This is a genomic window from Streptomyces sp. NPDC102279, from assembly GCF_044766365.1.
Lineage (GTDB): Bacteria > Actinomycetota > Actinomycetes > Streptomycetales > Streptomycetaceae > Streptomyces.
Window position 1 is genome coordinate 56,589 of the sequence record NZ_JBIWLU010000004.1, and the last position, 56,626, is coordinate 113,214.

Annotated in this window: 50 protein-coding genes and 2 pseudogenes (1 of these 52 running past the window's edge); 26 read left to right on the forward strand and 26 right to left on the reverse strand. The window is 71.2% G+C overall.

What is annotated here, in order from left to right:
• Nucleotides 1-2,058: the 3' portion of a hypothetical protein gene (locus tag ACIRQH_RS10045; RefSeq protein WP_404225096.1), read on the forward strand. Its footprint begins 876 nt before the window's first position; the window shows 2,058 of its 2,934 coding nt (coding positions 877-2,934); its start codon lies beyond the left edge, outside the window; it ends in the stop codon at nt 2,056-2,058.
• Between the two features lie 103 nt (nt 2,059-2,161).
• On the opposite strand, the gene ACIRQH_RS10050 is transcribed toward ACIRQH_RS10045, so the two are convergent.
• From ACIRQH_RS10050 to ACIRQH_RS10065, 4 genes are all read right to left on the reverse strand, one after another.
• A complete protein-coding gene (locus ACIRQH_RS10050; RefSeq protein ID WP_388872108.1) occupies nt 2,162-3,031 on the reverse strand; it encodes a nuclease in 870 nt (289 codons plus the stop codon).
• Nucleotides 3,032-3,189: 158 nt separating this feature from the next.
• Entirely contained in the window at nt 3,190-3,735 is a 546-nt protein-coding gene (locus ACIRQH_RS10055) for a VOC family protein (RefSeq protein ID WP_404225098.1), read from the reverse strand.
• Between the two features lie 47 nt (nt 3,736-3,782).
• Entirely contained in the window at nt 3,783-4,613 is an 831-nt protein-coding gene (locus ACIRQH_RS10060; protein ID WP_404225100.1) for an aldo/keto reductase, read from the reverse strand.
• Nucleotides 4,614-4,803: 190 nt separating this feature from the next.
• Nucleotides 4,804-5,961: a S1 family peptidase gene (locus ACIRQH_RS10065; RefSeq protein WP_388933075.1), complete on the reverse strand. Its 1,158-nt coding sequence runs from the start codon at nt 5,959-5,961 to the stop codon at nt 4,804-4,806.
• 399 nt (nt 5,962-6,360) lie between these two features.
• Here ACIRQH_RS10065 and ACIRQH_RS10070 point away from each other — a divergent pair, with 399 nt between their 5' ends.
• Entirely contained in the window at nt 6,361-7,527 is a 1,167-nt protein-coding gene (locus ACIRQH_RS10070; protein ID WP_404225102.1) for a serine/threonine-protein kinase, read from the forward strand.
• Between the two features lie 19 nt (nt 7,528-7,546).
• On the opposite strand, the gene ACIRQH_RS10075 is transcribed toward ACIRQH_RS10070, so the two are convergent.
• The 3 genes from ACIRQH_RS10075 to ACIRQH_RS10085 all read right to left on the reverse strand — a co-directional run bounded on the left by ACIRQH_RS10075 (nt 7,547) and on the right by ACIRQH_RS10085 (nt 8,976).
• A complete protein-coding gene (locus tag ACIRQH_RS10075) occupies nt 7,547-8,047 on the reverse strand; it encodes an ANTAR domain-containing protein (protein ID WP_404225104.1) in 501 nt (166 codons plus the stop codon).
• 170 nt (nt 8,048-8,217) lie between these two features.
• Nucleotides 8,218-8,571: a PRC-barrel domain-containing protein gene (locus ACIRQH_RS10080; RefSeq protein ID WP_404225106.1), complete on the reverse strand. Its 354-nt coding sequence runs from the start codon at nt 8,569-8,571 to the stop codon at nt 8,218-8,220.
• A gap of 234 nt (nt 8,572-8,805) precedes the next feature.
• Complete coding sequence (locus ACIRQH_RS10085; RefSeq protein WP_164369086.1) at nt 8,806-8,976, reverse strand: hydrophobic protein; 171 nt, start codon at nt 8,974-8,976, stop codon at nt 8,806-8,808.
• Nucleotides 8,977-9,166: 190 nt separating this feature from the next.
• Between ACIRQH_RS10085 and ACIRQH_RS10090 the strand changes: the two genes are divergently transcribed.
• Nucleotides 9,167-9,475 carry a hypothetical protein gene (locus tag ACIRQH_RS10090; protein ID WP_388872086.1) on the forward strand — a complete coding sequence of 103 codons (309 nt, stop codon included), beginning with the start codon at nt 9,167-9,169 and terminating at the stop codon, nt 9,473-9,475.
• Between the two features lie 71 nt (nt 9,476-9,546).
• Here the strand turns inward: ACIRQH_RS10090 and ACIRQH_RS10095 are convergent, their stop codons facing one another.
• Nucleotides 9,547-9,819: a DUF3253 domain-containing protein gene (locus ACIRQH_RS10095; protein ID WP_388872083.1), complete on the reverse strand. Its 273-nt coding sequence runs from the start codon at nt 9,817-9,819 to the stop codon at nt 9,547-9,549.
• Between the two features lie 157 nt (nt 9,820-9,976).
• Here ACIRQH_RS10095 and ACIRQH_RS10100 point away from each other — a divergent pair, with 157 nt between their 5' ends.
• Nucleotides 9,977-10,753 carry a hypothetical protein gene (locus tag ACIRQH_RS10100; RefSeq protein ID WP_388872080.1) on the forward strand — a complete coding sequence of 259 codons (777 nt, stop codon included), beginning with the start codon at nt 9,977-9,979 and terminating at the stop codon, nt 10,751-10,753.
• A gap of 154 nt (nt 10,754-10,907) precedes the next feature.
• Here ACIRQH_RS10100 and ACIRQH_RS10105 read toward each other — a convergent pair.
• Nucleotides 10,908-11,161, reverse strand: a pseudogene (locus ACIRQH_RS10105) (IS5/IS1182 family transposase); the annotation flags it as partial.
• A gap of 69 nt (nt 11,162-11,230) precedes the next feature.
• Between ACIRQH_RS10105 and ACIRQH_RS10110 the strand changes: the two are divergent.
• Entirely contained in the window at nt 11,231-11,698 is a 468-nt protein-coding gene (locus ACIRQH_RS10110) for a hypothetical protein (RefSeq protein ID WP_388872077.1), read from the forward strand.
• A gap of 31 nt (nt 11,699-11,729) precedes the next feature.
• On the opposite strand, the pseudogene ACIRQH_RS10115 reads toward ACIRQH_RS10110, so the two are convergent.
• Both ACIRQH_RS10115 and ACIRQH_RS10120 read right to left on the reverse strand, forming a co-directional pair.
• Nucleotides 11,730-11,907 (reverse strand): annotated as a pseudogene (locus ACIRQH_RS10115) (IS630 family transposase); the annotation flags it as partial.
• A 97-nt stretch (nt 11,908-12,004) separates the two neighbouring features.
• Nucleotides 12,005-12,640: a class I SAM-dependent methyltransferase gene (locus ACIRQH_RS10120; RefSeq protein WP_404225108.1), complete on the reverse strand. Its 636-nt coding sequence runs from the start codon at nt 12,638-12,640 to the stop codon at nt 12,005-12,007.
• Between the two features lie 148 nt (nt 12,641-12,788).
• Here ACIRQH_RS10120 and ACIRQH_RS10125 point away from each other — a divergent pair, with 148 nt between their 5' ends.
• Complete coding sequence (locus ACIRQH_RS10125) at nt 12,789-13,394, forward strand: helix-turn-helix domain-containing protein (RefSeq protein WP_404225110.1); 606 nt, start codon at nt 12,789-12,791, stop codon at nt 13,392-13,394.
• Between the two features lie 29 nt (nt 13,395-13,423).
• Here ACIRQH_RS10125 and ACIRQH_RS10130 read toward each other — a convergent pair whose 3' ends face one another.
• Complete coding sequence (locus tag ACIRQH_RS10130; protein WP_404225112.1) at nt 13,424-15,163, reverse strand: RecQ family ATP-dependent DNA helicase; 1,740 nt, start codon at nt 15,161-15,163, stop codon at nt 13,424-13,426.
• 181 nt (nt 15,164-15,344) lie between these two features.
• Nucleotides 15,345-15,875 carry a GNAT family N-acetyltransferase gene (locus ACIRQH_RS10135; protein ID WP_388872069.1) on the reverse strand — a complete coding sequence of 177 codons (531 nt, stop codon included), beginning with the start codon at nt 15,873-15,875 and terminating at the stop codon, nt 15,345-15,347.
• Nucleotides 15,876-15,999: 124 nt separating this feature from the next.
• Between ACIRQH_RS10135 and ACIRQH_RS10140 the strand changes: the two genes are divergently transcribed.
• From ACIRQH_RS10140 to ACIRQH_RS10150, 3 genes are all read left to right on the forward strand, one after another.
• Complete coding sequence (locus tag ACIRQH_RS10140) at nt 16,000-17,151, forward strand: winged helix DNA-binding domain-containing protein (protein WP_388933084.1); 1,152 nt, start codon at nt 16,000-16,002, stop codon at nt 17,149-17,151.
• A complete protein-coding gene (locus ACIRQH_RS10145; RefSeq protein ID WP_404225114.1) occupies nt 17,148-18,011 on the forward strand; it encodes a class I SAM-dependent methyltransferase in 864 nt (287 codons plus the stop codon). The genes ACIRQH_RS10140 and ACIRQH_RS10145 overlap by 4 nt, the downstream gene beginning before the upstream one ends.
• 221 nt (nt 18,012-18,232) lie before the next feature.
• Nucleotides 18,233-18,451 (forward strand): hypothetical protein, encoded by a 219-nt coding sequence (locus tag ACIRQH_RS10150; protein WP_404225116.1) that lies wholly within the window; start codon nt 18,233-18,235, stop codon nt 18,449-18,451.
• Between the two features lie 25 nt (nt 18,452-18,476).
• Here the strand turns inward: ACIRQH_RS10150 and ACIRQH_RS10155 are convergent, their stop codons facing one another.
• Nucleotides 18,477-18,659, reverse strand: coding sequence for a hypothetical protein (locus ACIRQH_RS10155; protein ID WP_388872057.1), 183 nt, complete (start codon nt 18,657-18,659; stop codon nt 18,477-18,479).
• Between the two features lie 170 nt (nt 18,660-18,829).
• Between ACIRQH_RS10155 and ACIRQH_RS10160 the strand changes: the two genes are divergently transcribed.
• Nucleotides 18,830-20,608, forward strand: coding sequence for a hypothetical protein (locus tag ACIRQH_RS10160; RefSeq protein WP_404225119.1), 1,779 nt, complete (start codon nt 18,830-18,832; stop codon nt 20,606-20,608).
• A 414-nt stretch (nt 20,609-21,022) separates the two neighbouring features.
• Nucleotides 21,023-22,222 (forward strand): beta-1,3-glucanase family protein, encoded by a 1,200-nt coding sequence (locus ACIRQH_RS10165; RefSeq protein ID WP_388872051.1) that lies wholly within the window; start codon nt 21,023-21,025, stop codon nt 22,220-22,222.
• Between the two features lie 139 nt (nt 22,223-22,361).
• Here ACIRQH_RS10165 and ACIRQH_RS10170 read toward each other — a convergent pair whose 3' ends face one another.
• Nucleotides 22,362-23,684, reverse strand: coding sequence for an acyltransferase (locus ACIRQH_RS10170; RefSeq protein ID WP_404225121.1), 1,323 nt, complete (start codon nt 23,682-23,684; stop codon nt 22,362-22,364).
• A 248-nt stretch (nt 23,685-23,932) separates the two neighbouring features.
• On the opposite strand from ACIRQH_RS10170, the gene ACIRQH_RS10175 reads away from it, so the two are divergent.
• Nucleotides 23,933-26,032: a SpoIIE family protein phosphatase gene (locus ACIRQH_RS10175; protein ID WP_404225123.1), complete on the forward strand. Its 2,100-nt coding sequence runs from the start codon at nt 23,933-23,935 to the stop codon at nt 26,030-26,032.
• A 79-nt stretch (nt 26,033-26,111) separates the two neighbouring features.
• Here the strand turns inward: ACIRQH_RS10175 and ACIRQH_RS10180 are convergent, their stop codons facing one another.
• Nucleotides 26,112-27,263 carry a hypothetical protein gene (locus tag ACIRQH_RS10180; RefSeq protein ID WP_388872044.1) on the reverse strand — a complete coding sequence of 384 codons (1,152 nt, stop codon included), beginning with the start codon at nt 27,261-27,263 and terminating at the stop codon, nt 26,112-26,114.
• Nucleotides 27,264-27,453: 190 nt separating this feature from the next.
• Here ACIRQH_RS10180 and ACIRQH_RS10185 point away from each other — a divergent pair, with 190 nt between their 5' ends.
• The gene (locus ACIRQH_RS10185) at nt 27,454-28,005 is read left to right on the forward strand and encodes a dihydrofolate reductase family protein (protein ID WP_388872041.1); all 552 of its coding nucleotides are present in this window, start codon (nt 27,454-27,456) and stop codon (nt 28,003-28,005) included.
• A 39-nt stretch (nt 28,006-28,044) separates the two neighbouring features.
• The gene (locus ACIRQH_RS10190) at nt 28,045-29,079 is read left to right on the forward strand and encodes a YihY/virulence factor BrkB family protein (RefSeq protein ID WP_388872038.1); all 1,035 of its coding nucleotides are present in this window, start codon (nt 28,045-28,047) and stop codon (nt 29,077-29,079) included.
• Between the two features lie 62 nt (nt 29,080-29,141).
• Here ACIRQH_RS10190 and ACIRQH_RS10195 read toward each other — a convergent pair whose 3' ends face one another.
• Nucleotides 29,142-31,208, reverse strand: a complete 2,067-nt coding sequence (locus tag ACIRQH_RS10195) for a SpoIIE family protein phosphatase (protein ID WP_388872035.1) — start codon at nt 31,206-31,208, stop codon at nt 29,142-29,144.
• A 333-nt stretch (nt 31,209-31,541) separates the two neighbouring features.
• On the opposite strand from ACIRQH_RS10195, the gene ACIRQH_RS10200 reads away from it, so the two are divergent.
• Nucleotides 31,542-34,007 carry a SpoIIE family protein phosphatase gene (locus ACIRQH_RS10200; RefSeq protein ID WP_388933103.1) on the forward strand — a complete coding sequence of 822 codons (2,466 nt, stop codon included), beginning with the start codon at nt 31,542-31,544 and terminating at the stop codon, nt 34,005-34,007.
• Nucleotides 34,008-34,013: 6 nt separating this feature from the next.
• Here ACIRQH_RS10200 and ACIRQH_RS10205 read toward each other — a convergent pair whose 3' ends face one another.
• The 3 genes from ACIRQH_RS10205 to ACIRQH_RS10215 form a co-directional block, all read right to left on the reverse strand.
• Nucleotides 34,014-34,433 carry a three-helix bundle dimerization domain-containing protein gene (locus ACIRQH_RS10205; protein ID WP_388933106.1) on the reverse strand — a complete coding sequence of 140 codons (420 nt, stop codon included), beginning with the start codon at nt 34,431-34,433 and terminating at the stop codon, nt 34,014-34,016.
• Between the two features lie 446 nt (nt 34,434-34,879).
• Nucleotides 34,880-35,332, reverse strand: coding sequence for a phospholipase (locus tag ACIRQH_RS10210; protein ID WP_355881881.1), 453 nt, complete (start codon nt 35,330-35,332; stop codon nt 34,880-34,882).
• A 153-nt stretch (nt 35,333-35,485) separates the two neighbouring features.
• A complete protein-coding gene (locus tag ACIRQH_RS10215) occupies nt 35,486-35,911 on the reverse strand; it encodes a contact-dependent growth inhibition system immunity protein (RefSeq protein ID WP_388933108.1) in 426 nt (141 codons plus the stop codon).
• 189 nt (nt 35,912-36,100) lie between these two features.
• Between ACIRQH_RS10215 and ACIRQH_RS10220 the strand changes: the two genes are divergently transcribed.
• From ACIRQH_RS10220 to ACIRQH_RS10230, 3 genes are all read left to right on the forward strand, one after another.
• The gene (locus tag ACIRQH_RS10220) at nt 36,101-36,865 is read left to right on the forward strand and encodes an alpha/beta hydrolase (RefSeq protein WP_404225127.1); all 765 of its coding nucleotides are present in this window, start codon (nt 36,101-36,103) and stop codon (nt 36,863-36,865) included.
• 69 nt (nt 36,866-36,934) lie between these two features.
• Entirely contained in the window at nt 36,935-37,534 is a 600-nt protein-coding gene (locus ACIRQH_RS10225; RefSeq protein ID WP_388872020.1) for a cysteine hydrolase family protein, read from the forward strand.
• A gap of 10 nt (nt 37,535-37,544) precedes the next feature.
• Nucleotides 37,545-38,456, forward strand: a complete 912-nt coding sequence (locus ACIRQH_RS10230) for a GlxA family transcriptional regulator (RefSeq protein WP_388933116.1) — start codon at nt 37,545-37,547, stop codon at nt 38,454-38,456.
• A 17-nt stretch (nt 38,457-38,473) separates the two neighbouring features.
• Here ACIRQH_RS10230 and nhaA read toward each other — a convergent pair whose 3' ends face one another.
• Nucleotides 38,474-40,375, reverse strand: coding sequence for a Na+/H+ antiporter NhaA (gene nhaA, locus ACIRQH_RS10235; RefSeq protein ID WP_404225707.1), 1,902 nt, complete (start codon nt 40,373-40,375; stop codon nt 38,474-38,476).
• 156 nt (nt 40,376-40,531) lie between these two features.
• Here nhaA and ACIRQH_RS10240 point away from each other — a divergent pair, with 156 nt between their 5' ends.
• The 4 genes from ACIRQH_RS10240 (at nt 40,532) to ACIRQH_RS10255 (ending at nt 44,822) form a co-directional block, all read left to right on the forward strand.
• Nucleotides 40,532-41,131: a sulfite oxidase-like oxidoreductase gene (locus ACIRQH_RS10240; protein WP_388872014.1), complete on the forward strand. Its 600-nt coding sequence runs from the start codon at nt 40,532-40,534 to the stop codon at nt 41,129-41,131.
• The gene (locus ACIRQH_RS10245) at nt 41,101-41,856 is read left to right on the forward strand and encodes a ferredoxin reductase (protein ID WP_404225130.1); all 756 of its coding nucleotides are present in this window, start codon (nt 41,101-41,103) and stop codon (nt 41,854-41,856) included. The genes ACIRQH_RS10240 and ACIRQH_RS10245 overlap by 31 nt, the downstream gene beginning before the upstream one ends.
• A 1-nt stretch (nt 41,857) precedes the next feature.
• Nucleotides 41,858-42,181, forward strand: a complete 324-nt coding sequence (locus ACIRQH_RS10250) for a DUF6510 family protein (RefSeq protein WP_404225132.1) — start codon at nt 41,858-41,860, stop codon at nt 42,179-42,181.
• A 253-nt stretch (nt 42,182-42,434) separates the two neighbouring features.
• On the forward strand, nt 42,435-44,822 hold the full coding sequence (locus ACIRQH_RS10255) for an ATP-binding cassette domain-containing protein (protein WP_404225134.1): 2,388 nt from the start codon (nt 42,435-42,437) through the stop codon (nt 44,820-44,822).
• Between the two features lie 198 nt (nt 44,823-45,020).
• Here the strand turns inward: ACIRQH_RS10255 and ACIRQH_RS10260 are convergent, their stop codons facing one another.
• Together ACIRQH_RS10260 and ACIRQH_RS10265 are read right to left on the reverse strand one after the other, a co-directional pair.
• Nucleotides 45,021-48,401: an ATP-binding protein gene (locus ACIRQH_RS10260; RefSeq protein ID WP_388933120.1), complete on the reverse strand. Its 3,381-nt coding sequence runs from the start codon at nt 48,399-48,401 to the stop codon at nt 45,021-45,023.
• A gap of 279 nt (nt 48,402-48,680) precedes the next feature.
• Entirely contained in the window at nt 48,681-49,907 is a 1,227-nt protein-coding gene (locus tag ACIRQH_RS10265; protein WP_404225136.1) for a cytochrome P450, read from the reverse strand.
• Between the two features lie 161 nt (nt 49,908-50,068).
• On the opposite strand from ACIRQH_RS10265, the gene ACIRQH_RS10270 reads away from it, so the two are divergent.
• The gene (locus ACIRQH_RS10270) at nt 50,069-50,497 is read left to right on the forward strand and encodes a nuclear transport factor 2 family protein (RefSeq protein ID WP_404225137.1); all 429 of its coding nucleotides are present in this window, start codon (nt 50,069-50,071) and stop codon (nt 50,495-50,497) included.
• A 26-nt stretch (nt 50,498-50,523) separates the two neighbouring features.
• Here the strand turns inward: ACIRQH_RS10270 and ACIRQH_RS10275 are convergent, their stop codons facing one another.
• Complete coding sequence (locus ACIRQH_RS10275; protein ID WP_388871994.1) at nt 50,524-51,696, reverse strand: epoxide hydrolase family protein; 1,173 nt, start codon at nt 51,694-51,696, stop codon at nt 50,524-50,526.
• A 320-nt stretch (nt 51,697-52,016) separates the two neighbouring features.
• Nucleotides 52,017-52,394, reverse strand: coding sequence for a helix-turn-helix domain-containing protein (locus ACIRQH_RS10280; protein WP_355881944.1), 378 nt, complete (start codon nt 52,392-52,394; stop codon nt 52,017-52,019).
• A gap of 108 nt (nt 52,395-52,502) precedes the next feature.
• Between ACIRQH_RS10280 and ACIRQH_RS10285 the strand changes: the two genes are divergently transcribed.
• On the forward strand, nt 52,503-52,868 hold the full coding sequence (locus ACIRQH_RS10285) for a DoxX family protein (RefSeq protein WP_358818742.1): 366 nt from the start codon (nt 52,503-52,505) through the stop codon (nt 52,866-52,868).
• Nucleotides 52,869-52,960: 92 nt separating this feature from the next.
• Here the strand turns inward: ACIRQH_RS10285 and ACIRQH_RS10290 are convergent, their stop codons facing one another.
• On the reverse strand, nt 52,961-54,133 hold the full coding sequence (locus ACIRQH_RS10290; RefSeq protein WP_388871988.1) for an amidase domain-containing protein: 1,173 nt from the start codon (nt 54,131-54,133) through the stop codon (nt 52,961-52,963).
• 223 nt (nt 54,134-54,356) lie between these two features.
• Here ACIRQH_RS10290 and ACIRQH_RS10295 point away from each other — a divergent pair, with 223 nt between their 5' ends.
• Nucleotides 54,357-55,313: a GlxA family transcriptional regulator gene (locus ACIRQH_RS10295; protein ID WP_388871985.1), complete on the forward strand. Its 957-nt coding sequence runs from the start codon at nt 54,357-54,359 to the stop codon at nt 55,311-55,313.
• A gap of 115 nt (nt 55,314-55,428) precedes the next feature.
• Nucleotides 55,429-56,427, forward strand: a complete 999-nt coding sequence (gap, locus tag ACIRQH_RS10300) for a type I glyceraldehyde-3-phosphate dehydrogenase (RefSeq protein ID WP_388871982.1) — start codon at nt 55,429-55,431, stop codon at nt 56,425-56,427.
• Nucleotides 56,428-56,626 lie beyond the last annotated feature (199 nt).

Sequence of the window (56,626 nt, forward strand, 5' to 3'; positions counted from 1 at the left end):
TCCGCGCTGTCCGCGGCGTCCGCCGTGTCGGCCCGAGACGAGGCCGTGGTCCGACAGGTACTGCTGACCGCACTCGTCCACGACCTCGCCCGCGCCGCCCGCCCGCCGGTGTGGAGCGCCCGCAGGCCCCGGCGACGCTGGCCCTTCGTCCTGCTGCTGCCGACAGTCGGCGGCAACGACTCCCCGAGCCGCAAACTCCTCAACTCCTTCGCCGCGGTGGCCGAGGACGTCGGGACATGCCCCCTCCTCGTCCTCGGCGCCGCCACCGCGGACCTCCCGCCCTACGCCGTCCCCCTGCCCCGGCACACCATCCCCGTCCAGGGCACCCGGCACCTCGACACCGGTTCGACGGCACAGGCGGTGGCGTCCCTGCTCGCGGCGGGCGCCGCCGGCCGGCCCGTCGACGCCGTACGACTGGTACCGCTGTCCCGCGTTCCCGACAACGGAACGACGGCCGAACGGCTCGCGGTCCAGCGGACCGTGCGCTCCCGCGACCGGCGGGCCGCCGACTGGCTGCGCCCGGTCGTGGCCGCCGTGGCCGTGACGGCGCTCCTCGCTGCCGGACTGTTCCAGGTGCTGCGGCCCGACGAGAGCCACCCCCGCGCCGCGTCCCGCCCGGCCGACACCTGGTGCCGGCACGTCAGCACCGGCGAACGCGTCGGCATCACCGACGGGACAGACCACTGCGACCTCGCCCACGGCCTCTACGCCCCCGAACTGCGCTCCCTCGAAACCAGGTTGGGAGAACAGAACGCACAGGTCGACCGGGACAAGCCCTACCGCACCTTGGTCTTCTTCGCCCCGCTGAGCGTCGGCTCCGCGTCGCGACGCACCGTCCCCACGGGCTTCCAGATGCTGCGCGGGGCGCTGCTCGCGCAGAAACAGGTCAACGATCTGATCCTCAAGTCGCAGATGCCGATCCGGCTGCTCGTGGCCAACGCGGGGGAGTACTTCGCCTTCGGCTCGCACGGCGGCCTCAACACGACGAACCACAGCGGTGTCGACGTGGCCGACATGATCGTCGACCGGATCCACCGCGACCACATCGCCGGGGTCATCGGCCTCACCCAGAGCCGCCCGGAGTCCCTCCAGGCGGCAGCCGAACTCGACGCCAAGGGCGTCACCGTCATTGGTACCGGCGTCTCCGGCCAGCCCATGGTCGAGGGCGACTCCCCGGTGTCGTACTTCCAGCTCTCGCCCCCCGACGCACGGATCGCGCGCGTCATGGCCGCCTTCGCCCGGCACTCGCCCCGTCTGGCCGCCCTGACGAAGATCGACCCCGGGCACACCGCACCGGCCGCCGTCGTGGTCTTCGACCCCCGCGACCACTACTTCAGCGCGGACTTCAAGAAGAGGTTCACCGACGCGTACGGCCACGACGGGGCGGTGTATCCCGTGCCTTACAGCGAGTCGGGCAACGACAGCCAGACACCGGCCGTGGCGGCGAACATCTGCACCCTCATCCGCAAGACGAACGGATTCGTCCTCTACGCCGGACGCTCCGGCGTCATGCACGATCTGTTCTACTACCTGCAGGGCGACAAGCAATGCCGCACCCATAAGGGCCGGGTCGCCGTCCTCGCGGAGAGCCCCGCTCCGGACCTCGTCCTGAACCCCGAACTGATGCCCCAGAACTACGGCTCCCTCAGCCTGTTCTACAGCCAGTTCAGCGTGCCCGACCCCCACGGCCCGTTCGTCAGGAGCTTCCGGCAGTCCTTCGACGTCTCCTCGGACAGCGACGCGGCAGCCGGATACGACGCCGTGAAGGTCTTCTTCAAGGTGATGAACGAGATCTCGGCCACCGACCCTGAGTTCACACCCAGCGCCGTCGTCACCTTCCTCCAGTCGACCGGAGTCGCCGACTACGTGGGGGAGTCGGGGATCATGACGATCGGCAAGGGCCACAAGTACCCGGCGGACAAAGAGATCGACATCCGCGAGATCACCGCGGACGGCACCAGGATCACCGACCTGACATGCGGAGCGGTCACCGCGAAGGCCGCCGTGATCACCCGCTGGGGCCCCTCCGACACCTTCCTCTGCCCGGAGGACAACTGAACACCGCAACCGGAACAGTCGGCCGACCCTGCCCGTCGCAGTCCAGCCGACCGGGGACCGGTGCCTCACCGCCGGCCCGGGGCCTCCGCACGACAGCCGGCCGCTACTTCTCGTCGAAGACGAGATCCTCCGCGGCGCGGTTGAGCCGGACGGTATTGCCGTTCGTGACCTCCACGACGGTGTCGAACCCGGTCCACTGCCCGGCGGAGAGGATGAACAGCCGGTCCTCACGCTGCTCCAGGTAGGGACGGAAGCCGTCCAACGACGGGTCACCGTCGTTCAGTTGCAGATAGTCGGCCAGCCGCCGGAACAGCTTGGGCAGCAGCACCGCCGCGTCGGTCAGCGTCGACCGGCCCTCCACCTTCGCCCCACTCTGCGTCTGGTCCGCCGGCCAGAGACCCCGCGCGTCCTGCCGGGCCCGCTCCGCCGCCAGGGTCATCTCCTGTCGCAGGTCGACGAAGAGGTTCCGGTAGAAGGTCGGGTAGGCGAGCCCCTCGTCGAGCTGGTGGTGGTTGGCCGTCTGCCGCAGATGCTCGACGCCGACGGTGAGGAGTTGACCACTGGCCCCCGGAGCATCCGCCCCACGGCCCGCGAACGCCACACAGCGGCCGTGCACATCCGCGCTGCGCGTCAGCACGTACCCGGGCACGGACTCGGGAACGCTGCGCTTCACGATCCCGCTCGCGGCGCGTTCCACCTCCTCGAACCCCAGCCAGCCGAGCAGTGCCTCCGCTGCCCGGCCCGCGAACGGGGCGGGCTGGTGCAGCTCGGGCCCGTGCGGCGGACGGTAATGGGTCTCCAGGGTGTCGATCCCGTCCAGCCTGAGCTGAGCGCCGCCGATCCGGTTGCGGCGCACCTTCCGTCCCGGCACCAGATCCCATTGGCCGGGGTCGTCCGGCACGAACCGCACGGAGTCCCCGTCGGGACTGGCTCCGACGATCCGGTACGCGCCCTTGATCAGCAGCATCGGCATGGCAGTTCCCCCATCGGTCTCAACGCCTGCTCCACCATGATGCGTTGAGCCCTTCCTGCCACCGCCCGGGACGTCGACCGGTACCGAAGTCATGCAATGAGCGGACGGCGCCGGCGCATCGGGCCGACAGGGGGTACGCCTGCGGAGCGACCGGAGACTCAGGGGCGTCCGGTGGCCGGCTCGGGCGGGCCCGTCACGCCGACGCAGGCCTCGTGGCCCTCAGGATCGGCCGGGACCCGGTTCGACGGGGCATCGGCATCGCTCACCAGACGGCCACTCGCCGCCAGGGCCGCTGCGATCCGCGCCTCGGTCTGGTCGTACGGCACCCACACATCGACGTGGACGCGGTTGCGCCAGGGGCGCGGGGCTTCCATCCGCTGGACGAAGAAAGGTGCCCCGCGGCCGCCCGGGTCGACCAGATCCTCGGCGCTGTTCGCGCGGCCCCGGTATCCGAGCAGGGCACGCCAGAACGGCACCACCTCGGCACCGGAGAGGGCGTCCACGGTGACCTGCTCGGACTGGACGGCGGACGGGTCGGCGGCAATGTCCAGCGGGCGTGCCGCCGCCGAGATCTGCCCGGCCAGGACGATGTGCCGCTCGGGCAGCCCGTAGTACTGCCCGTGAGGTGGAAGCGCCGCGGCCTGATGGGTTCGGTCCTGCTCTCTCCCTCGGTCATCCCGCCAACGTGGTGCGTTGCCGGACAACTCCTGTCGTGCGGAGGGGTTTTCCGGCCGTCGTGGACGTCCCGGTGTCAGAACTCCTCGTGCGTGTCCGGGTCCCCGCCGAGGCGGCGGCGCGGATGGTCGGAGACGGTCGCCAGTTCGTCCGGGGTCAGCTCGAAGCCGAAGATGTCCAGGTTCGCTCGCTGGCGGCCGGGGTCGGCGGACTTCGGGATGGGAACCGCGCCGAGCTGGGTGTGCCAGCGCAGCACGACCTGCCCGGGTGTCACTCCGTGCGTCTCGGCGATCTTCCCGAGGGCCGGCTCCTCCAGCAGGCTGGAGCCGCGGCCCAAGGGGCTCCAACTCTCGGTGATGATGCCCTTGTCGGCATGGAACGCGCGCAACTCGTCCTGGGGGAGGTAGGGGTGAAGTTCGATCTGGTTCACCGACGGGAGGACTCCTGTCTCCGCCTCCAGCCGGTCAAGATGGTCCGCCGTGAAGTTCGAGACGCCGATGGACCGCACGAGCCCCTGCTCGCGCAGCTTGATCATCGCCTTCCAGGAGTCCACGTACTTGTCCACGCGCGGCAGCGGCCAGTGGATGAGGTACAGGTCGACGTAGTCGAGTCCGAGGCGGCTCCGGGACTCCTCGAAGGAGGCGAGCGTCTCGTCGTAGCCGTGATGCCGGCCCGGGAGCTTCGTGGTGACGAGGACCTCTTCACGCGGGACGCCACCGCGGGCGATGCCCCGGCCGGTGCCGGTCTCGTTGCGATAGTTGGTGGCCGTGTCGATGAGGCGGTAGCCGATACCGAGGGCGCTGCTCACGGCCTGCTCGGCCTGTGCGTCGTCCATCGGCCAGGTACCCAGGCCGACGGCCGGGATCGTCGTTCCGTCATGGGCGGTGAGGACCGGGATGCTGGTCACGGGGAGCCTTTCGAATCGATGACGGGGGCGTACCCATCGTGCACGGGTGCCGCCGCCGAGGCGACGCGGGCTCCCGGTGCGTCGGTCCCCTTCAGCCTCCCGGGCTCGTGCGCCGACTCCGTCGACCGGGTACCCGCACCGGCCCGCCTGTCGAAGGCGGACCGGCGCGGGCAGGCCCGGCGTGGAGAGGTCAGGCCGTGTGGAGCGTGAGTCCGTAGCGGTTCAGGATCTCGTTGATGGGCTGGTACCAGGTCTCGCCGCCGCTGCTGCAGTTGCCCCAGCCGCCGGAGGTGACGCCCTGGGCCTGGTCGCCGCTGATGAACGAGCCGCCCGAGTCGCCGGGCTCGGCACAGACGCTCGTCTTGGTCATCTGGTGGACGGCGCCCTGGCTGTAGTTGACCGTCTCGTTCTTGGCGAGGACGTTGCCGCAGTGCCAGTGCGAGGTGGAGCCGGAGCGGCAGATCGACGCGCCGATGGGCGCCTCGCCGGAGCCGCGGACGAGCTGGTCGGAGACGGTGCCCCAGCCGAGGACGACGGGAACCGTCCACCAGCCGCTGCCCACGTTCACCCAGGCGTAGTCGTTGTCCGGGAACGAGGAGCCCTGGAAGTTGCCGATGTAGCTGTGGTCCCAGCCGCTGACACCCGCGCCCGCCTGGCCGCAGTGCCCGGCGGTGACGAAGCCGCCGTACACGGAGAAGCCTATGGAGCAGCGGACGTTGCCCGTGTAGTACGGGTCGCCGCCCACCGTGCCCGCGGCGAAGGTGCTCGGCGCCGAGCCGGTCTGCCGGACGGTCACGGGACCGGCTTTGCGGGCCTGGGCCACGAAGGCGCGGACATCGTTGTCATCCTTGTGAGGGGAGACCACGTTCACGACGACCGCACTGGACTTCGGGTCGACGTGCCAACTGCTCACGCCGCCCGGTGCGTCGAGCGTGTCGAGCCGTTTCATCGTGGCGTCGAGCTGCCGCTCGCTGTGCTTGACGAGCGTGACCCGTGCGCCGGTCGACTCGACGGCTTCGCGCGAGGCCGTCGTGGTCAGCGCGACGACCAGCCGGCCGCTCGTCACGTCGAACCACGAGCCTCCGTACGAGGTGCCGGCCTTGGTCCGGGCGGTGCGCTGGACGCTGCGTGCTGCCGTCTCCTGGGAGAGCCGGGTGGTCGCCTGCTTCTCGGTGAGTCCCAGGTCGCGCTGCATCGCCGAGATCAGCGCCGAGGAGGCGGGGGCCCGGGATGCGGTGGGGGTGGTGACGGGGGCGTCGTCGGCGGCGGCCTGGGTGAGTCCGACGGTGGCGGCGCTGACGAGCAGGCCCGCGGACACGGCTGTGCGCAGAACTGTTGTGCGTCTCAAGGGAGTTGCCTTTCGTCGATCCGATGGTCGGTGAGTGGGGCGAAGGGCAGGAGAGAGCGCTCTCAGAGTTGCGTGGTCGAGAATAGTCAATGAGGTTAGACAGGTCCATGCCAATGCATGACCACTCTTTGGGATCAGGCTTCGGCGGCAGGAGAACGATCTTTCGCCCGGGCGCCGAGGCCGGACGTACCGCGTCACACCTGATCGGATTCGGACGCCTCGGGGACCGGTTCTCCGCGATCTTGGGCGGCGGTACGGGGTCGCGGCCGAACGCCGCCTGACCACGGCCGTGTTGGCAGTAGGCTCACCCTGCTGCGGCGCTCCGGTCACCTGTGCCGACCGGCTCTTCAACGGCTCGCGGCGACGGACGGATCTCTACGGCGTGAGGATGAAGTACACGTGCTGATAGCGGGGCGGTATCGGCTGCACACCACTCTTGGGCGGGGCGCGATGGGGGAGGTGTGGCGGGCGCAGGACGAGATGATCGGACGGCCCGTCGCCGTCAAGCTGCTGCTCTCCCAGGACGCCGACCCGACCGCCGCGGCCCGGTTCCGCCTGGAGGCGCAGACCGCGGGACGGTTGAACCATCCTCATGTGGTGGGAGTCCTGGATTTCGGGTCGTTCGAGGACCGGCTCTTCCTGGTGATGGAGCTGATCGAGGGCGACAGCCTCTCCCACGTCCTCGCCACCACGGGCACCCTTCCCGCTGAGCGGGTGGCGCGGATCGCCGCGCAGGCTGCCGCCGGGCTCGCCGCCGCGCACCAACAGGGCATCGTGCACCGGGACATCAAGCCGGGCAATCTGATGCTGGACGCCGACGGGAACGTCAAGATCGGCGACTTCGGGATCGCGCGGTTCATGGACGACGTGGCCGGCGGGCTCACCGCGACCGGACAGATCGTCGGCACGAGCCTGTACCTGGCTCCGGAGCGGGCCCTCGGGAAGACCGCGGGACCGCCGTCGGACATGTACTCGCTGGGCTGCGTCCTCTATCAACTCCTCACCGGACGGCCGCCCTTCCAGGCCGCCAGCGCCGTCGCGATCCTCCACCACCACCTCGACACCGCGCCGACCCCGCCCCGCGAACTCGGCGCCGAGCTGCCGCCCGCGTTCGAGAACTACCTGCTCGGTCTCCTCGCCAAGCAGCCCGACGACCGGCCGACCGCGCAGCAGGCGGCGTCCTGGTACAGCACCGGTGCCTGGCAAGGGCGTCCCGAACCCCTTCCGGCCGTACGGCCGGCGGTGCAACGCCGGAACAAGCCGGACCTCGGCGTCGTCGGCCCCGCGACCACGTACGCCCTGCCGTCGGCGGCGCCGTCCCACGGGGCGACCGTCACCCGGGACGCGGCGGGTGCCCGTCGCTCGCGCAGACGCAGACGTTCCGGCGTCGGTGAACTCCTCACCCAGCGCCCGCGAGCGGTGGGAGCCGCCGCGGGAGCGGTGGTCTTTCTCCTCGCGGTGCTCGTGGGCGTGGCCTGGTTCTCACCCGACAGCAGCTCCGCGGAGACGCCTCGGCCCGGCTCGGACAGCACGGTCGGTTCGTCTCCCACGGTCGCGGCGCCGTAGCGGTCCGGGCCCGGTCCGTTCAGGTGGAGGACGGTTCATGGCGGTGCGCGCCCCGGGTCGCCCCGCCGGGGTCCGCTCCGCCCCTGTCGGCCACGCCCGGGTCCGTCTCGGCCTGGCCCGGGCCCATCTCGGACTCGGCCGACGGGGCGTCCGCCTTCCCCGGCTGCCGCTTCGACAGGGCGGCTTCCAGGGCGACGCGTATGTCGTCCGGGAGCGTGCCGCCCCGGGCGAAGGCGAGGATGTCCTCCGCGACGAGGTGCAGTTTGCGGTTGGTGTGCTGCGAGGTCTCGCGCAGCACGTCCCAGCTGTCCTCCGGGCCTGTCTGACCGAGGACCAGCAGTGCGCCGATGGCCTGGTCCACCGTGGCGTGCGAGGACACGGCACGGTGCAGGTGGGTGCGCTCGTCGTTCAGTTTGTCGTTCTCCCGCACCAGGTCCGTGGTGGACAGCAGGCGCAGCGGGTCGGACCTGGATATCGCGAAGAACGCCATCGCTCTGGTTGGGGTCGGCTGATCATTCATCACTGATCGTCTGCCCCGGATCGGCGTCACAATCCCCGCGAACTGTGGCACTCCGGCCGGTCCGGCCGTACGAAGCCAGGCGGGAGAAGCCGAACCTGTCCCCCCCCGGCACAACAGAACGGGGCCCGCCGGAATGTCTCCGGCGGGCCCCGTCCCGGGCTGGTCTGCGGTCAGATACCGCGCTGCGTCTGGTAGTAGCCGCCGACCTGCTCGTGGTAGCCGGCGTCGCCGACGTGCTTGTCCTTGTCGAACTCCGGAGAGTCCTTGATCTGGGCCTTGGCGAGCGCCACGTAGATCTTCTGCTCGTCCAGGTCGACGGATTGCACGGTTCCGGCAGGCAGGAGGACGTGCTTGCCGAAGATCCATACGCCGGTGTCGACGACGAGGTAGGAGGAGTCGACGTCGTCCGAGTGCTTGTCGACCTTGCCGATGCTGCCGTCGGTTGCCTCGACCTTGAATCCGGTCAGGTCGGTGCCCGCGGTGTAGCCGGTGGTCGGCTGGTAGCCCCAGATGTTGTCACTCATAAAGTACGGCTCCCTCATCGAAATTCGTTGCCTGCCCACAGCCGAACTGTGGTGGCTCTTGAGGCGTCATCGAATTCGGTGACGTTCGTTCAGGAAATCGAGTGCCCAGGTGCCTTGGTCTCACACATGCGTCACCACGTTCGGCCCAGGGCCGCCGGGACGGGAACATGCGTGGGGCCCGACGCCGTGACGCCGGGCCCCACCCATGACAATGTGCTGTGCTGTTCAGGCCGTCTACCAGCGGTACCAGCGGCCACGCTTGCCGCCGCTTGCCGTCGGACGGATGACAAAGCCGAGGACCCACACGATCAGGACGATCACGGCGATCCACCAGAGCGCCTTCAGTGCGAAACCGGCACCGAAGAGGATCAGAGCGAGCAGAAGAACAAGAAGAACAGGAACCATGGTTATCAACCTCCGGACCCTCGTGTGCCCGGCAGATCGATCTCCATTCCTGCGGAACCCACGGAAGTCTCCGGTTTGAATAGTCCCTACGGGGCTATAGGGGCATGCAGCATTCGCTGCCGACAGCCAAGGCGGTCGAATGGATGCCGTCGAGTGGAGGCGCTCGGGGCTCTCTGGCAGGGTTCGTTCGGTGACAGCCGACGAGGGACCGGATCGCACCCCTGACGGGCGGTACGTCATCGTGGGCGGACGGCGCTGGCGGGCGACGGACCCGCAGATCCCCGAGGACGCCGCGGCGCGCCTGCGCTCCCATCTCATGGCGGCCCGCCGCGCGGTCGCGGCCGCCCGGCGTACGGAGGACCCCGAAGCCGAACGGGCCGCACGCACGCGCGTGCACCTGTCCAAGGTGGCCCTGGGAGAGCGCGGCACGCCGTGGTGGGAGCAGAGCGAGCCGGAGCGCCGGGCCCGCTGGCGCGAGGGACTGGCGGCGCTGGACTGATTCACGGCACCCGGGCACGAGGGGCCCACTGCAGGCCCCGGCCCGCGGCCGGAGGGCGTCGTGTCCGTAGGTCAGCGGAAGCGGCGGATACGGATGGGGCCGCGGGCCTCTGCGAGTTCGACGGGACGGCCTGCCTGGGTGATCTCCACCTCGCCGGCGGCGACCAGCCGCCGGGCCGCCTGGCGAACCGGCTCCATGAGCGCGCGCCAGCCGTCGTCATCCCCGTCGTACGCCGCCCGCGCGGCGTCGGAGGGACAGATCGTCGCACCCGGGGCACGGTGGTCCAGCAGCTCCAGGATGACCTGCTCCAGGCGCCGGTCCGTCTGCTGCTCGTCGTGCGGCACTGCACCAGTATCGCAAATTGGGTGCCAGGCGCACGGTTGGCCTGTGGTCCGTTCCTGCCCAGGTCCGCCGAGGCAGGGTAAAGAGGATCTTGTAGCCTTTGCGCGCTGATGTTGTGCCCACGGCCATGCTGTCGGCACACAGTTCCAGGGGAGGGACATGCGCAAACAAGCGCTGTGGTCGGCTGCTGCGGGAGCAGTGGCCCTGACCACGATGCTGGCGCCCACCGCTCATGCTGAGGGGAGGGGCGACATTCGGGTCGTCAAAACTGTGGTCGACGGCGGCACGAACGTGATCGTGGGCACCTCGAAGGTGATCAAGTTCCCGATCGCGATCACCGTCAAGGACAACTCGGGAGTCGAGGGGCTCACTCATGTGAGTACCTTCAACCGTTCCATCGGCTACGACTTCGCCGACTGGACCGCCTCGAAGTGCGTCGAACAGAGCACCACGACCTCGGTGTGCACGGCGACGATGACGATCGACCCGCGGTGGATCGCGGACAGCGACGACATCGACAGCAACCGGGTCGCCGGAGTCTGGCAGGTCAATGCCACGGTGAAGGCGAACGACGGTGATTACTGGATCTCCGACAACATCGCCCAGTACAAGGTGAAGCGTGCCGCCACACTGACGACGAACGCTTCGCCGGAGCCGGTCGTGAAGGGTGCAAGGCTCACGGTAAAGGGCCAGTTGAGCCGCGCGAACTGGGAGGACCGTAAGTACCACGGCTTCTCGGGTCAGGAGGCCGAACTCCAGTTCAAGAAGGCCGGGTCGTCCTCGTACAGCACGGTCAAAACGGTGAAGACGAACAGCACCGGAGGGCTCAGCACCACGGTCACCGCGACAGCGGCGGGCTCGTGGCGCTGGTACTTCGCCGGCACGACGACGACCATGCAGGTCACGTCCACCGGGGACAGCGTGTCGTTCGCCTAGCGGCCAAGGCATCTGATGGCAACGCGATGTGGCCGGGTTGCACGCCACCCGGCCGCATCGTGGTCGGGTGGCGTGCCTCGGAACTACGCTGCTCGACTGGCAACTTCCCTTGGCGTGCACCTCACAGAATGTCGGCCTTGAGTAGGGCGGTGTCCTATGTGGTGAGGCGGAGGAGCCTCTTGCAACAACAGAGGGCGGCGGCGAGGCCGAGGGAGGCCAGGCAGTTGCGGGGGCGGCGTTCGTAGCGGTGGTTGGGTCTGCGGCAGCCGGTCGGCCAGGACATGGTTCGCTCGATGACCCGTCGTCGTCGCCTAATCGTCCGTTGGACTCGACTCCCTTGCGTGCGATACGGACACCGACGTGCTTGCCCCGGAGCCACTTTCGCAGGTGAGGGACGTCGTAGGCCTGTGCTCTGACCCGGAAGGTTCACCGGGGTCCGTGCCTTGAGCCCGGCTGCGGTCGACAAGGAGGTAGGGCATGACGCGGAGACTGTCGATGGGCGAGGCCCTGGGAATGCTTGAGGGCGAACTGACCTCGGGGCAGCAGTCGCTTGACGATCTGGTCACGGAAGATCTCTGGCTTGCCTTCCTGCGATTCGGCCGACGGCTGTTCGACGTCCCGGACGCACCCGACGCCGACGGGCTTCTCTTCCAGTACGGGACATACGCGTTCGACGGTCCTCCGGCGTTCACGCTTGACCTCACCCGCCAGTTCGAGATCTCCGACAGCGACGGTGATCACGACCATTACCTGCAGGTCCACTGCGAGCTCGGATACGGAGTCGCACCCGCCCTGGAGGCACTCGGAAGCTTCGACTCATGGTTCTTCCACGGCGCCGGAGATGATCTTGAAGCGTGGACTCAAGGACTGACCGGGCGGGCAGCCTGGACAACGATCCATAAGCTCAAGCCGATCGAGATCAGGGTGTATCAGGAGCAGGTGTAGTCGTTTCAGGCCGCCATCGTGGTGGGGCGCCCTCCTCGTCCGCTCGGACCAGCCGCGCTATGGCTGGGGCTGTGATGCCGCCGACCGAGGCCGACAGCATCATCGCCCGTCGGAACCGCTCCCGAGCCGGTACTGCCCCGCAGCACGATGTGCTGCGGGTTCTGCCCCTCTTGCTCTGTCAGCCGGCGAACCCGGACCGGTTGCGCCATCCCGCCTCCCCATTGGGCCGGGAAAGCGTTTCCAACCACCACATCGAGCGCCTCGGTGAACCTTCCTGGTCACGGCACTGGGTAGCTGGCGCAGGGTTCACAGGGTGCGCTGTGCGGTGAGGACGGTGTCGTGGAGGGTGACCGGTGTGCCGTCGGGAGTGGTAGTGCTGCGGGGGCGAGCGGCCCGGGTGACGACTTTCCACGCGTGGGCGGACAGGTCCGCGATGAGATCGTCTGCGGTGTAGAAGAGGTCCGGCTCGGGCGGACGAGGCATGGCGGTGTCCAGGTCACTCGGATGGTGACCGATGATCACCAGGTGTCCCTCGATGCTGACCCGGGCGGCGAGCGCGGCGAAGACCGCCCGCCGTACCGGCCCGGGAAAGTGGATGAAGGACGCCGTCACCAGGTCGTAGCGGGGCGATTCGCCGGGCTTCCATTCGCGGATGTCGGCTCGCTGCCAGGTGAGCCGGCCGGTCAGCGGTGCCGGGGTGTGATCGGCCGCGCGGTGCAGGGCTTGAGTCGAGAAGTCGGCGCCGGTGACCTGCCAGCCCTGTCCGGCCAGCCAGATGGCGTCGGCACCCTCGCCGCAGCCCGCCTCCAGTGCTGTCCCGGGCGCGAGAGCGGTCACCTCTTCGACAAGCGCAGGGTTGGGCTCACCGCTCCACAGGGCGCTTGTGCCGCTGTATCGCTGGTCCCAGAAGGCGGCGCTGAAACGCGGATCGGTCTCGTGCATCGAGGAAACTCCTGATCATGTGCTCGGTGGAGGGTGATCACGCGCTGGCGGGGGCGGAGCGTTCGCGACTTTGCCCGGTGCGCGTCACCAGGGTCAGTCGGCGCGCACGAACATGCAAAGATCCTTGCTGCGGTGGCAAGGTAGGGGAATGGACGAACAGACCGCATCGACGATGGCGGCGGTCGGCCCGCGCCTCAAGGGACTGCGAGCGCAGCGCAGTCTGTCGCTGACATCGCTGGCCGAGTCCACCGGCATTTCGCTGAGCACCCTCTCGCGCCTCGAGTCGGGTCAGCGCCGTCCCACCCTGGAACTGCTCCTGCCGCTGGCCCGTGAGCTCCGCGTGGACATCGGCGAACTCATCGGCGCACCCCAGACCGGCGATCCTCGTGTGCACCTCAAACCCGTCACCCGGCACGGCATGACGATGCTCCCCCTCACACGACGAGCCGGGGCACTCCAAGCCTACAAACTGATCATTTCGCCCAAAATGCGCCCGCTGGAGCCCGAGCAGGCCAGCCACGAGGGCTACGAATGGATTTACGTCCTCGACGGGCGCCTGCGCCTGGTCCTGGGCGACAACGACCTGACCATGGGCCCCGGTGAAGCCGCCGAATTCGACACCCGCACCCCTCACTGGTTCGGCAACGCCGACAGCGACCCCGTCGAGATCCTCAGCCTTCTGGGCCACCAAGGAGAACGCGCGCACCTACGCGCCCGCACCATAGGGCCTGCTGAGACGCCCGAGGCCCGATAACACCATGCGCCGGACAACCCGAGTCGGCCTCAGCCCTTCGTCGCGGTGGTCGACACCGGTGTCAGGAGGCCCCGTGCCTGGACGGCCGGGAGGGACAGGGTCCGGTAGCCGACGGTCTCGAACAGGACCGTGATCCTGTTGCCCTCCTCGCTCATCACCTGGCCCTCGCCCCACGTGCTGTGTCCCACCCTCATTCCGGGCGGGAAGGCGCTGTCGGCCGCCTCGGCCGCCTCGGGTTCCAGCGGGCCGGGTCCCGTGCCGGAGAGTATGTCGCCCGTCCGGACGGGGGTTTCCTTCAACTCCCGTGTACGGGCGCATGTGTCGCAGCCCGCGCAGTCGCCCTCCGCCAGACTCTCCCCGAAGTACCCGAGCATGTGGCGCCGGCGGCAGCCGCTCGTCTCCGCGTACGCCCGCATCATCTCCACCCGGGAACGCTCCAGGTCGACGCGGGCGGAGGCGATCCGTACCGCCTCGCGGACGCAGACGTCCCGCTTCGCCCCGGGAACGGCCCGAACGCCGCCGCGCTTCTCCGTCGTCACGGCTCCGGCCTCCTCCAGGAGGTGCAGCATGGACGTGAGCGGTGTCTGCGACAGCCCGGTGCGTTCGCGCAGGGCCGTCGCCGTGACCGGTCCCTGCTGTTCGCGTACCGCGTCGATCAGTCCGCCCAGCGCCTCCGGGTCGGGGTGGGCGCCGGTCCGGAACCGCTGCACGCCGAGATCCTCGGGCCGGTAGGCGAGGATCGCCGTCGACGGCTGCCCGTCACGGCCCGCCCTGCCGATCTCCTGGTAGTACGAGTCGAGGGAACCCGGCACCGACGCGTGCAGCACGAAGCGGATGTTCGGCTTGTCGATCCCCATCCCGAACGCGGAGGTGGCGACGACCACGTCGAGTTCACCCTCCTGGAAGCGGTCGTGCGTCCGGGAGCGCTCGGCCCCCGACAACCCCGCATGGTAGGCGGCGCTGTCGAATCCGAGTGCCGACAGTTCCTCGGCGTACTGCTCGGCCTCCCGCCGCGTTCCCGCGTAGACGATGCCCGGTTTCGCCTCGGCCGCGGCCCGCTCCACCACCCACCGGCGCTTCCCCGCGTTCTCCCGGTGCCGTACGACCTCCAGCGTGATGTTGCGGCGGTCGAACCCCGCGACCACCTCGGCCGCGTCGCGCATGCCGAGCCGCTCCACGATGTCGGCCCGCACGGGGGCGGCCGCGCTGGCGGTGAGGGCGAGAAGCGGTGGCCGGCCGATGCGTTCGCGCACGTGGCCCAGGGACAGATAGTCGGGCCGGAAGTCGTATCCCCACGACGACACGCAGTGCGCCTCGTCGACCACCATCAGCGCGGGCGAGGCAGCGGCGATCTGTTCCACCACCTCGTCCTTCGCGAGTTGCTCGGGCGAGACGAACAGGAAGTCCAGACTGCCTTCGCGCACGCGCTCCCACACGGCCTCGTTGTCCCGAGCGCGCTGTGCGGAGTTGACCGCCGAGGCGCCGGACCCCTCGATCCGGGCGAGAGCGGCGACCTGGTCCCGCTGGAGCGCGATCAACGGCGAGACCACGACGGTCGGCCCCTCCAGCAGCACACCCGGTACCTGGTACACGGCTGACTTCCCCGCACCCGTCGGCATCACGACGATCGTGTCGCGCCCCTCCATCACCGCTGTCATGGCGTCCAGTTGGGACGGACGCAGACGCTCCCAGCCGAAGACCTCACGGGCGCAGCGGCGCAGGCGTTTCCTGAGCGACCTGGTCTTGAAGTATCCGACCTTGATGCGCATGACACTCCTGACGCTGCTCTCCAGTGGGGCTCGGCGCTCGGGTACCCCCGGCCGGGACGAACAACGTCCCGGCGGAGGAGAGTTGCCGTTCCGTGTCCTCGGAGGGCGACGAGAGCGACGGGAACCCCCGAGATCCGGGCCGGCCCGGAAGCGTCACCGGCCGGTCCCCGCCGGGAGCAGGTCACCCCTGGGGCGAGACGTCCGATCGCAGCACCGAGTACAGGACCATGTCGCGCCATGCGCCGGCTCGGAAGCAGGCTCCGCGGAGGACTCCCTCGCGGGTGAAGCCCGCGCCCTCCAGAGCACGCTGCTCGGCGATGTTCGCCAGTTCGGTGCTTGCCTCGACCCTGTTGGCCTTGGTGTGGGCGAACAGGTAGGCGGCGAGCTGCCGTTGAGCCTCCTTGCCGTAGCCCCTGCCGCGTTCGGCGGTGAGCAGGGACACGCCGATGTTCCAGCAGGGAGACGCCGGCCCCTGCATGACCTCGTGCCACTGCACCTCGCCGACGAACCGGTCGTCGTCTCCGGCGATCACCAGCCTGCCGCCGTGGGCGGTCAGGAATCCGTCGACCCACTGTCGTCGCAGTTGCCCCGGGTTGCGGAATCCGAAGAAGCCGTGGTCGCCGGCTTCGGCGGGGTCTTCATGAAGGCGTTCGAGCTGGTCGAGATCCTTCTCGGTGACGGGGCGCAGGTGAATGTGATCATGGTTCGGCATGGTCACAGGGTACGAGGCGGCACGTGCCGGCCCTCGTCCCGTTCCAGGTCGGCAGGGCGCCGGTGCGCTTCGCGGTCGCGATCCCGGCGGTGGTGACGCGAGGCGGGCGGGCCATAATCCGGGGGTGACTCCGACCGCGCGGCAGCTCGCCCTGGCCACCTTGGACCGTCAGCTCCTGCTCCGACGGGAGCGCCTCGACGTCGCGGACGTGGTGCGCCGGATCTGCGCGCTGCAGGCGCAGAGTCCGGCTTCGCCTTATGTGGCGCTGTGGAACCGCGTGGACGGCTTCGTCCCCGAGGACCTTGACGCGGCGTTCGCGGAACGCCGGATCGTGAAGGCGACCCTCATGCGGATCACCCTGCACGCCGTGCACGCCGAGGACTATGACGCGTATCGGGCCGCCATGCTGAGCACCCTGCGCGCCTCCCGGCTGTACGACCGTCGATTCACCGCGACAGGGCTGACACCGGCCGACGCCGACGCGGTGCTCACGGAACTCGCCGAACTCCTGCGGTCGCCCCGCACAGGGGCCGAGGTGGAGAACCATCTGAAGGCGAGGTTCGGCGAACACGCGCACCGCATGTGGTGGGCCCTGCGCACGTTCGCCCCCGTCCACCACGTACCGACCGCCGGCCCGTGGTCGTTCGGACAGCCCAACACCTACCGTGCCGCCCCGACTCCTTCCGGAGCCGCTCCGCGGGAGGCGGACGAGGGAGTCCAGCAGCTGCTCCTCGCCTACCTGCGGGCCTTCGGACCCGCCTCCGCGCAGGACTTCGCCCGGTTCACTCTCCTGACCCGCCCCGCGATCTCCCAGGCCCTGCAGCAGCTCTCCGAGCAGGTGGTGCGGCTGCCGGGCCCCGGCCGCGCGGCCCTCTTCGACCTGGCCGGCGCCACTCTGCCGGCCGAGGACACTCCCGCCCCTCCCAGACTGCTGCCGATGTGGGACAGCACCCTCCTGTCCCACGCCGTGCCCGGGCGGCTCATGCCCCTGGAGTACCGCCCCGTGGTCGTGCGGCGCAACGGTGACGTGCTGCCCTGCCTGCTCGTCGACGGGGAAGTCGCCGGAGTATGGCGGGCGACGGACGGCGGGCTGGAACTGACCGCCTTCCGAACCATCGGCAAAGCCGCGTGGCGCAGTCTGACGGAGGAGGCCGAGAGACTGTCGGCCTTTCTCGCCGACCGCGATCCGGCGGTCTACCGACGGTACGGACACTGGTGGGACAAGGGATTTCCCACGGTGCAGGGCCAAGGTACGACAGTGAAGGTGACTCGATGAGCGAGCGCGCGGCGAGCCGGACGGCGGTCCTGGTCTGTCAGGGGAGGGCGGCCGCGAACGGGAGAGCGGGAACGGGCCGGTTCGCGGATCCGGTCGCGCTGGAACTGCTGCGGCCCGAGGAACGTACCCCCGTGGACCAGGTGCGCGCGAACACTCCGCCGCCGGGCTGGCGGGAGCGCTCCGTGTACGAGAGTGTGCGGGCGTGCGCGGAGGTGGTCGTGCCGCGCACCGTGGCGATCGACGAGGCACTGCGCGCACGCGTGGGGGGCCAGCTCGTGATCCTCGGCGCGGGTCTGGACACACGGGGCTGGCGCCTGCCCGAGCTCGCGCGGACCGATGTCTGGGAGGTCGACCATCCGGCCTCCCAGCAGGACAAGCAGGCCCGCCTCCCCGCCGGGCGGGCGGCCGTCGCCCGTTCCGTGCGCTTCACGCCGGTCGACTTCGCGGTCGATGACCTGGGAACGGCGCTGGACGCCGTGGGGCACGACCCGTCCATGCCGACGACATGGTTGTGGGAGGGCGTGGTCCCGTACCTCACGCGCGACGAGGTACGCGCCACGGTGGCCGCCCTCGCCGCCCGGTCGGCTCCGGACAGTGCACTCGTCGTCAACTACCAGGCCCCGTCGGCGAGAGCGGCCGCCGGCCGGCTCCTGACCCGCTTCCTCGGCAGTTCCATCACCTCCGGCGAACCGTGGCGCTCGTTGTGGCGACCGCGGCAACTGGCCGCACTGCTCGCGGAGTACGGACTGCGAGTGGCGTCGGACGACAGCCTCCTCGATCTCGCCCACGCCCGCGGCATCCCGACCCGAGGGCGGACGTCCTTGCGGACGGGCCGCGTTGCTGTCGCGGAGGGCCGGTGACGCGGTGAGTCGACTGCCGACACCGACGGGGGTTCGGCCGCGGGCGGTGTCAGCCGTGTCCGCGAAGGCCGCGAGGCAGGTCTGAGCCGGCGGTCGTCACGAGGTCTCACTCGTGAGACGTGCGGACCGGGTGACCGACTCCGCCACGCCCCGCTCGTGGCCCGGTCAGGGACCCGGACGGCCCGGATGCGTGCGGACGGGGTGTCGACCATGCTGGGGCCATGGCATCCGCGACGCCCGTGATCGTGTTCCCGCCCGCCGAGGGAGGCGGTCGGCGTGTACAGGTCGACACCGCGGTCCTCGGCACCGCCTACTCGCTCCACGACCTGACGGCGTTCCTGCAGGAGGCGGGTCTGCAGAACTGGGACGACCTCGACGTGGTCGGCTCGGACCTGATCGAGTGGCGCGGGGGCGGCGCGGACGTCTGGGGTACCCCCTAGCGCCAGTCCCCGAGCGAGAGGCAGTTCAGCGACTCCGGTCCCCGTCGGCCGTGGCGAGCGCCTTCAGCAGGGTGGGCATGTCGTTGATCTTCAAGAGCTTGAGTTCCTCGGGAGTGCGCGCGGAGTCGGTGACGAGGCCGACGTCGAACTCCGCGCCGCTGTCCGGTGCCCTGAGGATCAGTACATCCTCGCTGGGAAAGTGGATCACTCCGAAGCAGGCCCACTCACGGAAACCTTCGAGCGGCCTCTTCGCCGTCGCCGGCGCGTGTCGGCGCCGGCCGCCTCACCGATCGCCGCGAACTCCGGACGCGGATCGGCCGCCCGGGCAACCGCCACGCCTGCCTGGTCGTCCTCTGGTTGACGATCCGGGGAGGCCCCGTGGGGTTGGTACGCGCACTTCTGCCGCCGCTGCGGACAGCCGCACGGCTGAGTCCTCGCCCGGGACAGCCGCTCCTCGCTGCCGCGCTCATGCGCTGCCTCACTCCGGACTGGGTACTGGTGCGGCCGCCGGCACCGAAGCGCCGGCTTGCCTGGGCCGAGGAAGCGGTGACGGTGTACGGGGCGCTGTCCGGGACCGACGTGGCTCGTTCCCGGTATCGGGATCGCCTCGCCCGCGCCCTCACCCAACAGGCTCACGCACTGCTGCTCGTAGGCCGCTACGAAGAGGCGTGCACGGTGATGGACGCCGCCAAGGCCGTCCCGGGTGCGCGGTGGTCGCCGAGCGAGCAGGCCGTCCTCCTGCACCTGCGGGCCCAGGCGCAGTCCGGTCTGGGTCTGCTGGACGAGGCGCTGGGCTCGGCGGCGGAGTGCGTGACCGCCTACCGCCTTCTGAGTCGCGTTCCCGCAGAACGGGAACCCGGTGGCCTGCCGGGCGCGCTGCGTACGTACGCGCTCGTCCTGGGCGCCCTCGGTCGCACGGAGGAGTCCGTCGCCGTCTACGACGAGTGTGCCCGGCTCCTGCGAGCCATGTCGTCGTGGCAGTTGATGCGGGTGGCCCTGGTGCGTGCGCGCGTATTCGCGGAACTGACCTCAGGACTAAGGGCGTTGGGCCGCTATCAGGAGGCGCTGGCCGTCGGCCGTGAGGCGCGGGAAGCGGCCGAGGTCCTCCTGCTGTCCGTGCCCGACCACGTCAGGCCGCTGCGCGTCCGGCTCTTCACCGACCTGGCCCGTTGCGGGGAAGCCACGGACGACCTGCCCTCCGCGCGAACAGCGGCCGAGGAGGCCGTCGCCGAGGCGCGCTCCCTGACGGGTCGGGACAGGGCGGCGGGGGAGACATGGTTGACGGTCGCCCTCGACTGTCTCGCGGACCAACTCAGGGCGCTGGCAGCATACGACGAGGAGGTAGGCGTATGTCAGGAAGCGGCGGACCTCTGCACCGCCCTTGCCGCCGAGCAGCCGGATGCCCACGACCCACTCCTCGCCGCCTGCCTCGGCCGGCTGGCCGGCTGTCACGCGGCGGCCGGTGACAAGGACGCGGAACTGCGGGTCACGGAGCTCGAGATGGCCGCGTACCGGCGTGCCGCCGAGCGTGAACCCGCCCTCCACGAAAAGGAACTCGCCCGTGTGCTGGCGAACCTGAGCCTGTGCCGCTCGGCCACCGGAGACCTCCACGGCGCGATCGGCCCGGCCCGGGAAGCCGTCGCGATCGCCCGCCACCTCGCCGAGTCCGACTGGTCCGCCCACCGCGCCCCGACGGCCCGCTGCCTCCGTGACCTGGGAACAGCTCTCCGGCGGACCGGGGACCACACGGCTGCCGTCGCCGCCCACGAAGAGGCAGAGTCCCTGTTGGAGGAGGGCGAGCATGAGGGGGAGTCCGGTCGGGGGGAGGCGTCCGATGGCCGTGCCGCGGAGCTGGCCGTCACCCGGGCCGGCCTCGCGGTCTCGCTCGGCGCGGCGGCCCGCGCCCACCTCGTCCGTCACCGTCCTGCCGAAGCGGTCACCGCGCTGCGTTCCCTGCTCGACCTCACCCGCCGAACGGACCGGCCCGACGTCCACGCCCGCTGCGTCGCCGCCTTCGCCGATGCGAGGGCGGAATACGGCGACGCCGTGCTGCCGGCCTGGAACGAGGCGATGGGGGAGGGCTACCCGACGTTCGTGTACCGCTGGGGGCGGGACCGGGGGACCGGCCGGATCGAGGACGGGGTGACGACTGCGTGAGAGGGCGGCGCCCGGGAGCGGTGGTGAACTCCGTTCCGATCGGGCCCGTCCCCACCAGGCGTCGCGATTGCAGTCCGAAAGCGGAGCGTTCCTTCTTAAGTACGGCTTAAACGCGCCTTAAGAATTCGGGAGCGACGGGCGGGCCATCAAGTAAGCGCAGTTCAGAGGGATTTGGTGATCCCGGCAGTCGGTTGGCCTCTTCGTGGGTCATGCGTAGCATCGGGGCCCATCGGCGGCGGCCGTGCCGTTGTGAGAGCGCTCTCAGAGTTTGCTCCGATCATCCGCGGCGCGGACGTCGGCCGTGCCGGACAACGGAAGAGCCCCTCCTCGGGGGTGCGTCGAGTCGCCGCACCCCGCCACAAGGTCCCCCCCACAGCCTCACCGCAGGCACAAGCACCAAGGAGCACCGCAGACATGACGCCTCGTCACCAGCGCGACCTCACCCGCCGCAAGATGCTCTTCGCCCTCGGTGGTGCCGCCGTGGCCGTCCCCGCGATCGCGGCCGCCGCGCCGTACGCCCTGGCCGGCCCGGCCGACGCCTCCACCAAGGCCGCCGCGGGCGCGCTGCCGCTGACGATCGTCAACAACAGCGGCTCCTTCGACAACGCGTCCGTGCACGTCTACGTCGTCGGCAACCAGGACGGCCAGCAGGTCCGCGTCACCCAGGACGGCACCCTCGCGCCGATAGCCCTCGCGGACAACGGCGCCGACGGGTTCACCGACTACGCGCTCACGCTGTCCGGCAGCGGGGAGACACAGCTCAGCCTCCCCCACATGTCCGGCCGCATCTACGTGTCGCTCGGCGAGAAGCTGAAGTTCAAGGCCGTCGCGGACGGCAACGGCAACGCGGCGCTCCAGTACCCCGCCGGCTGGGTCACCTCGGACCCCAACTACGCGGTGCTGCACGACTGCGCCGAGTTCACGTACAACTCCGCGGGCATGTTCTGCAACACGACCATGGTCGACATGTTCAGCGTGCCCATGAACATCCGCCTGAACGGGGACAAGGAGCAGACCACCGGCACCGTCCGGGACGGCGGACGCGCGGCCGCCTTCGCCGCGGTCAAGGGGATCGAGGACTTCGCCCCACTGGTGGTCGACGACGTCCGCGTCATCGCCCCCGGTCACGGTCTCGACGCCGGCCTGTTCGCGAAGGACTACTTCGCCCCGTACGTCGACGAGGTGTGGAGCACCTACACCGGCAAGGACCTGACCGTCACCACCAACGCGGGCACGTTCACCGGGCGGGTGCGCGCCGACAAGTTCACCTTCGACGGACCCGCCGCCGTCTCCTTCGCCAAGCCTTCCACCCGTGACGTCCTGTTCTGCGACGGCAACCTCGCGGCGCCCAACGACGGCACGACGGGCCCGGTGGCCGCGGTGCTCGGCGCGGGCTTCAACCGCTCGACCCTGCTCAGCAACCCGGCCCAACCGACCACCTCGGCGGGTGACTTCTACCGGACCGACCTCACCAACCACTACGCCAAGGCCGTCCACGCGGCGACCGAGGACGGCAAGGCCTACGGCTTCGCCTTCGACGACGTGGCCGACTTCGCCTCCTACATCCAGGACACCGCCCCCACGGCGATCCGCCTGACGCTGTCCGCGTTCTAGAGCGGAACTCCGCTTGAGGGACGGCACATCGGGAGTCACCGCGGTCGGCGGCGGTGGCTCCCTTTCCTCTCGGCCCGGTCAGGACGTCGAGTGCCCTGTCATGACGACGACTTGGCCGGGGAGTCCGCCCGCTCGGGCATCAGGCGGCCTCCTCCAGGCGGTCCCTGGGGTGCGGGGTCACCCGCGACCGTCCGGGTACCGTCACCAGCGCGGTCCCCACGAGAAGGCCCAGCGCGGGCAGGACCGGGAAGCGGCCGTCGGGGGCGAAGCCCCCCACGGCGAAGCGGGTCAGCGCGAGCACGGTCGTCGCCAGGCCGAACCACAGGAGCCAGGAGCGGCCGGGCGCGGTGGCCGGACGGGTCCGCTCGTGGAGCAGTGCCAGACCGCGCTCCAGGGGGCGCAGCGCGAGCACCACACCGGCCAGGACCGCGCCGAGCACCAGCAGCCACGGCACCCGCAGCATCCACCAGGACGCCGAGCCGAGAGCGGGCTCGGGTGCGAGACCGGTGAGATAGAAGGCGGCGGCCACCACCAGCACCGGCAGCATGTGCCACAAGTACAGCGTCATGCTGGCGCCGCCGACGGGACGCACGACGCGCCACACCCGCTCGCGGGCCAGCAGCCTCCGTACCGCCGGTGCGGCGGTCAGGCACAGGCCGGTCTGCGCCACCACCCAGGCCAGCATCGCCGCCGACGGTGGATTGGTGTTGCTGGGGTCCTGGCCCGTCACCAGGATGAGGCTCACGGGGAACGGCCCGAACGAGATCAACGCGGCGAAGGCCACCGCGCCGCATCCCGCCATGACCGGCGGAAGCAGCCGATGTCCCGTCAACCGACCGTCGTGCCAGCAGAATCCGAGTTGGTAGGCGACACCCCACACCAGCACGTAGTTCAGCAGTCCCACATACGGTGTGTGGGCCGTCACCACGAACGTGTCCGCGACCAGTGCGACCGCCGCCATGACGGCCGGGACGCGCAGCCCCCAACGCCGGTGCAGGGAGTGCAGGGCGGGGGTGAGCCCGCTGAGGACGAGGTACACGGGCAGGAACCAGAACTGCATGGCCATCGCCCAGCCGACGAGCGCCAGGGTGCCGGGGTCCACGCCCACCACCGAGCAGATACCGACCGCGCAGAGCACCAGCGCGCTGTACGCCCCGGCCGGAAGCAGCAGTCGCTGCGCCCGGCCGCCCACCCATCCCGCTGCCGTCCCGCCGCTCAGGCGCGCCCGCGTCCATGAGCCGCCCGCCGCGTGGCCCCCGGCCAGGAAGAACAACGGCATGATCTGGAACCCCAGGGTCAGCCACTGGGTCCAGTGCAGGGTGGCGAGCAGCTCCGGTGCGGTGATCCCGCCGTCGGGCGACCGGACGAGCGCGGTGATGACCCAGTGCCCGAGCACCACCAGGACGATCGCCCAGGCACGCAGGAAGTCGACGTAGCGGTCCCGTTCCCCGTCTCTGCTCATGTGTGGTCATGCTGCCCGCCGCACGGCCGTACCCAGGGCGGGAAGTCCGGGCCGCAACCATTTCGTGCCCCCTGCGACACCCCGCGGAGTCCTCGCGGACGCCGAGGGGCCGTCGCCGGACACGTAGGCCGTTCGGCGCAGGCTCCTCGGTCCGCAGCAGTACTCCGGTCGGGCGCCGCCGTTGAGCGGATGTGATGGAACTCGGTCCAGTCGGATTGCGTCCCGGGGCCACGGTCTACGGAACACCCATGGATCCATCGATGGGCGGGCACGACGGACCGAAGACGGAACTCGAGCTGGCCGTCCTGGGGGCGCTCTTCACCGAGTCCCCCATCGGCCTGCACGTCCTGGACCCGCGCCTGAACCTGGTGCGGTTCAACAGGGCGGCCCGGCACATCCGGGCCTTCCCCCTGGACGACGCGATGGGCCGTCACCCGAGGGAGTGGGCGGGAGACTTCTACTCCGGCATCTTCGAGACGACACTGCGGGACGTGCTGAGCACCGGTGTGGCGGTGCTCGACATCGAGGCGCGGGGCCATCTCACCCCGGGGGCACCCGAGACCGTTCTGTCCATCTCCACCTTCAGGCTGGAGGACCCGGCCGGCGGTGTGCTGGGGGTGATGGCGGCGATCGTCGACGTCACCGGGCAGCATCGGGCGGCGGCGCGACTTGAACTGCTGGAACGGGCGAACGGGCACATCGGCACGACGCTGGACATCTTCCGTACGGCGCAGGAGTTCGCCGAGGTGATGGTGCCCGCCCTGGCCGACGTGGTGGCCGTGGAGGTTCTGGACTCGGTGCTGCGCGGTGAGGTTCCGGCGCCGGGTGCCGTGTTCGAACACGGTGCCCTGCGCTGCACGGGCGTGAGCTCCTCCCTCCCGGAACCCGTCGGGAGGCTTCCCGCCATCGGCGAGGCGATCGGTCTGATGTTCGGTACCCCTTTCGCCCAGAGCCTGTCCGACCTGCGGCCCCGCATCGTCACCGAGCTGACGGCGGACACCGGCTGGCCGAACCGTGAGGCGGTGCGGGGACGGCGCATGCTCGAAGCGGGGGCCCACTCCCTCCTCGTACTGCCGTTGGCCGCCCGTGGCGCCGTACTGGGGGTGGCGCACTGCTACCGGAACCGGACCCCCGGAGCCTTCGACGGCGACGACCTCGCCCTCGCGTCCGACCTCGCCGACCGCGTCGCCCTGTGCCTCGACAACGCCCGTCTCTACACACGGGAGCGCTCGGCCGCCCGCATCCTGCAACTCAGTCTGCGTCCCGCCCAGGTGATGGGACACAGCGCGGTGGAGACGGCGTACAGCTACTTCCCGCTCGGCGCGGGCGGCGACTGGTTCGACGTGATCCCGCTGTCGGGGGCCCGGGTCGCCCTGGTCACCGGCGACACGGCGGGCCGCGGTCTGCGGGCCGCCGCGACCATGGGCGAGGTCCGGGCCGCGATCGGAGCGCTGGCCGTCCTCGACCTGACACCCGACGAGGTCCTGCACCGCCTGCACGCCCTGGTGACCCGGCTGCGCGGAGAACGGCCCGAGCACATGGACCCGGCGGACGACGATCCGTCCGACGAGAACACCACCTGCCTGTACCTCGTCTACAGCCCCGTCACCCGCCGCTGCGCCGTCGCCAGTGCCGGGCATCCGCCGCCCGTGGTCGCGTCCCCCGACGGCCGGGTCGAACACGCCACGGTGCCTGTGGGGCCGTCGCTCGGCCGGGGCCTGCCGAAGTACGGAACGGCCGAGTTCGAGCTCACGGAGGGCTCGGTCCTGCTGCTGTCCAACACCGCGATGCTGCGGTCCGTGTCGGGCGACGCGCAGGAGCAGTTGGACTCCGTCACCGACGCCCTGCTGCCCACCAACCAACCCCTGCAGGAGATGTGCGACGAGGTGCTCTACCGCCTGGCGCCGCACAAGGCGGAGAGCGACGACGCCGTCCTGCTCCTGGCCCGTACCCGCGTCCTCGGACCCGACCAGGTCCGCTCGTGGACCCTCGCCAACCGCCCCGCGAGCGCGGGCGAGGCCCGTGACGCGGTCGAGGGGGCACTGGCCGAGTGGGGTCTGGAACAGCACGCGTTCACCGCCAGCCTGGTCGTCAGCGAACTGGTCACCAACGCCATCCGCTACGCGGACGGTGACATCGGACTGCGCCTCATCCTCGACGGGCCCGTCCTCGTCTGCGAGGTGACCGACGACAGCAGCACCGCACCGCACCTCCGGTACGCGGAGGACGTCGACGAGGGCGGCCGGGGCCTTTACCTCACCTGGCAGGTCAGCCGGCGCTGGGGGACCCGCCCGGAGCCGCGCGGAAAGACGATCTGGGCCGAACTCGCCCTGTCCGACGACGACTGAGCGGGTGGGTGCCGCCGACGACGGCGGCCGGGAGCCCCGCGTCGGTGCCTCCCGGTGCGGGGCCGTCGGCCGCGGCGCGTCAGCGACCGGCGAGTGTCCAGGTCCCTCCCAGGGCTTTGTCGATGCGCAGCAGGGTGCTTTGGTGCGGGACCCAGCCGCGCAGCGTCTCCAGTGCGGTCCGCGCCGTACGGTCCCCGGTCAGCGCCAGGGCGACGATCCCCGCCTCCGCCACGTGCGGGGCGCGGGGCACATCGCCCGACCGCCGCTCCAGCGACGTCTCGACGAGACCGACGAGGGCGTCGACGATGTCCGGCCCGGTGGGCAGCAGGGCGAGCGTCCAGGCGAGCCCGCGCAGCACATGGGAGTTGTAGGCGTCGAAGCAGGTGTTCACGTCGAACGGAAGATGCGGATGGCCGACCAGGGGGACCGTGCGAGCGAGGGCGGCCGACTCGAACCACCGCGGCACAGCCGCCCGGACCGCGTCGGGGCCGACCTCCCCGATCAGGGTCATGGCGGTCCGTCTCCATGTCGCCGACGGCGCGCTCGCGGTCGCAGGAGCGGAGTGGGCCAGCAGCCGGAGCCACGGTTCACCCCGCACGGCAGCCTCGTTGAGTGCCTGCTCGGCCCACGGCTCCCCGGAGTTGAGCACCGGTCCGGGCCAGCGGTCCATGAGAGCGCGCAGGGCGGGTTCGGCGGCGTTCGCCGCCGCGTGGGTGCGCCGGAATCCGGGCAGCGCCGCGGCCGCGGTCGTGCGGCGGAAGGCGGCCAGGACCGCCGGACCGGGGATGCGCCCGGCGGTCAGTTCCGCGTCGGCCAGCTCCCAGATCCGGTGCGACGACCAGACCACGTACTGGTCGCCCAACAGGGCGAGCTGCGCGCCGCGTTCGGCCGCCATCGGGTCGTCGTCGAGGCCGCGGGCCACGCCGGAGGCGGCCATGAGCAGTTCGGTGCGGAGGTAGTCCAGGTCCCGCTGGAACTCCCCGGCCGTCCAGTCGTCCTCCACGCGCGCGTGCCACTCGGCCCACAGCGCGGCCAGCTCCGTACGGTCGCCGTCGGGCAGCGCTCGCAGAAGGTCCATGTTCTCGACGCCGACGCCCGTCGTCGAGCCGTTGGTACAGGCGGCCCGCATCACGGCGCGGGACAGTTCCCGCAGCTCTCCGCGCTCGGCGAGGTCCGCGTACCGGGCGGCCTGTTCGGCCAGGACCTGAGTGTTCTGCAACCATCCGCTCATGATCCGGAGCGTAGAAGAGACCACTGACATCGACAGCGGAGGTCCCCGACCCCGACAGCTGGGACTCCGACATCGCACCCGCCCGGACCGGTCCGCAACGACCGATGAGTTGTCCTCGCTCCCGGAGTCTGCCCCTGGGACGGGCGCTCCTGCGCCCGTCCCCTCGGCAACGTGAAAGAAAGGACGACCCATGGCAACCGTGCACGCCGGCATGGCCATCTCACTGGACGGCTTCGTCGCCGACAGCAAGGGCAGCGCCGCACGCCTCTGCGACCCGGAAACGCTCCGCGGCAGCGCGTACATGGACGAGTTGATCGAGCAGACCGGCGCGGTCGTCATGGGCAGGCGCTCGTACGAGATGGCCGAGGACCCGGACTCCTATGTCGGCGCATACGAGTTCCAGGTGCCCCTCTTCGTCCTGACCCACAGGCCGCCGCGGAGCATGCCGAAGCAGGACGAGAACCTCACCTTCACCTTCGTGACCGACGGGATCGAGTCGGCGATCAGGCAGGCGAGGGCAGCCGCCGGACACCAGGTCGTCCAGGTCCTCGGCGCCGACGTGATCGGGCAGACCCTGCGGGCCGGACTCGCCGACGAACTCCACCTCGACGTGGTGCCCGTGCTCCTGGGCTCCGGACTCCGGCTGTTCGACGACCCCGAGGTGGAGGGCATCGCCCTGAAGAGGATCGGCGTACGGGAGGTCGGGGCCGTCACGGCACTGAGGTTCCTCGTCCTCACGTAGGCCACCGTCAGCCCGCCCACGCACCTCCAGGCGCCCGTGGTGCGCCGCACCCGTGTCGTCCCGCGCCGCCCGGACGCCCGTCCGTTACGCTCGCAGCGCCACACCGGGCCCGAGATCACGGAGGACAGCACGGCGGGGATCAATCGCGAACGCCTCGTCAGGACGCTGACGTTCTGGCTGCGTCCCGCGTTCGCGCTGAGAGTCGTCAACCGGTTCCAGAAGATCGTCGGCTTCGACCGCTCGATGGCCCTGGCCTCCAGTGCGCTGACCGCCGTGATCCCTCTGAGCATCCTGTGCGGCGCCGTCCTCAGCAGCTTCTCGGACTACGACGCCGCCGAACGGATCATCAAGCGCTACGGCCTCACCGGGCAGGGCGCCGAGGCGGTCAGGTCGCTCCTCGCCCCCGCCGACGGCACCAGCGCCGGTGTCGGCGTCTTCGGGGGCATCTTCCTGATCATCTCCGTGCTGAGCTTCGCGCGGGCCACACAGCGCCTGTTCGAACAGACCTGGCAACTGCCCCCGCTCAGCGTCCGCAACACCAGGAACGGCCTCGCGTGGATCCTGGGACTCGCCTGCTACACGGCGGTCACCGGCTGGCTGCACGCGGCATTCGGCGGTAAGCCCCTGGGCGTGGTGGCCTCGGTCCTCGAAGTCCCGGTGAGCATCGTCTTCCTCGTGTGGAGCGGCACCGCCCTGTCGGCCAAGCGCATCCCGTGGCGCGACCTCCTGCCCTTCGGGGTCACGGCCGCCGCGCTCACCGCCGTCTACTCGGTGGGTGCCTCCGTCTATCTGCCGCGCATGTTCAACTCCTACGCCGAACGCTACGGAGCGGTCGGCGCCGTCTTCGCGATGATCTCGGCGCTGTTCGCCGCGATGTTCGTCATCGTCGCGTCCGCCGCGCTGGGGCGGGAGATGCGGGACGAACTGGTCCGGATCCGGGCGGGCGACCGTCCGTCCGACGACGAGATCCGCAGGCAGTGGGACACCGTGGTCGAACAGGCCCGCTCCCGCTGGCGCACCACCCGCGAACAGGTCTCCCACCGCCGCTCCAAGGACGAGAAGAAGCAGTCGTAGGGCCCGCGCATGCCGTCGGTGCTCGAGAACCCCGCCGTCGGACGGTGAGGTCGCTCGCCCGGCTACGTCGCCCGTGCGATGAGGAGCGCGACGTCGTCGTGGTCGTCGGAATTGCGCAGGCCGTACAGCAGGAGGTCGCAGAGTTCTTCCAGCGGCCGGCCGGGTTCGTCGAGGAAGCTCAGCAGGACGTTCAGCCGGTCGTCGATGGGGTGGAGGCGGGTCTCGACGAGACCGTCCGTGTAGAGGACGAGGACGTCGTCGGCGGCCAGGTCGACCGTGGTGGTCTCGAAGGGGATGCCGCCGACGCCGAGCGGGGCGCCCGGCGGCAGGTCGAGCAGCACGGGAGCAGCGCCGGGGCGGGCCAGCGCGGGCGGCATGTGCCCGGCGTTGGCCACACGGCACTGCCGGGTGTGCGGGTCGTAGACGGCGTACAGGCAGGTGACGATGTAGTGCTCCAGATCGCAGGTGATCTTGTCCAGGTGCTGGAGCACGTCGCCGGGATCGAGGTCGAGGTCGGCGTAGGCGCACGTGGCGGTGCGCAGCCGGCCCATCGTGGCGGCGGCGTCGATCCCGTTGCCCATGACGTCACCGACGACCAGGGCGGTCCTGTCGTCCGACAGCGGGATGACGTCGTACCAGTCGCCGCCGACCTCGCTGGTGGACTGGGCCGGCTGGTAGCGGGACGCGACCTCCAGACCGTTCAGGCTCGGCGGGTGCTCCGGCAGCAGGCTGCGCTGGAGGGTCACCGCGGTGTTGCGGACACTCTGGAACCAGCGGGCGTTGTCGATGGCGACCGCGGCGCGGCTCGCCAGCTCCGTCGCCAGCACGACGTCGTCGTCGTCGAACGGGACCGGGTTGCGGGTGCGTTTGAGATCGAGGGCACCGAGCACCTCGCCGTGGGCGATCAGCGGGACCGCGAGGTACGAGTGGACGCCGGCGCGGGCCAGCAGGGCACTGGCCTGGGCGTCCCGGGCGATCCGCGGCAGGTCCTGCTCACCCACGTGCCGCACCAGCACCGGCCTGCCGGTGTGCACGCACAGGGTCACCAGGCGGTCGCCCTCGTAGGTGGCCAGGTCACCTGGAGGGTCGGCGGCGCGCAGCGCCACCGTGGGATGGGACGCCTTGAGCGCCAGCGCGCGGAAGAACTCCGGGCCGTTGTCCGGCCGCCGCATACGACGGCACGCCAGCGCCGAGTCGAGGATGTCGACGGCGACGACGTCCGCCAGCTCCGGGACCGCGATGTCCGCCAGTTCGCGAGCGGTCTGGTCCACCTCCAGCGTGGTGCCGACCCGCGTCGAGGCGTCGGCGATGAGCGCCAGACGGCGGCGCGCCCGGTCGGCCTCGGCGGCCGCGCGGTGCCGCTCGGTGACGTCGACGACCGAGGCCGCGGCGCCCAGCACCCGCCCGCCCGGGTCCTCCAGCCGGTAGAACGACAGCGACCAGGCGTGCTCGTGCTCGGGATCCGCGGGCGGCCGGCCCACGTGGTACTGGTCGAGCAGCGGAGTGCCGGTGGTGAGCACCTGACGCAGCGCGGACTCGACGGTGTCGACGTCGGGGAACGGCAGGGTCTCCCGCAGATGCCGTCCGACGTGGTCCTCCGCCGGGATGCCGTCGATCCGCTCCAGCGCCGGGTTGACCATGAGATAGCGCAGGTCGGGGTCCATCAGGGCGAGCCCGATGGGGGACTGGTTGATCAGCTGCTCGCACAGCGCGAGGTCGGTCTCCACCCGTTGCAGCAGCGTGTGATCGGCGGCGATACCGAGGGCGTACACATCACCGAGGTCGTCCAGGAGCCGCATGTTGCGGAACTCCATCAGGCGGGTGCTGCCGTCCTTGTGCCGGATGGGAAAGGCGCCGGCCCAGCTCCGGCCGGTCGCCAGCACCTCGGCGAACAGCTTCGAGACGGACTGGAGGTGCTCGGGGTGGATGATCATGCGCGCCGCGTACTTGCCGAGGACCTCCTCCGCCGTGTAGCCGATCAGGTCCTCGGCCTGCGGGGTCCAGAACACGATCCGGCCCTCGGCGTCGAGAACCATCGCGGCGACGCTGAGGACGTCCAGCAGCCCGGTCGGCCGGCTCGCGTCGGGGTCGTAGCCCCCGCTCTCGGACTGCAAGGAATCGGCTGCCATCCCTGGCCCTCCTCCACCGGGCCGGCGCGGCGTGCCGGCTCTGTCGCCGTCGTCGCGCACGTCGGCGCGTACCCCGGCCCTTCCATGCTGCGCCCTGACCCCGGTCATGCCCACTCCAGAGCGTTTCTTGGCATGTACGGGGTCGACGGCCGGGTGTGTTCCGGGCGAGGGGAGCGGGCCGCGTCCGGGGCCGTCGGCGCGCGTTTCCCGGGGCGGCAGCCCGGCGCGGGGCGGCCGACCGTCCGCACACACCTGGCGCCCCGCACCGTGCCGTCCGCCGGGCCGTGCACAACACGCGGACTAGCAGGAACATGGCTGTAGAGGATGAGCTGCATGGACTCCGCGAAAGAACGTTCCGATGCGTCCACGTCCGAGGGACCGGGCGCATCCCTCGACGCGTCGACCGACGCCGCGGTCGTGGTGTCCGGCGACGGTGTGCTGATCGGCTGGACCCGGGCCGCCGAAGCACTTCTCGGATACCCGGCGCCCGAGATGGTCGGGACCTCCGCCGGACGCCTGCTCGCGATGCCCCGGGACCCGATCCGCGTGGCCGGCATCGCCGACAGATGCCGCGCGGGAATGGGGTGGAGCGGTTCCGTCCCCGTACGCCGCCGTGACGGTCGGCCCGTCGAGGTGGACCTGAGGGTGTCCGCCGCCTTCGGCATCGACGGCCGTGAGTGCTTCCTGGTGTCGGCGCGGGACCAGCGGCAGCGGTGGACGGCTGACCCGGCCTTCCTCGACCGGTTCCTGACCCGCTCGCCTGTCGGCATGGCCGTGCTCGACCTGGACCTGCGCTACGCGTGGATGAACGACACCCTGGAACACCTGGGCGGCGTCCCCCGCGACCAGCGCCTCGGCCGCCGCCTCACCGAACTGCTGCCCGGCCTCATGTCGGAGACCATCGAAGGGCTGATGCACAAGGTCCTGGCCACCGGCGACCCCGTCATCGACTACGAGTACCTGGGATGGAACTGGGCCGATCCGTACCGCCAACACGCCTACTCCACCTCGTTCTTCCCCCTGCTCGGAGCCGACAACTCCTTCACCGGCGTGTGCTACACGGTCCTCGACATCACCGAGCGGTGGAACGCCCGGGAACTCCTGTCCCTGGTCAACGAAGCGGGGACCTGCATCGGCGGCACCCTCGACGTCATGCGGACCGCGCAGGAACTCGCCGACTTCGCCGTTCCCCGGTTCGCGGATTTCGTCGTCGTCGACCTCCTGGAGTCGGTGCTCAGCACGGAGGGGCACGGCGCCTGGCTGTCCGACGCGGGGCCGGCCTCCGTCACGCCGGAGATGCGGCGCGCCGGGATGAGTTCGGTGCGCGAGGGCTGCCCGGAGGCCGTCGCCCGGATCGGGGACCGCGCCGACTTCCTTCCGCCGCCGCACGACGTGCACCTGCTCACCGAGGGCGAACCGGTGCTCCTCTCCGTTCTCGACCCGTCCGACGAACTGTGGCTCGCCGAGGAACCCGAGCGGGCGAAGAGCATCCGCCGCTTCGGTCTGCACTCCCTGATCTCCGTGCCGATGAGGGCCCGCCACACCGCTCTCGGCCTCGCCACGTTCGTCCGTTCCCTCAACCCGGTCTCGTTCCTGCCCGACGACGTCCTGCTGGCCCGTGAGGTGGTGGCACGAGCGGCCCTGTGCGTCGACAACGCCCGCCGCTACACCCGGGAACACACGGCGGCCGTCACCCTCCAGCACAGCCTGCTGCCCCACCCCCCGACCGGCGGAACGGCGCTGGAGATCGCCTCCTCCTACCTGCCCGCGGACCCGACCGGCGGGGTCGGCGGCGACTGGTTCGACGTGATCCCGCTCTCCGGGGCCCGCGTGGGCCTGGTCGTGGGCGACGTGGTCGGCCACGGCATCACCGCCGCCGCCACCATGGGCCGGCTGCGCACCGCCGTACAGACCCTCGCCGACATGGAACTGCCCCCCGACGAACTCCTGGCCCACCTCGACGACCTCGTCCTGCGGCTGAGCGAGGAGAAGACCCACGACGAGGCGGCCGGACAGAACGCGTCCTCGTCGTCCTTCCTCGGAGCGACCTGCCTGTACGCCGTCTACGACCCCGTCACCCGACGCTGCACCATGGCGCGCGCCGGCCATCCGCCGCCCGTGGTCGTCGGGCCCGACGGACAGGTCTCCTTCCCGGACCTTCCCGCCGGCCCGCCGCTCGGGCTCGGGGGGATGGCCTTCGAGGCGCACGAGATCGAGCTGGAGGAGAACAGCCTGGTCGGCCTCTACACCGACGGCCTGGTCGAGGGCGGCCACGACATGGAACAGGGCATGGCCCGCCTCGGTGAACTGCTCGCGGGACCGGATCCGGACCTCGAAACCCTCTGCTCGGCGGCGGTGCGCCAACTCGTACCCGTGCCGCAGCCCGACGACATCGTCCTGCTCCTCGCGCGCACCCACACCCTCGGAGCCGACCGGGTCGTCTCGTGGGACGTCCCCGTGGACCCCGCCGCCGTCTCCGACGTACGGGCCCGGGCCACCCGCCGCGTCGAGGAGTGGGGCCTCGGCGACCTGGCCATGACGACGGAACTCATCGTGAGCGAACTGGTCACCAACGCGATCCGCTACGCCGAACCGCCCATCCGTCTGCGACTGCTTCTCGACTCCCGGCTGACCTGCGAGGTCGTCGACGCCAGCAGTACCGCCCCACGAATGCGGCACGCCCGGAGCACCGACGAGGGCGGCCGCGGTCTTTTCCTGGTGGCCCAGCTCTCGCTGCGCTGGGGAGCCCGCCACACACCCGACGGGAAGGTCATCTGGGCGGAGCAGGAGATCCCGTGAGTACGTCTAGTGCTCGAAGCCGTTGGCCGGGGCGGCCGGCCCCTGGTCACCGACGACACGGAACGCGGTCGCGGCAGCGGGCACGATGTCGGGAGCGGAAGCGGACATCGACGTCGGTGTCGGGGCGGTGGCGCGGTCCCGCTCAAGAGCTTCGAGCAGGGTCCGAGCCCGGCGCTCGACCAGGATCGGAACGTAGGTCCTGATTTTCGCCTGCCGGAACGCGTCGTGGGCCGCGGTGACCGTGTCGTCGACGATGGACGCCTCGATCGAGGGGTGGGCGGCCTTCAGCCGTGTGGCCAGGTGGAGCAGCGCGGCCTTCTCGTCCTGCCGGCCGTCGCGAGGCCCGGCCCCGTCCTCGTGCCCTGCCGCCGAACGGGCGTCGGTCGATGCGTCCGGAGCGCTCGACGTGCCTCGATCGTCGGTCACCCCGGCCGGCGGGCGCGGGGGCCCGCTCTCCCCAGCCGCGGAGGACGGGGATGCCCCGGTCTTCTCGGGAACCATGGGTGCCATGGGAACTGCGGGTGCTCTGCTTGGCAGGGGTGCCGAGTCGTCCGCCGTCATCGCTCAACCGCCCGCGCTTTCGCTCGCCGATCAGCCGCCTCCATCATTCTCGGCCCGTCGGGCCGAATGCGCCTGACGGACGACACCGGGTGGAGGGAGGGGAGAGGGGGCGCGCGAGGGGGCGGAGCTGAGGCCCGACCGCCGCACAGCCGGCGAGGGGCGGCCGGGTGATGCGGCTGGCTGCGGTCGGGCCGTAGCGTCTGACGAAGAGCGGTCTCCGTCAGGGGTCGACCTGCCCTGTTCGGCAGTGCGTCGACGTGACCTGACGGGACGTCATGAATGACTCAGTGAGGGCGACTTGGGTCAGGTGATCAGCCGAGGGCCTTGACCGCCTGGTAGTAGGTCCATGCGGTGCTGGTGCAGGCGGTCTTCGTCGCACCGCTGTAGGCGTTGCAGACCCGCTTGAGGTCCTCGTAGAGGGCGCTGTCGAGACGGGACTTGTTGGCGTCGAAGGATCCGGCGGCCTTGTAGTTGCGGTAGCCGAAGTCGTGGCGGGCGCAGGAGGTGGAGAAGGGGAAGCCGAAGGGGTTGTCCGGCGAGGAGGAGCAGTAGTCGGTGGACCAGTCGAACGAGTACGCCGACCAGGCGGCCTGATTCGATCGCGCCGCGGTCCAGAGGCTGTAGCTCGACGCGCTCGTCTGCGTCCAGCTGGACAGGATCTGGGGCTTGTCGGCAGGAGCGGCGGTGGCCGTGCCGGCGGTCGCGGTGATGGCGGCCAGAGCCATGGTCGAGGCGGCAAGGCCGGTGGCGAATCTACGGTGCATCCCACACCTCCACGAAGGTGCCGCCCGGTCGGGCAGCAGGTTCATGACAAGATGATCGGGGGAGTGATCCTCCCTGCCTAGCTGTCGTCGCTCAACAATCAATGAATTCAAGTAGTTTTCGAGTCGGCGCGACCTGAACTGCCCACGACGTGCTCAGTCTTGAGGGGCGCACCGTCCGGTGAAGCGGGCGAGTTCCCCGGTCGAGCCCCGGGGCAGTTCGGCGAGATCGGCGTCCCGCAGGGCCGCGATCACGGCGCTCAACCGCGTGCGCAGGTCGGGCAGCAGGGCCCAGGCCGAGTCCGGTGCTCCCGCGGCCGTGAGCAGCAGGTCCCCCGGGTGGAACGTCGCGTCCAGCAGCGGTTCTTCGAGCAGCAGAAGCGCCGCCAGCGGGAGCGTGCAGTGCAGAGCCACCCGCTGCGCCACCAGCACGCGCAGGTCGCCCGGGCGCAGGTCGCCCAGCTTGCCGCGCCGCAACTCGTGCACGGTCCGCACCAACCGTGTGGCGTCCGCGTCGGGCGCCGGCCAGCGGGGAGGGTCTACCTCGTCGAGCGTGCGGCCGAGGTGGAGCAGTGGGTTCATGGGCTCATTGTCCTGGCCGCGGGGCGTGATCGGCCGGGGCGTAGGGCAGGCGGCCATCGCCCGTGAAGTCCGCGTGGGCGCCGAGCTGTCCGGAAGTGTCGGCCCGTCAGGGCGGTTCGACGGCGTGCGTGCGACAGTGGTCCGTCGCTGTGAGTGGTTGTTCTTCGAGGTGCTGGGTGGGTGAGGCGTGTGGGTGCGGAACTTCCGGTCGCGGAGGGGCTCGTGTACGGGGCGGGCGGGCAGACGCTGGACGTCTATCGGGGCGGAGGTCTCCAAGAGACATTGCCCGTCGTGCTGTTGTGGCACGGAAGAGGTGCCGACGAGCGGGACGTACTCGCGCCGCTCGCGTCCGCCGTCGCCGCGGCGGGTGCGCTCGTCCTCGTCCCGGACTGGCGCCCCGACGCTCCGGACGCCGGGCGCTCCCACCTCGCCGAGTCCGTCGCGTTCGCGCGCCGCAACGCGGCCCGGTTCGGCGGGGACCCCGAACGGTTCGTGCTCGCGGGCTGGTCGCTGGGCGCCAAAGCGGCGATCGGTGTCGCCCTGAACCCGGACGGACTCGACGGCTGGCGGCCGACGGCCGTCGTGGGGATCGCCGGTGGCTACGGGACCGCGGCACCGACCACGGGCGCCGTCCCGTTGGACGACCTTCTCGGCGCGGGTGCCCCGCCGCCTTCCACCCCGGTCTGGCTGCTGCACGGCACCGCCGACACCGTCGTCGACGTCCGGCAGTCGCGGGCCCTGCGCGCGGCCCTCGAACGGCTCGGCGGGCGCGTGACGCTCGTCGAGGCCGACAGTGATCACGCCGGTGTGATCATGGCCGAATATGATCTCGCCGCGGCGCGCTGCCGTCCCAGTACGGCCGCGCACGCCCTACGGGCCGGTGCGCGCGCTGCTCGCCTCGTCGCCCGGGCCGCAGGAGCCGGAGCGCAGCGCGCGGACAGCATGACGGCGTGACCGGATCGGTCCGCTGCCGGACCCGATGAGGCCTGTCGCGACCCTGTTCGCACCCGTCAGAGTGGACCCATGACCCGAGCACTCGTCGTCATCGACGTCCAGGAATCCTTCCGTGCACGCCCGCTGTGGGAGACCATCTCCAACCCGAAGATCGCCCACCAGGTGGACCGACTCGTCCGGCTCGCCCGGCAGGCCGGCGACACCGTGGTGTGGGTGCTGCACTCCGAGCCCGGCAGCGGCGACGTGTTCGACCCCGCGCTCGGCCACGTGCGGCTGCTGGAGGAACTCAGCCGCGAGGAGGGCGAACCTCTCATCCACAAGACCTCGCACAACGCCTTCACCACCACCAACCTGCAGCAACTCCTCACCGAACGCGGCATCCGCGAACTCGTCGTCTGCGGCATCCGCACCGAGCAGTGCGTCGAGACGACCACCCGCGTCGCGAGCGACCTCGGCTACCAGGTCACCTTCGTCACCGACGCCACCGCGACGAACCCCATCGCGCACCGCGACGCCCCCGCCGGACAGTCCGTCGCCGACCTGCTGTCCGACCCGCGCACCCTCAGCGCCGACGCGGTCATCCGGCGCACCGAGTACGCCCTGGCCGGACGCTTCGCCACCATCGCCACCGTCGATGAGCTGGAAGCAGTGGCCGGCACTCAGGCATGATGACCGGATCGTGAGCCACATCGTCTTCTTCCTGGTGCCCGGAGTCCATCTGCTGGACCTCGCGGGACCCGCGCAGGCCTTCTCCACGGCCGCCGACTTCGGGCACCCCTACACACTCCACTACGTCGCCGAGCAGCCGCAGGTCCCGACAGCCCAGGGCCTGCCCCTGGTGGCCCGGCTCGACTGGCCCGAGCTGGGCCCCGAGGACCTGATCGTGGTCCCCGGCTGGCGCGCGCTCGACCTCACCGACGGCCCCGCCATCGGCGAGCCGGCCCTCGGCGTCCTGCGCGACCACCACGCCAGGGGCGGCACCGTCGCCAGCGTCTGCGCCGGAGCCGACGCGCTCGGCCGGGCCGGCCTGCTCGACGGCCGCCGCTGCACCACCCACCACGACGTCCAGGACGACCTCGCCCGCCGCTACCCCCGGGCGGTCGTCGTCCGCGACGTGCTCTACACCGCCGACGACCGGGTGGTCACCTCGGCCGGCATCGCCAGCGGGATCGACCTCGCCCTGCACCTCGTCGCCACCCGGCACGGCCCCGCCGTCGCCGCGCAGGTGGCGCGGGACATGGTGGTCTACGCGCGGCGCAACGGCCACGAACCGCAGGCCAGCGCCATGCTCCGCTACCGGTCCCACCTCGACGACACCGTGCACCGCGCCCAGGACCTGCTGGACACCCGGTTCGACCAGACGCTGCCCCTGCCCGACCTGGCCACCGCCGTCGGGGTGAGCGAGCGCACCCTCACCCGCCTCTTCACCCGCGCCACCGGCGGCCTCACCCCGCTGCGCTACCAGCAGGCCCTGCGCCTGGAACGAGCCGAGCACCTCATCAGCCACGGCCTCACCGTCGACGCCGCCGCACACGCGGTCGGCTTCGAGGACGCCCGCATGCTGCGCCGCCTGCGGGCCCGCACCGCCTGAGACGTCGCCGCCCCCCGTCAGGTCTCCCGGCCCGCCCCCATCAGCGACGCCCGCTGGCGCGCCGCACGGACCGCCGCCGTCAGCGAGGCGATGTCGTAGGCGCCGTAGTGGCGGCGGCCGTTCACGAAGAACGTGGGCGTGCCGGAGACGCCACTGAGGTCGGCCGACTCGACGTCCATGGCGACCCGGGGCGCACCCGCGCGGGCGCGCAGGTCGTCGCGGAAGCGGTCGGCGTCCAGGCCGGCCTCGGCGGCGTAGCGCAGCAGGTCCTTGGGGCGCAGGTCGCCCTGGTGGGCCATGAGGAGGTCGTGCATCTCCCAGTAGCGGTCCTGGCGGGCCGCGGCCTCGGCGGCCTCGGCGGCGAGCTGCGCGTTGGGGTGCACGTCGGTCAGCGGAAGGTGCCGCCACACGTAGCGGACGTCACCGAAGTCGGCCAGGAGTTCGCGCACCACGGACTCGGCGAGACCGCAGTAGGGGCACTCGAAGTCGCCGTACTCGACGAGCGTCACCGGCGCGTCGAGCCGGCCCCGCACGTGATCGCGCTCCACGTCGACGGGCTCGCTGAGGTCGACGATGGCCTCACCGGTGCCGAGCAGGGCCCGCGCACGGGAACGAGCGTTCAGGGCACCGATCAGCAGGGTGACGATCCAGGTGAGCAGGAACGAACACGCGACAGCGGCCAGGATGCCGATCTTCGCCTGCTCCAGACGGTCGCCCTCGAAGGCCAGGGACGCGATCAGCAGGGCCACGGTGAAGCCCACACCGGCCAGCGTGCCGCCCGCCGTGATGGCACCCCAGCCCACGGGCGGCCGCAGACGCCCCCGGCTCGCCCTCGTCGTGAGCCAGGTGGCGCCGATGATGCCGACCGGCTTGCCGAGCACGTAGCCGAACAGGATGCCGAGAGTGACCGGTGAGGTGAAGGCGTCGGTGAGCTGCCCGGCGCCGAGGGTGATGCCGGCGTTGGCGAGCGCGAAGAGCGGCACGATGACGTAGCTCGTCCAGGGATGGAACATCTGCTGGAGCCGCTCGTTCGGCGAGAGCGTCGAGGCGAGCCCGCGGCGCACGGTCCGTTCGAGTTCCGGCGTGGGCTGCTCCCGGAACCGCCGGAAGAGACGGCTCGCGTGCTCCAGATCGACGCGGTCCGCCGCGTACGCGTAGGTCAGCAGACCCATCGCGAGACCCGTCACCACCGGATCGATCCCCGACTTCAGCAGCGCCACCCAGATCGCCACCCCCAGCACCCCGTACAGCGCGGGCACCCGCCTGCCGATGGTCTGGCGCACCAGCAGGACGACCACGAAGAGGCCGAGTGCCGTCAGCAGCGCGGGCAGCGCGATGGCGTCGCTGTACGCGACGACGATGACGGCCAGGGCCAGGAAGTCGTCCACCACGGCGACGGTGAGCATGAAGACGCGGAGGTTGTTGGGCAGCCGTGACCCGAAGATCGCGAGCATGCCCAGCGCGAAGGCGGTGTCCGTGGACATGGCCGCGCCCCAGCCGTGCGCGTCGGAGCCGTGGCCCGCCGTGACGGCGAGATAGACGGCCACCGGGACGATCATGCCGCTCACTCCCGCGAGCAGCGGCAGCGTGACCCGGCGGCGTTCCCGCAGCTCGCCGAGGTCGAACTCGCGGCGCGCCTCCAGACCCACGACGAAGAAGAACAGCGTCATCAGCCCGCTGTTGATCCACTCCCGCAGGTCGAGCGACACCCCGCCCGACCCGATGCGCACGGACAGCTCGGTGCCCCACAGGGACTCGTACGAGCCGGGGCCCATGTTGGCCCAGGCCAGCGCCGCCAGGGTGGCGGCGAGCAGCACGGCGGCGCTGCCCGTCTCCGTCCGCAGAAACGCGCGCAGCGGACTGCGCGGCTCCTTTCCGCACAGACTCTGGCCCGACAGGGACGACGACTCGGATGGCATGGTCACCCACTGATTCTCGCCCCAGACCGGATCCGTCCACACGCCGCCACCCGGCAAGCGGTCCTCGCGTCTCCGCGGACCCGCCGACCGTGCGGACGTCGGCCGGGCGCGGGAGAATCGACGAGTGCGCATCCCGGACAGGAAGGGCGTGGCACTGTGGTGACCTTTTCACCCGGCTTCCGGGGACGGCCGAGATCCTCCGACGGGCGGCTGCCACCCGGACAGTACGAGGCCTACGACTTCCCGGTGCTGTCCGCCGGACCCACACCCCGGGTCAGCCGCGACACCTGGCAGTTCACCGTGACCACCGAGACCGGCACCGAGCACACCTGGTCCTGGACGGACCTGATGGGGCTCGCCTCCGAGCGGCCGACCGTGGATCTCCACTGCGTCACCAAGTGGTCCAAGTTCGACACCCACTGGCAGGGCGTCTCGCTGGACCTGCTGCTCGCGAACGTCGAGACGGCCGCGGAGTTCGCCCTGGTCCACGCCTACGGGGGCTACACCACCAACCTCCCCCTGGAGGACCTGCTCGACGGACAGGCATGGATCGCCTACGGCTACGACGGCGAGGACGTGCCGCCCGAGCACGGCGGCCCGGCGCGGCTGCTGGTGCCGCACCTCTACCTGTGGAAGTCGGCCAAGTGGGTGCGCGGGATCCAGCTCCTCCTGGACGACGAACCGGGGTTCTGGGAGAGCGCCGGCTACCACGACTACGGAGACCCATGGCGCGAACAGCGGTACCAAGGCGACTAGGCGACAGGCTGCGCTGGCGGGCGGCCACGCTCACGGAGCGGCGGCCGGAGACACCGGCCGCGAGCACCCTGCTCCTGGACGTCCCCGGCTGGCCCGGGCACCTCGCCGGGCAGCACGTGGACGTGCGGCTGACGGCCGCCGACGGCTACAGCACCCAGCGCAGCTACTCGATCGCCTCCGCACCGGGCGAGGAGCGGGTCGAGCTGACGGTCGAGCGCGTCACGGACGGGGAGGTGTCGCCGTACCTCGTCGACGTGTTCGGTGCCGGTGACGCCGTGGAGCTGCGCGGGCCGGTCGGCGGCTGGTTCGTGTGGCGCCCGGAGCAGACCGAGCCCGTGCTCCTGGTCGCCGGCGGCTCCGGACTCGTCCCGCTGATGGCGATGATCCGCGCACGCCGTGCCGTCGGCGGCCGGTCGCCGTTCCGGCTCATCTACTCGGTGCGCACCCCGCAGGACCGGCTCTACCAGGACGAACTGCGGCACACCGACCCCGGGTTGGACGTGGCCTACGTCTACACCCGCACCGCCCCCGAGGGTTCGCGGCGCCCGCCCGGCCGGCTGCGCGCCGAGGACCTCGTGGCGGCCGGGTGGCCGCCCGACTTCGAGCCGACCGTCTACGTCTGCGGTCCCACCGGCTTCGTCGAGTACACGGCCGACCAGCTGGTCGGGCTCGGCCACGCCCCCGGACTCGTCCGCACCGAACGCTTCGGTCCCAGCGGAGGCTGACATGACCACGCTCCCCATCGACGCACCGTACGACGCCTACGACGACGACGCCCACGAGGACGGCAACGTCCTGGCCGGTCCCCTCTCGGAGGTGTTCGCCGTCGACCTGACCGCGGCGGTCGCCACCTGCACCGGCTGCGGCAGCGCGGGACCCGTGGCCCGGCTGCGGGTCTACGGCCGCGGGCCCGGGCTGATCGCCCGCTGCCCGGACTGTGCCCACGTCGTGCTCCGGCTCGTCCGAGGCCCCGGCACCGCCTGGCTGGACCTGCGCGGAACCGTCAGCCTGCGCATCGCCCTGCCCGACACTCTCCCCGACACGCCATAGGATCCGCTGCCGCCGTCGACGGTCGTCAGGATCCGGGAAGCGCACAGCGTCGGGCCTCGCCCGACGCTGCTCTTTGAGCGTCGTCACATCGCGCGCGCCGGCTTCGTCAGGGTGGTGGACGGAGGTCCCGGCCGCGCCCCCGCGGACGGAGCCGACGCAACCATGCCCGGCATCGCCGCCGAAGCTGGTTGGATCGAGCCAGGCGATGCCGACGGAGACCGCGCAGGCGGCCCGCCCGAGAGATGGAGAGACGATGAGCAAGGCCACGAGGACGGACCCGCAGCCGTCTGCGCCGCACGGTGCCGACAGTCACGATCTGATCCGCGTGCTGGGCGCGCGGGAGAACAACCTCAAAGACGTCAGCATCGAGATCCCGAAACGCCGCCTGACCGTCTTCACCGGGGTGTCCGGCTCCGGCAAGAGCTCGCTGGTGTTCAACACCATCGCCGCGGAGTCGCAGCGCCTCATCAACGAGACCTACAGCGCCTTCGTACAGGGCTTCATGCCGACGCTCGCCCGGCCCGAGGTCGACGTCCTCGAAGGACTCACCACCGCGATCATCGTCGACCAGCAGCGGATGGGTGCCGACCCCCGGTCCACGGTCGGCACCGCCACCGACGCCAACGCGATGCTGCGCATCCTCTTCAGCAGGCTCGGCACGCCGCACATCGGCCCGCCGAGCGCGTACGCCTTCAACGTCCCCTCGGTCCGTGCGAGCGGCGCCATCACCGTCGAACGCGGCAACAAGAAGGCCGTCAAGGCCACCTTCAACCGCACCGGCGGCATGTGCCCGCGCTGCGAGGGCCGCGGCACCGTCTCCGACATCGACCTCACCCAGCTCTACGACGACTCCAAGTCCCTCAACGAGGGCGCGATCACCATCCCCGGGTACGGCTCGGACGGCTGGAACATGCGGCTCTACAAGGAGTCGGGCTTCGTCGACCCGGACAAGCCGATCAGCAAGTACACCAAGAAGGAACTGAACGACTTCCTCCACCACGAGGCGACCCGGATGAAGATCGCCGGCATCAACATGACGTACGAGGGGCTGGTCCCCCGCGTGCAGAAGTCGATGCTCTCCAAGGACAAGGAGGCGATGCAGCCGCACATGCGGGCCTTCGTCGACCGCGCGGTCACCTTCGCCACCTGTCCCGAGTGCGACGGAACCCGGCTCAGCGAGGGCGCCCGGGCGTCGAAGATCAAGCGGATCAGCATCGCCGACGCGTGCGCGATGCAGATCAGCGACCTCGCCGACTGGGTCCGCGGTCTCAAGGAGCCGTCGGTGGCGCCGCTGCTCACCGCCCTCCAGCACACCCTCGACTCGTTCGTGGAGATCGGCCTCGGCTACCTCGCGCTCGACCGTCCGGCCGGCACCCTCTCCGGCGGCGAGGCACAGCGCGTCAAGATGATCCGCCACCTCGGCTCCTCCCTCACCGACGTCACCTACGTCTTCGACGAGCCCACGGCGGGTCTGCACCCCCACGACATCCAGCGCATGAACGAACTGCTGCTGCGCCTGCGCGACAAGGGCAACACGGTGCTCGTCGTCGAGCACAAGCCCGAGACGATCGCGATCGCCGACCATGTCGTCGACCTCGGGCCCGGCGCCGGAACCGGGGGCGGCGCCGTCTGTTTCGAGGGCACCGTCGAGGGACTGCGGACCGCGGACACCGTCACCGGCCGTCACTTCGACGACCGGGCGTCCGTCAAGGAGACCCCGCGGGAGCGCACCGGCACGCTGGAGATCCGCGGCGCGTCCGCGAACAACCTGCGGGACGTCGACGTGGACGTCCCGCTCGGAGTACTGGTCGTCGTCACGGGTGTCGCGGGCTCCGGCAAGAGCTCGCTCGTCCACGGGTCGATCCCGGCGGGCGAAGGAGTCGTGTCCATCGACCAGAGCCCGATCCGCGGTTCGCGGCGGAGCAACCCGGCCACGTACACCGGGCTGCTCGACCCGATCCGCAAGGCGTTCGCGAAGGTCAACGGCGTGAAACCGGCCCTCTTCAGCGCCAACTCCGAGGGCGCCTGCCCCACGTGCAACGGCGCCGGCGTCATCTACACCGACCTGGCGATGATGGCCGGTGTGGCCAGCCCCTGCGAGGACTGCGAGGGCAAGCGGTACCAGCCCTCGGTGCTGGAGTACCACCTGGGCGGCCGTGACATCAGCGAGGTGCTCGCGATGTCCGTGGACGAGGCCGAGGAGTTCTTCGGCGCGGGCGAGGCGGCCACCCCCGCGGCGCAGCGCGTCCTCACCCGGCTCTCCGACGTCGGGCTCGGCTACCTCACGCTCGGCCAGCCGCTCACCACCCTCTCGGGCGGCGAACGGCAACGCCTCAAACTGGCCACGCACATGGCAGACAAGGGCGGCGTGTACGTGCTCGACGAGCCGACCACGGGACTGCACCTCGCCGACGTCGAGCAGTTGCTCGCGCTGCTCGACCGGCTCGTCGACTCCGGCAAGTCGGTCATCGTCGTCGAGCACCACCAGGCCGTGATGGCGCACGCCGACTGGATCATCGACCTCGGACCCGGCGCCGGTCACGACGGCGGCCGCCTCGTCTTCGAAGGCACCCCGGCCGACCTCGTCGCCGCGCGCTCCACCCTCACCGGCGAACACCTGGCCGCCTACGTCGGCGGGTGAACGAAGGGCGTGCCCGGGTCCGGCAGCTCACTGCCGGGCCCGGGCAGGTCTCCTCCGGAACTCTGCGGAGCACGAAGAGGAGGCCCTCGCCATCCGGGGTCCCGGGACAGCAAGCAGGTGACGAAATCGGGTGGTTACCGAGATTCCGAGCATTCAAGCACCTCAACAGCGGCCTGAGAAGTGGGCCATTGAGGACGTTCACGGGCGAATGCGATTCACCAGTTCCCTCCCGGCGGGGTAGGGGAGCCCCGCCGACAGCAACTCCGCCGTGTCGAAGGCCCGATGGGCTTCGGAGACGTGGCCGAGGGCGGTGAGCGCAGCCGCATGGGCGATACGGGCGTCCGCCTCGGCCAGCCGCTCGCCGGCCTCGGACGCGCGGGCCGTCTCACGGGCCGCGAGCTCCGCGGCGCCCCGGCGGTCCCCCGCTCCCAGCCGTGCCCATGCGGTCAGCGGGGCAGCCCCCGTGGTATCCGCGTCGGGCTCGGTCAGGAGTGCCAGGGCCTCCTCGGGACGGCGTCGCCGCAGATGCAGTTCGGCCCGTGCCAGCCGCACCTCGTGCAGCGCCTGCTGATCGCCCTGCCCGTTCGCCGCGTCCGCGGCCCGGGCGAGCAGCTCCTCCGCGGACGGCGCGGCGCCGGCGTCCGACCGCATCCGGACACGGGCGAGGGCGGCCAGCGCGTAGGCCGTCGACCAGGTGGCGGCTCCCTGCTGACGGTCGTCCTCCACGGCGGCCTCGGCCAGCGCGGCCGCCGTCCCCGGCTCTTCGAGCAGCAGATGCAGCTCGGCGAGGTTCGCGCGCTCGAAGGCCGCCGCGGTCGGATCGCCGGAGCGCTCGGCGAGTTCGAGCGCACGATGGCCGGTCAGGGTGGCCTCCCGCAGCCGCCCGGAGCGGCGGGCGTGCTCCCGCAGGACCGAGAGGACCGACGCCAGCACCTGCGGATCGCCGAACGCCTCCGCGTGCGGCAGCGCCTCGTCGGCCACCGGCCGCGCGTCACTGAACCGGCCCGCCAGGGCGAGGGCGGTGGCCTGCGCGGTGAGTGCCCGGGCCAGCAGCCCCCGCCGTTCCGGCCCGGTCACCCGCTGGGCGGCCTCGTGCGCGGAGCGCGCCGCCTCGACCGCGTCCGGGTAGCGCCCGGTCACGAAGCACAGGACGGACCGGCTCAGGTGATGGGCCGCCGCGGCGTCGGCGGCCGCCCCCGGAGCGGGCGGTGAGGCGTCGAGGAAGGCGAACCCCTCCGCCGCCGAACGCGACTTGGCGAGAACCTCGGCCAGCCGCGCCGCCGCCAGCACCCGGCCGTCGCCGTCCCCGCGCCGCCGCATGTCCTCCAGGGCCTCCCGCAGGATCAGGGCCGCGTCGTCGTAGCGGGCCATGCGGCGCAGCACGGCGGCCCGGTCGATCCTGATCCAGGCTGCTTCGGCGGCCGCGGAGTCGAGCCGCTCCGTCAGCTGCACGTAGTAGTGGTCGGCCGCGTCGTTGGCGCACAGCGCGGCGGCGCGTTCCGCCGCCCGGCGCAGGAAGCCGGTCGCACGCGGGTCGTCGGCCAGCGTCAGATGGACGGCGAGGGTGTCCACGGCTTCCGGCCTGCGCCGCAGCACGGTCTCGGCATACGCGGAGTGCAGCAGCCGGCGACGGGCGGCCGACAGGCGTTCGTAGCAGGTGAGCCGGATCAGCGGGTGCCGGAAGGCGAGCCCGGGTGCGCCCTGGCCGTCGGTCACCACGTCGCGTTCGGCGAGGACGGACGCCGCGATGGCCGCGTCGGCTCCCGCCGTGGCCTCCGCGGGGGACAGCGGCGGATGCAGACCACCGCTCGCGACGTCGAGGACGTCCGAGAGCGCCGCGTCGCCACCCGCAGCCGCGACGGCCTCCACCACGCGGCGTGCCGCGGGACCGAGCCGCGCCAGCCGCTCGGCGACCAACTGCCTTACGCCTTGCGGTGTTTGGCGTTCGGTGTCGTCGGGGGCCGAGGCGAGTTCGAGGGCGAACAGCGGGTTGCCCAGGGACAGTTCCCATACGCGTTCGGGCGGCTCGTGCCCGGGCGGCAGGCCGAGGCTGTCGGCGGCGAGGGCGAGACAGTCGGCGCGCGTCAGCCGCTCCAGGCCGACGTGCTCGGCGAGCCGCTGGCGTACGAGGGTGTCCAGGACGGTCAGCCGGGGGTCGAACTCCGCGAGTTCCTCGGACCGGTAGGTCACGAGGAAGCGCCAGTCGGCGTGTGCGGTCGCCGCGCGCCGGGCCAGATGACTGAGGAGCTGCCAGGATCCCACGTCGGCGGCGTGCAGGTCGTCCAGGACGATGAGCACCGGCGCGCTCGCGGCGAGATCGTGGAGCATCGCGGCCGTCGAACGGAACAGCCGCTCGCGCTCCTCCTCCGGGCTGCGCTCGGCGACCGCGCCCACCTGACCCAGCGAGGGGAGCAGCACGGCCAGTTCGGGATGTTCGGTGCCGGTCCGTGCCCGTTCGGCGGGCGGCCGCTCCGCCAGCCATCCGTCGAGCGCTTCGACGAACGCGCCGAACGGGGTGTGCCCCTCGGCGTCATGGCCCGCACCCCACAGAACGGCCGTCCCGGAGGCGAAGGCCTGCCGTGCCGCTTCGAGAGCGAGCCGCGTCTTGCCCAGCCCCGCCTCCCCGCCGATCAGCCGTACCGGCGGCCCACCCGGCCGCAGCAGGGCGTCGAGCGCCCGGCCGCGTCCGCGCAGCGGGGCGGGTGCGGGACCGCGCAGGGCGGCGGGCGACAGAAAGCCCCCTCCGGGTGCGGTGCCGGGCCCCGCGGGGCTGTCCGTGTCGAGCGCCTGGAGGTGCAGCTGCTCGGTCACGGGTCCCGGACGGATGCCGAGCTCGCCGTCCAGCGCCTGCCGGCAGGCGTGGAACTGGCGTATCGCCTGACGGCGCAGTCCCTGCCGCAGGCTGGCCCGCATCAGGAGCTGGTGGGCACGTTCCTCGGCGGGATGGTCGTCGAGGACCTGGCGCGCCGTGGCCGCGGCCTCCTCGGCCGCGCCGTCGTCGAGGAGCGCCTGGGCCAACGCGAGGCGCAGTCGGTCACGCAGTCCGGCGAGCCGTTCACGCAGCACCTGGGCCCAGTCCGCGTAGCGGTCCTCGGGCAGGAGCTCCCCGGTGAACACGTCCAGGGCGGCGGCCAGACCGGAAGCGCTCGGCGTGCGCAGCGCGTCCTCGGCCAGCCGCTCGGCGTGGTCCGTGTCGATCCACACGGTCTCGGGGTCGAGGCGCAGGAGAGCGCCGTCGGAGACGAGGTAGGAGGAGGCCGTACGGGGGGCGAGTTCGGGTTCGAGGGCGCGGCGGGCGGCGTGCAGGGCGACCCTCAGGCTCCCCAGGGCCTGCTGGGGATCGGCGTCGGGCCAGCAGACCTCCGTCGCCTGCTCACGGTGCAGGCTGTGCCCGGGGGCGACGGCGAGGAGCTTCACCAGAGCCTGCGCGCTGGGCCGCGGCCAGCGCTCCGCGAGCGCCGGCCCGCCGTCACGTGTGACGCGAAAACCGCTGAAAAGGTGCAGACGCAGCAACGGGGGAGTGCCGGCCGACCCCTCGGCGGGGTGGCCAGGCGGCTGGTTCGTGTAGTGCTCACCCATGAGCGCGTCACTCTAGACGCCGCGACACGCGACGTGTGCAGGTACCCCGGGTGACGGCTCAGGGGCGATCGTGCTGGTGGCGCCCCGTGCGGGGCCGTCGTGGTCGGCCTTCGTCCGCCCGGTGTTCTCGCCCTGCCGGGACGGGATCCGCGGTCTCGTTCCCGTCCCCCCCACGGCTGAAGGGAGTTGGGGCACCGCGGCCGGCCGCCGCCCCGGCACCGTTCCGGTTCAGCCCGGTCAGGGCTCCGGCCGCGCCGACCCGGAGCCCTGCCGTCCGTGCTACCCGGCCACCGGGTCGAAGAGCACCGGCAGCGATCGCGGGCCCCGGGTGAAGACGCCGTGCTCGGCCGGGTGGAAGCCGTCGGCGAGGCGGAGGCCGGGCAGGGCGTCGAGGAGCTGGTTCACGCCGGTCTCGACCTCCGCCTTGGCGAGGAGCGCCCCCACGCAGAAGTGCCGCCCGAGGGCGAAGGCGAGATGGTCCGCGGCGGCGGTGAACGCGCTCGTCGTGGTCAGGTCGTCGCGGAAGATGTCGAAGCGCTCGGGGTCGCGGTAGCGGTCCCCGTCACGGTTGGCGGAGCCGATCAGGCATGTCACGGTGGCGCCGGCCGGGATGACCCCTCCGGAGACCTCCACCTCCGTGGCGGACTGCCGCATGATCATGTGGACCGGAGGGGTGTAGCGGAGGGTCTCGGCGAAGGCGGCGGCGATGAGGGAGCGGTCCGCCCGGACGGCCGCCAACTGGTCGGGATGCCGGAGCAGGTTGGCGAAGACGCTCGCGATCGCCTTGTCGGTGGTCTCGCCGCCGGCCGCCAGCAGCAGACTGCAGAACGCCTTGATGTCCTCGTCGCTCATCCGCACACCGTCCACCTCCGCGGCGCACAGCACGGACAGCAGATCGTCACCCGGGTTCCCGCGCCGCTCGCGGATCACCGGGATCATGTACTCGGCGAACTCCACCCGGGTGCGCTCGCCCGCCGCCGTCACCTCGGGATCGCCCGCGAGGTTGCCGAGGAACGCGATGACGGCCGTGTACCAGCCGTGGAAGCGGGTGTGGTCGGCCTTGTCCAGGCCCAGCATGTCGGCGATCACGTTGACCGGGAGACGGGTGGCGTAGTCGCTGACGAGGTCCGCGGAACCGGAGTGCCGGAAGGCGTCGATGAGCTCGCGCGAGTTGCGCTCGATGACCGGCAGGAACTTCTCCTGGAGGTCGCTGCCCCGGAAGGCCGGCGCCACCAGCGCCCGCCGCACGGCGTGTTCCCGCCCGCTCAGCTGAAGGATCGTCCGGCCGTGCACCGGCTCCAGCTGCCAGTTGTAGTTGTCGGTCGTGAACTCGGCCTTCTTGTCCTTGAAGACCCGCTCGACATCCGCGTACCGCGAGACGACGTAACTCTGCATCGCCTCGTGCCAGATCAGCGGCTCCTCCTCCCGCATCAGCCGGTAGGCCTGATACGGGTTCGCGGCGAACTCGGGCGAAAGGATGTCGGGGGCCTGCCGTGCCGTGGACATGGATCTCCTCGAACTGGACTCCGGGGTCACCCCGAGCGTACGGACCATCCGGCGAGTCGAACAGTCAACGGTGTGTCGGACCAGTGGAGTTGGGGCGAAGGCGATCACGGGGACGGACCGGTTCGCGCCGGGCGCCCGGGAGCGCCGTCCAGGCTGCCCACATGTGTGTCTCGACAGGCGAAGCCGAGTTCTCCGGCACCACGTTGTACGGCGGCCGGCTACGGCACCCCGAGCACGGACTGATCCATGTGCTGGGATACCGGAACACCGTGGCCAATCTGGCCGACGGGCCCCTGCTCGCCTACTTCGGATCACGGCCGGCGGACCGCCTCTCACGCAGGATGTGCACGAACATCCTGGTCACCGTCGACTCGTCCGACGCGGCCGCCGCGACGACCTACTTCGCCACCTACCGGGTCGACGGCTACACCGCGGGCACACTGCTGCCGCCCCGGCTGCCCGGGAACGTGGGCCACTACGAGGACACGTTCCGCCGGGTCGACGGCCAGTGGCTCATCGCGACCCGGCGGCTCCACCTGCCGTTCGGCGGCCCCACGGAGCGCCTGGACGTGCCAAACCGGCAGGCCTGAGCGCGACGGCCCGATGGTGGGTCTCTTCAGGCCGCCGGGCGGCGGTACGGGCGGAAGAACTCCCTGAGTTCCTCCGCGTACAACTCCGGCTGCTCGAAGGGGGCGAAGTGGCCGCCGCGCGACGGTTCCGTGGCGCGGGCGAGGTTCGTCGTGCGTTCGAGCCACGCGCGAGGCGGCCGGACCAGGTCGCCCGGGAAGATCGAGAAGCCGGACGGCACCTCGACGCGGCGGGCGAGCTGGGCCGGCGGGATCGCGGCATTCGCGCGGTACATGCGCATCGACGAACCGATCGTCTCCGTCAGCCAGTACAGCGTGACGTTCGTCAGGATCTCGTCCTTGGTGAAGCACCGCTCGACGTCACCGTCGCAATCGCTCCACGCCCGCAGCTTCTCGACGATCCAGGCGGCGAGCCCCGCCGGCGAGTCGGTGAGCCCGACGGCCGCCGTCTGCGGCTTCGTGCGGTGCATGGCGGCGTACGCGCCCTCGGAGCCGCCCCACGCCGCCGCGCCCTCCATCCACGCGCGTTCCTCGGGCGTGAGGTCGCCAGGGTCGCCGCCGAACACCGGCAGGCCCCCGTCCATGCGGTGGACGGCCACGACCCGGTCGGGGTGGTCGAGCGCGAGATAGCGGCTCACGTGGCTGCCGATGTCACCACCGGCGGCGCCGAAACGTTCGTACCCCAGCACATCCATCAACTCGGCCCACAGGCCGGCGACCGCGATGGAGTCGAGAGGGGCACCGGTGGGACGGTCGGAGTAGCCGTAGCCGGGCATGTCCGGCACGATCACGTCGAACGCGTCGGCGGGGTCCGCTCCGTGGGCGCCGGGATCGGTGAGGAGCGGGATCACCTTCGTGTACCGCCAGAACGAGTCCGGCCACCCGTGGCTGAGCACCAGCGGCAGCACCGGACCGCTCGGCGCGACGGCCCGCGCGTGCACGAAGTGGATGCCGAGGCCGCCGAGCGGGACCCGGAAGCGGGGGAGCCGGGCGAGGGCCGCCTCCTGGGCCGGCCAGTCGAAGCCGTCCGCCCAGTACGCGACGAGCTCGCGGAGATAACCGAGGTCGGTGCCGAGCGCCCAACCGGCGTCCTCCGGCGCGTCCGGCCACCGCGTTCCGCGCAGCCGCGCGCGGAGGTCGTCGAGTGCGGCGGGTGCTGTCCGCGAAGTGAACGGCTCGGCGCGAGGCGCGACATCAGACATGACGCGCATCCTACGGAGCGGGCAGGTCCGGACCGTCGACCTCCCGTCCACGCCACCTCGCGCCGCGCGCCCCGGCCCACAGGTGCCCGGCGCCACCGACCACCGGGCCACCCGCCATATGTCCCTGGGGCCAGACCCGTTCCGCGCCGCACATCCCCGTGTGACGGGCCCCGCACCGTCGTCCGTGCGCCGGCGGGCCACCGACGGCCCTGAGGTGCCCGGGCGGCGGGCATGCGGACGACGACGGCGGGGCGGGACGCGGTGTTCGCGCGCCGCTGCGAGGACGCGGGGCCTGTCGGGCCGCCGCCCTCCTTGGCGAATCAGCCGGTTCGTTCCTCGTACGCGGCCCTGCTCGCCTCGATGTCCGCGATGTGCTCGATGGCCCAGCCGGCCAGCGCCAGGGCCGGCGGGATGAGGCTCTCGCCGTTCGGGGTGAGCGCGTACTCGACCCGGGGCGGCACCTCCGCGTACGCCGTCCTCGACACCAGACCGTCGCGTTCCAGGTTCCGCAGCGTCAGCGTCAGCATCCGCTGCGAGATCCCGGGGACCTGCCGCTGCAGGTCGGTGAAGCGCAGCCGGCCCTGCTCCAGCGTCGTCACGATCAGCAGGGTCCACTTGTCGCAGATGCGGTCGAGCACGGCACGGATCGTCCGCCCGCCGTCGCCGCGGATCATGCACGTGTGCTCGTACTCCGACATGACAGCTCCCTGTACGTGACGCACACCCGTGTGCCTTTTGTGAGCCCCCCGACGCTGACTCATCATGGGGCAACTTACGCCTGGTAACTATTGTGCGAGGGAATCACCATGGACGTCGCGTACTGGATCGTCGCGGGGCTGCTGGCGCTGTTCTACCTCTACGCCGGAGGCATGAAGGTCGTGCGGAGCCAGGAGCAGCTCAGGCCCATGATGGGCTGGGTCGACCGGGTGCCCATGGCGCTGGTCAGAGGGATCGGGACGGTGGAGGTCCTCGGCGCGGCAGGGCTGATACTGCCGCCCCTCACGGGGATCGCGCCGGTCCTCGCCGTGGCCGCAGCGGTGGGCCTCGTCCTGATCCAGGTCGGGGGCATCGCCGTCCACGTCTCCCGCGGCGAGGCGCGGCTGATCGGACTCAACATCGGCCTGCTGGTCGCCGCGGCGGCGGCCGTCCGGCTCGGCACCACCTGGCTCTGACGTCCACGCGCGCGCACGCGGGCAGGGCCGGGCGGCACGCAAAAGGGCGGGAGCCCGGCACTCGGCCGACTCCCGCCCCGGTCCGCCGACCGTCAGGTGCGGTAGGCGTAGTACGCGGCGTTCGGGTACGACGCGATGATGCTCGCCACCGACCTGTTGTAGGTGTTGGTGGAGTGGTACGACAGGTACGGCACACCCTGCGGGCTGCGGTACGTGACGATCATGCTGTGGTCCTTGGACCCGTCCTTGTTGAAGTCCATCTGCAGCACATCGCCGATGTCCAGCTGGTAGACGTTGGCGAGGCTGGTGACACGCTTCGAGGACAGCGCGAACCACGAGAACTCGTTGACACCGATGAACGAGTCCGACTGGATGTCCGCGGTACCGAACCAGTTGTGGAAGTCGTTCGTGTAACCGGGAACGTGCTTCCAGCCACCGGCCTTCAGGGACTGGCTGACGAAGTTGGTGCAGTCACCGCCGGCACCCTCCCCGTTGAAGTCCGGGTACGCCGGGTTGTAGGTCTTCCAGTACTTGGCCGCGTACGCCGCCATGGCCTTGTAGTCGTAGCCGGAGGCCGTGAGGTTCTTCGGCTTCGCCGCCGGGTTCGGCGTGGTCGCCGAACGGGTCGCGGTGGGCGGCCCGTCGTCGGCGGTCTTCGGGGCGGCCACGAGCGGGGTGGTGGCGACCTGGTTGACCGCGACACCGTCGTCGGTGTCCCGGACGCCGGTCAGCTGCCAGTCACCCTGGTGGTCGGCCTTGAACGTCAGCTCGTGGTGCGCCTGGAAGCCGGTGGTCTTCGGCTCGGTGGCCTTGGTCTTGTCGTACGTCAGCGTCGTCGTCTCGGTGACGGTGACGGTGGCGTGACGGCCCTTCACCTGCGTGCGGTCCAGCGAGACGGTCGTGTTGCCCGCACGGTACTTCTCGCCCAGCGTCGCCAGGCGGGCCTTGCGGCTCTCCAGCTGCGACAGCGCGGACTTCTCCGCGCGGGACTGGGTGGAGGACAGACGCACGTCGCCGGAGAACCGCGACGTGTTCCGCTTGCTCTTCCCGTCGTCCACCAGGGCGTCGGTACGGTCGGTGAAGACCGCGTCCGCCAGCCGCTGGAAGGTGGCCTTCGTGGTCGCGTCCACCTTGGGGTCGGCAGCGACACCCGCCGCGCCCGCGGACCAGTTGGGCAGCAGTGCCGCTCCGGCGACGACCGAGGCGGCCGCCGCCGTGACTATGGTCGCGCGTTGCCGCTTACGGCTCAGTTTCCTTGATTTCAATGGTGTTCCCCTCTACGCCGGTATTCGATACCGGAGGCCGCATCCTCGCACGGCATGTGTGGCTCCCGTGAAGGGGGTTGTCGATGTGATATCGCCGTAATCTGCGGACAGCGCGGCGCTGTTGGGGCCTCAGCCCCGTCCGGAGCGGTGTCCCGACCTCGGTGCTGGACGCCGAACGGCCCGGCCGACCGGCTCGCGAGCGCAGGCCACGTACCCTTTCACCGTGTCAGGAAGCCGTCTGCATCGCGTCGCCGTTCTCGTGCTCGAAGGGGCCAAACCGCTCGATGTCGGAATTGCCGCGCAGGTGTTCACGACCCGCGCGAGCATGCCGTACGAGGTACGGGTGTGCGGCGCGGAACCCGGGCTCGTGACGGGCGGCGACGGACTGTCGTACCACGTCGCCCACGGGCTCGACGCGCTCGCGTGGGCGGACATCGTCTTCGTCCCCGGCTACCGGTTCCCCGACCGCGAGGATCCGCCACGGGCGGTCGTCGACGCGCTGATCGCCGCCCACGAGCGAGGGGCGCGGCTGGCCGCCATCTCGACGGGCGCCTTCGCGCTCGCCGCGACGGGGCTGCTCGACGGCAAGCGCGCCACGACGCACTGGCACTACACCCGGGCGCTCGCGGCGAAGCACCCGCTCGTCCACGTCGACGAGAACGTCCTCTTCATCGACGAGGGCAGTGTGCTGACGTCGGCGGGCGCCGCCTCGGGCATCGACCTCTGTCTCCACATCCTGCGCGGCGACCTCGGGGTGGCCGCGTCGAACCACGCGGCCCGGCGCCTGGTCGCCGCTCCCTACCGCAGCGGCGGTCAGGCCCAGTACGTTCCGCGCAGCGTGCCCGAGCCGCTGGGCGAACGGTTCGCCGCCACCCGCGAGTGGGCGCTGCACCGGCTCGGTGAACCCCTCTCCCTCGACGTACTCGCGGAGCACGCCGCGGTGTCGCCGCGGACCTTCTCGCGGCGCTTCGCCGACGACACCGGCTACACCCCGATGCAATGGGTGATGCGGGCCCGTATCGACATGGCGCGTGAGCTGTTGGAGCGTTCGCAGTGGAGTGTCGAGCAGATCGCCGCGGGCGTCGGTCTGGGCACGGGCGCCAATCTGCGGCTCCACTTCCAGCACATCCTGGGCACCAGTCCGAGCGAATACCGGCGCACCTTCACCCAGGGCGCGTAGTCCACGGCGCCCGCTGGCGCGATCCTTGCGGACCATGGCGATCTCGCCGGTGTCACGGCGGCGGTGCGCGAGCGAGGCTGGGAGGGAACCCGCAGGGACCGGAAGGACATCACCCATGACTCGCATCGCCATCAACGGATTCGGCCGCATCGGGCGCAACGTGCTGCGCGCGCTGCTCGAACGCGACACCAAGCTGGAGGTCGTCGCCGTCAACGACCTCACCGAGCCGGCCGCGCTCGCCCGGCTCCTCGCCTTCGACTCGACGTCCGGCCGGCTCGGCCGCCCGGTGACCGTCGACGGGGACACCCTCGTGGTCGACGGCCACCGCATCAAGGTGCTCGCCGAGCGCGAGCCGGCGCAGCTGCCCTGGGCGGAACTCGGTGTCGACGTCGTCCTGGAGGCGACCGGCCGTTTCACCTCGGCCGAGGCGGCCCGCGCGCACCTCGACGCGGGCGCCAGGAAGGTCCTCGTCAGCGCGCCGTCGGACGGCGCCGACGTCACCCTCGCGTTCGGCGTGAACAACGACGCGTACGACCCGGCCACGCACACGATCGTCTCGAACGCGTCGTGCACCACCAACGCGCTCGCGCCGCTGGCCGCCGTCCTCGACGAACTCGCCGGTATCGAGCACGGCTTCATGACGACGGTGCACGCCTACACCCAGGAGCAGAACCTCCAGGACGGCCCGCACCGCGACGCCCGCCGCGCGCGTGCCGCCGCGGTCAACATCACGCCGACGACGACCGGTGCCGCCAAGGCGATCGGCCATGTGCTGCCGAACCTGGAGGGCAAGCTGTCGGGCGACTCGATCCGCGTGCCCGTCCCGGTGGGCTCGATCGTCGAGCTGAACACGACCGTGGCTCGTGACGTGACGCGCGACGAGGTGCTGGCGGCCTACCGCACCGCGGCGGAGGGCCCGCTCGCCGGCGTCCTGGAGTACTCGGAGGACGCCCTCGTGTCGTCCGACATCACGGGCAACCCGGCCTCGTCGATCTTCGACTCGGCCCTCACGCGCGTCGACGGCCGCCACATCAAGGTCGTCGCCTGGTACGACAACGAGTGGGGCTTCTCCAACCGCGTGATCGACACCCTCCAGCTCCTCGCCGCGAACTGACCGACAGCGAAGAGCATCCCGGCAGGCCCCGGCGGACTGCGAGAGCCCGGCGGACGTCGGGCGGGCGCCGGGGCGGCGGTCGGGCGGGGCGCGGGCATGAAGCATGGGCGCGGCGGCGCGTACCGGGACTGCCGCGCTCCTCGCGTGGGTCCGCGGGCCGGGTGACGGACGCTCTCCCGGTTCCTCGGCCGGGTGGACG

Bases quoted from the DNA above. Each gene is read 5' to 3' on its own strand.
- ACIRQH_RS10050 (WP_388872108.1), bottom strand. From the start codon at position 3,031: ATGCCGATGCTGCTGATCAAGGGCGCGTACCGGATCGTCGGAGCCAGT.
- ACIRQH_RS10075 (WP_404225104.1), bottom strand. From the start codon at position 8,047: ATGAATGATCAGCCGACCCCAACCAGAGCGATGGCGTTCTTCGCGATA.
- ACIRQH_RS10080 (WP_404225106.1), bottom strand. From the start codon at position 8,571: ATGAGTGACAACATCTGGGGCTACCAGCCGACCACCGGCTACACCGCG.
- ACIRQH_RS10085 (WP_164369086.1), bottom strand. From the start codon at position 8,976: ATGGTTCCTGTTCTTCTTGTTCTTCTGCTCGCTCTGATCCTCTTCGGT.
- ACIRQH_RS10100 (WP_388872080.1), top strand. From the start codon at position 9,977: ATGCGCAAACAAGCGCTGTGGTCGGCTGCTGCGGGAGCAGTGGCCCTG.
- ACIRQH_RS10110 (WP_388872077.1), top strand. From the start codon at position 11,231: ATGACGCGGAGACTGTCGATGGGCGAGGCCCTGGGAATGCTTGAGGGC.
- ACIRQH_RS10120 (WP_404225108.1), bottom strand. From the start codon at position 12,640: ATGCACGAGACCGATCCGCGTTTCAGCGCCGCCTTCTGGGACCAGCGA.
- ACIRQH_RS10125 (WP_404225110.1), top strand. From the start codon at position 12,789: ATGGACGAACAGACCGCATCGACGATGGCGGCGGTCGGCCCGCGCCTC.
- ACIRQH_RS10130 (WP_404225112.1), bottom strand. From the start codon at position 15,163: ATGCGCATCAAGGTCGGATACTTCAAGACCAGGTCGCTCAGGAAACGC.
- ACIRQH_RS10135 (WP_388872069.1), bottom strand. From the start codon at position 15,875: ATGCCGAACCATGATCACATTCACCTGCGCCCCGTCACCGAGAAGGAT.
- ACIRQH_RS10145 (WP_404225114.1), top strand. From the start codon at position 17,148: ATGAGCGAGCGCGCGGCGAGCCGGACGGCGGTCCTGGTCTGTCAGGGG.
- ACIRQH_RS10150 (WP_404225116.1), top strand. From the start codon at position 18,233: ATGGCATCCGCGACGCCCGTGATCGTGTTCCCGCCCGCCGAGGGAGGC.
- ACIRQH_RS10165 (WP_388872051.1), top strand. From the start codon at position 21,023: ATGACGCCTCGTCACCAGCGCGACCTCACCCGCCGCAAGATGCTCTTC.
- ACIRQH_RS10170 (WP_404225121.1), bottom strand. From the start codon at position 23,684: ATGAGCAGAGACGGGGAACGGGACCGCTACGTCGACTTCCTGCGTGCC.
- ACIRQH_RS10175 (WP_404225123.1), top strand. From the start codon at position 23,933: ATGGATCCATCGATGGGCGGGCACGACGGACCGAAGACGGAACTCGAG.
- ACIRQH_RS10180 (WP_388872044.1), bottom strand. From the start codon at position 27,263: ATGAGCGGATGGTTGCAGAACACTCAGGTCCTGGCCGAACAGGCCGCC.
- ACIRQH_RS10185 (WP_388872041.1), top strand. From the start codon at position 27,454: ATGGCAACCGTGCACGCCGGCATGGCCATCTCACTGGACGGCTTCGTC.
- ACIRQH_RS10195 (WP_388872035.1), bottom strand. From the start codon at position 31,208: ATGGCAGCCGATTCCTTGCAGTCCGAGAGCGGGGGCTACGACCCCGAC.
- ACIRQH_RS10200 (WP_388933103.1), top strand. From the start codon at position 31,542: ATGGACTCCGCGAAAGAACGTTCCGATGCGTCCACGTCCGAGGGACCG.
- ACIRQH_RS10210 (WP_355881881.1), bottom strand. From the start codon at position 35,332: ATGCACCGTAGATTCGCCACCGGCCTTGCCGCCTCGACCATGGCTCTG.
- ACIRQH_RS10215 (WP_388933108.1), bottom strand. From the start codon at position 35,911: ATGAACCCACTGCTCCACCTCGGCCGCACGCTCGACGAGGTAGACCCT.
- ACIRQH_RS10225 (WP_388872020.1), top strand. From the start codon at position 36,935: ATGACCCGAGCACTCGTCGTCATCGACGTCCAGGAATCCTTCCGTGCA.
- nhaA (WP_404225707.1), bottom strand. From the start codon at position 40,375: ATGCCATCCGAGTCGTCGTCCCTGTCGGGCCAGAGTCTGTGCGGAAAG.
- ACIRQH_RS10245 (WP_404225130.1), top strand. From the start codon at position 41,101: ATGGCGCGAACAGCGGTACCAAGGCGACTAGGCGACAGGCTGCGCTGG.
- ACIRQH_RS10250 (WP_404225132.1), top strand. From the start codon at position 41,858: ATGACCACGCTCCCCATCGACGCACCGTACGACGCCTACGACGACGAC.
- ACIRQH_RS10255 (WP_404225134.1), top strand. From the start codon at position 42,435: ATGAGCAAGGCCACGAGGACGGACCCGCAGCCGTCTGCGCCGCACGGT.
- ACIRQH_RS10260 (WP_388933120.1), bottom strand. From the start codon at position 48,401: ATGGGTGAGCACTACACGAACCAGCCGCCTGGCCACCCCGCCGAGGGG.
- ACIRQH_RS10265 (WP_404225136.1), bottom strand. From the start codon at position 49,907: ATGTCCACGGCACGGCAGGCCCCCGACATCCTTTCGCCCGAGTTCGCC.
- ACIRQH_RS10270 (WP_404225137.1), top strand. From the start codon at position 50,069: ATGTGTGTCTCGACAGGCGAAGCCGAGTTCTCCGGCACCACGTTGTAC.
- ACIRQH_RS10275 (WP_388871994.1), bottom strand. From the start codon at position 51,696: ATGTCTGATGTCGCGCCTCGCGCCGAGCCGTTCACTTCGCGGACAGCA.
- ACIRQH_RS10280 (WP_355881944.1), bottom strand. From the start codon at position 52,394: ATGTCGGAGTACGAGCACACGTGCATGATCCGCGGCGACGGCGGGCGG.
- ACIRQH_RS10285 (WP_358818742.1), top strand. From the start codon at position 52,503: ATGGACGTCGCGTACTGGATCGTCGCGGGGCTGCTGGCGCTGTTCTAC.
- gap (WP_388871982.1), top strand. From the start codon at position 55,429: ATGACTCGCATCGCCATCAACGGATTCGGCCGCATCGGGCGCAACGTG.